This window comes from Crystallibacter degradans (genome assembly GCF_012952295.1).
GTDB classification, from domain to species: domain Bacteria; phylum Actinomycetota; class Actinomycetes; order Actinomycetales; family Micrococcaceae; genus Crystallibacter; species Crystallibacter degradans.
Genome location: NZ_JABBCH010000012.1, coordinates 54,050 through 109,974, shown reverse-complemented (window position 1 = coordinate 109,974; position 55,925 = coordinate 54,050). Strand labels below are relative to the sequence as shown.

Below are 55,925 nucleotides of genomic sequence, written 5' to 3'. Positions count from 1 at the left end.
TCTTCGGCGGCAATTCCGACGGCGGCCGCAACCTGGGCGGCGACCGCGCCGTTGTCTCCGGTCAGCAGGATCGGGCGGAGGCCCAGTTCCTTGAGGCGGGCAATCGCCGCGGCCGAGCTGTCCTTGATGGTGTCCTTGAGGCTGACGATGCCGGCAAGTTCGCCGTCCACGGCCACCCAGATGGCGGTCGCGCCGGACTCCTGCTGTTCCAGCAGGACAGCACGGTCATGCGGCGTCAGGTTGATGCCGTTCTCTTCCAGCCAGCCGGTCCGGCCCGCCACCACGGTAAGCCGTCCGCCGTCGTTATTTGTCACGAGGCCGCGCACACCGCCGCCGGCCGCACTGTGGAAATCCGTCAGGGGCAGCAAACCGGCTTGGGCTGACAGGCCCGTGGCTGTCCCGCCGGTGCGGGTAGCGGCCGAGGCGAGGCGTTCCTTGGCAGCGTCGACGATCGCGTGGGCGATCGGATGTTCGGAGCCGGATTCGACCGCGCCGGCCAGCGCCAGCACCTCGTCTTCGGTGTAAGAGCCAGGGGCGACGACGCCGGAAACAGCCTGCTTGCCGGTGGTCACCGTGCCCGTTTTGTCCAGCAGAATGGTGTCCACGTGCCGGGTGTCCTCGAGGATCTGCGGCCCCTTGATCAGGATGCCCAGCTGCGCGCCCCGGCCCGTGCCGGTGAGCAGCGCGGTCGGCGTGGCCAGCCCCAAGGCGCAGGGGCAGGCAATGACCAGGACCGTCACCGCGGCGGTGAAGGCGGACTCCAGGTCGCCGGTGAGGACCAGCCAGAGGATGAAAGTAACGACGGCGATGGCCAGCACGATGGGGACGAAGACCGAACTGATGCGGTCTGCCAGCCGCGCGATGGGCGCTTTGCCTGCCTGTGCCTGGCTGACCAGCCGGCCCATCTGCGCCAGGGTCGTGTCGGAGCCGACGCGGGTCGCCCGGACCAGCAGGCGGCCGGAAGTGTTGATGGTGGCGCCGGTGACCGTGTCATCCACGTCCACTTCCACCGGGACGGATTCGCCCGTGATCAGCGACGTGTCGACGGCGGAATGTCCCTCGACCACGTAGCCGTCGGTGGCGATCTTCTCGCCGGGGCGGACCACTATGAGGTCGCCGGGAACCAGTTGTTCCGCCGATACCTTCGCCTCGGCGCCGTCGCGCAGTACCGTGGCTTCCTTGGCCCCGAGATCCAGCAGGGACTTGAGCGCGTTGCCTGCCTTCTGCTTGGCGTTGGCTTCGAGGTAGCGGCCCAGCAGCAGGAAGGTTGTGACGACGGCCGCGGTCTCGAAGTAGAGCGCGTGGTCGGCCATGCTGCCGTGGACGTGCTCCGTCATCATCGGGTCCATCAGCAGTTGCCATGCGGAGAAGAAGAACGCCGTGAGGACGCCGATCGACACCAGCGTGTCCATGGTCGAGGCAAGATGCCGGGCGTTGATCGCCGCTGCGCGGTGGAAGGGCCAGGCCGACCAGAACACCACAGGGATGGACAGCACGAAGACAAGCCACCCCCAGTGCGGGAACTGCGCGCCCGGGATCATCGAGATGGCGAAGATCGGGGCGGTCAGAATGGCGGCAGCCCACAGCCGGGGCTTTAGCTGGGCGGCCGTACCGCCGTGCGCCATGTGGTCTTCGTGCCCGGCGTGCTCGTCATGCAAGGCGGTGGAGGCCGTCGAATCCGGCCAGCGCCAGTTATGGCGCGAGGAACGAGCTGAGCCATTGTTTGAGCGCAGGATCGACGGCGGAACCGCTGCCTCTCGGTGCGGGGCATGGTGGGGCGACGCCTTGATGCGGGCGCGGTACCCGGTGGCTTTGACCGTGTCGAGCAGTTGCTGGTCCGACACGTTCTCGGGCACGGTGACCTGCGCCGATTCGAGGGGGAGGTTGACGCTGGCTTGGACACCTTCGAGCTTGCCCAGTTTGCGCTCCACGCGGTTGACGCAGGACGCGCACGTCATGCCTTCGATCTCCAGCTCGACCAGTCGGGTGGGAGCCACTTCCGTACCGCTGATTCCGGCAGGGCCGGCCTGGTTGCTGCTATTGATCCGGGCACCCGTGTTCTGGGCCATGATTGCCTTATTCCCCTTCGATACTCAGAGGCGTGCCCTTCGCATGACGCTGGGCCCGCCGTCGTACTCTTACGCGTCTGCTGAGACGACCAGGTAACCCGCTTCGGCTACAGCCTCGCCGATCTGTTCCGGATCCAGGTCGCCGGTGGAGTTGACGGTGGCGGTGGAAATGCCGCCCTTATTCAGCTCGATGGCGACGTCCTGCACGCCGTTGATGGCCTTGAGTTCTTCGGTGACTGCGTCGATGCAGTGGCCGCAGGTCATGCCGTCAATGCTGACCTTGGTGATGGTGCTCATAGTTCCTCCTGCTGGGGTTGAATCTGGATGGTCTAGCGAAGCAGCCGGCCGATGGCGTCCGAGGCTTCCTTGACCTTGTCCTGCACGATCCTCGGGTCCCCGGCGGCTTCGGAATCCTTCGCGGCACCGACCACGCAGTGCTCGATGTGGTCCTCGAGCAGCCCGATGCTGACGGCGTGCAGGGCTTTGTTGACTGCGGACACCTGGGTGAGGATGTCGATGCAGTACTTGTCCTCGTCCACCATGCGGGCGATGCCTCGGACCTGGCCTTCGATGCGCTTGAGTCGACGCAGGTAGGCCGCTTTGTCTGTGGTGTAAGCGTGTCCAATGTGCTCGTCGGCTGCGGGATCCTCAAGGACCGACGGCTCGGCCGCGGGAAGATCTGTCTGGCTCATGGCGTTCCTTCCGGTAAACTTCTACATCCAAGATATACCCCGTGGGGGTATGAATCAAGGGTGTGTGGTCAACGCCTCATCACCGCCGATTACGCCGGATGCCTCAATGCGATGCCTCGCTGCCGGGCCTCGTTACAGGCGAGAACGTTCCTTGAACGCGAGAACGTCCCTTACGCCCCGGATGCCGGGCAGGTAAAGGACGTTCTCGCGAGGGAATGCTGCTCAGGACCGGAAGGGCCCGGACCCAGGGCTCAGGACTCAGGGCTGGGCGTCGCGCAAGGTGCGGAAGGCCAGCCAGGCCGCGGCAACCATCAGCACGGAGGCTATTCCGGCCGTGACCGTGACACCGCTGTCGAAGGCGTGGAAGGCCGACTCTAGGAGTGAGTCCGCGGTTCCGCCAGGAAGCTCGGCGGCGGTGTTGATGGCGCCGCCCAATGTTTCGCTCGCGATTGCCTGTTGCGACGCCGTGAGGTTCGCGGGCAGGTTGATGTTCTGTCGGTAGGCCGCCACCAGGATGCTGCCGAGCACCGCAGTGCCGAAGACCGAGCCCACCTCGTAGGCCGTTTCGGAAACCGCCGACGCCGCGCCGGCCTTGGCCGCCGGGACACTGGAGAGGATCAGGTCGTTGGAGAGCGTCTCCGAGGCGCCAACTCCCGCGCCGAGTACGGCGAAGGCCAGCATGAGGTTTCCGGCCGAGGCACCGGGTGCTGCGGCCACCAGCCAGTAGGCCGTGGCCGAGAGCAGCAGTGCAACGGAAACCACCAGATGCGGGCGGACCCGGCGCACCAGCGGCACCGCCAGCAGGCCGGCAATGATGGTGATCGCCAGGCCGGGCAGCAGCACCAGTCCGGCATCCAACGGACTCAGCCCAAGGACCAATTGAAGGTGCTGGGACACGAAGTATAGGAAGCCGACCAGTGAGAACACCGCCAGCAGGTTGACCAGCACCGCGCCGGTGAACGGCCGGACCGTGAAAAGCCGCACGTCCAGCATCGGCTGGGGCCGGCGAAGCTGGCGCCGGGTGAACAGCCAACCAGCGGTCACTCCGAGCGTGGCGATACCCAGAGTCGCAACGAGACTGCCGCCGTTGGCGAGGTTTTTGATGGCGTAGACCACCGGCAGCATCGTGGCGATGGAAAGGAAAATGCTCCAAATATCGACGGCGCCCGGTGCCGGATCCTTGGACTCCGGCACGAAAAGCGGGGTCAGGATCAGCATCAGCACCAGCACGGCCAGCAGGAACACAGAGCCCCACCAGAAGTGCTCCAGCAGCAGTCCGCCCAGGATCGGGCCTAGCGCGGCACCGGCGGAGAAGCCGGCGGCCCAGACCGCGATGGCCAGACGGCGCTGCCCGCGGTCGGTGAAGATGTTGCGGATCAAGGAAAGCGTGGCCGGCATCAGCATGGCACCGAAGATGCCCAGGCCGGCGCGCGCGGCGACCAGCACCTCGGCGCTTGGCGCGAAGGCCGCCAGTGCCGAGAAGGCGGCAAAGCCCACAGCGCCCGTGATGAGCATGCGCCGGCGGCCGAACCGGTCGCCCAGGCTTCCCATGGCAACCAGCAGACCGGCGAGCACCAGAGGATAGATGTCGATGATCCAGAGCAGGGTGGTCCCGCTGGTGTTGAACTCCAGCGAGATGGCAGGCAGGGCAAAGCTCAGCACCGTATTATCGACGGCGACCAGCAGCACCGGCAGCATGAGCGCTGCCAGGGCGGTCCATTCTTTGCGGCCGGCACGTTGGGTGATCGTGAGCATAGTGCACCTCCTGAAAAATTGCGGGGACGTATCTACTGTACCGGCTGGACGGTTTAGTGGCAAAGTTATTGAAAGCTAGGATGGATAGATGGCCAGCGCAAAAGACCGGATCCTTGACAGCTTTGAAGACATCCTCATCAAGGAGGGTGAACGGGCGGCCACTATGGATGTGGTTGCGGCGGCGGCAGGGGTGTCCAAGGGAGGGCTGCTCTACCACTTCCCCTCCAAGGAAGCCATGGTGGAAGGGCTCTGCCAGCGGCTCGCGGCGCTGACGGCCGAGGACGCGGAGAAGATCGGCAAGGCCCCCGAGGGCGCCGCCCGCTACTACGTCCGCACGTCCTTGTACGTGGATTCGCCGCTGGACCGGGCCATCGTCGCCGTGGCGCGCCTAGTGCAGCAGGGGCATCCCGCGGCGGCGCAGACCTTTGCCCATATCGAGACTCTCTGGCTGGACGCGTTGGAAAAGGCCCTGGGCAGCAGGCCCGTTGCGCAGGCCATCAAGCTAATGGGGGACGGGCTCTATTACAGCGCTACCTTTTTCGCCGCGGCGGGCCAGCCCGCCAAAGTTACCGAAGCAGAGCTGGAAGCGCTGCTGGAGCAGGTGGACGCCTTGGTGAAGCGGGCCTGACTGGCCCCGGGCCCCGCTGTTACGGTTCACGCACGGCAATCTTCAGTTCGTCCGGCGGCGGGACAAGCAACGGCGCCTCCGCCTCGATGGTGACCAAGCCGTCGTCGTCCAGTCCGTAGACATTGAAATGGATGGTGCCGGGCGACATGAAGACCTGGCCGGGCTCCGGAACACCCTCGGGAACTTTCACTCCGTTCTCGGATAGCCACTGAATGAGGGCGGACTGGTCACCCTCCACGGGCGGTGGATCTTTAGGCATGCGTTTCTTCTTCCACCAGTGCGGTGGCGATGCTGTCAGAATCTTCCAGCGCGGCGAGGTAGCGTTCGGCGTCGAGCGCGGCCGAGCAGCCGGTGCCCGCGGCGGTGATGGCCTGGCGGTACCGGTGGTCCACCGCGTCACCGCACGCGAAGACGCCCCGCTGGCTGGTCACGGTGGTGGGGGAGTCCACCTTGATGTAGCCCTCGTCGTCCAGAGCGAGCTGGCCCTTGACGAGTTCGGTCCGCGGCAGGTGCCCGATGGCCACGAAGATTCCGGTGGCGGCCAGCCCGCGGGTCGCCCCGGTGACGGTGTCCGTCAGCGTCACGCCGGAGACCTTGCCGTCCCCATGGATGGCGGAAACGGTGCTGTTCCATTCGAAGCGGATCTTCTCGTTGTCCCGCGCCCGCTGCGCCATGATTTTCGACGCCCGCAGTGCATCCCGGCGTACGACGACGGTGACAGACTTTCCGAACCGGGTCAGGAAGAGCGCTTCCTCCATGGCTGAATCACCGCCGCCGACGACGATGATGTCCTGGTTTCGGAAGAAGAACCCGTCGCAAGTGGCGCACCAGGAGACGCCGTGGCCGGAGAACTTCTTTTCCTCCGGCAGGCCCAGTTCCTTGTAGGCGGAGCCGGTGGCCAGGATGACCGCCGGTGCCTGGTAGACGTTCCCGCCGGTGGTGACCACTTCTTTAAGGTGGCCTTCGAGCGAAACTGAAGAGACGTCGTCGTACTCAATGGTGGCACCGAACCTTGCCGCCTGCTGCTGCAGGTTCTCCATCAGCTCCGGGCCCTGGATGCCCTCGGGAAAACCTGGGAAGTTCTCCACGTCGGTAGTGTTCATCAGCGCGCCGCCCGCGGTCACCGCGCCGGCGATCACACGGGGTTCCAGCCCGGCCCGCGCGGCGTAGATCGCCGCGGTGTAGCCCGCGGGGCCGGAGCCGATAATGATGATCTTCTCGCTCATGATGTTTCTCCTTCTGGTGCCGTCGCCGCGGCTAGCTGGCGTCCGGGTGCAGAGCGGGGAGCAGGCCGGAGACCAGGTTCTGAACCCGGGCCTTGATATCGTCGCGCAGGACGCGGGCGGCGCCAACGTCCTTGCCGGCGGGATCCGTCAGCTCCCAGTCCTCGTACTTCCGGCCGGGGATGACCGGGACATCGTCGCCGCCGCCCAAGGTGATGACCATGTTGGCGTCGTGGAGCTGCTCCGTGGTGAGCTGCCTGGTGGTGCGGCCGGAAATGTCGATTCCGTCCTCCGCCATGGCTTCCACCACCGCCGGATTGACCTCTTTTGCCGGCCGGGATCCGGCGGACCGGACATCGATGGCGCCCCTGGACAGGTGCTCCAGGTAGGCGGCGGCCATTTGCGAGCGGCCCGCGTTGTGGACGCAGACGAAGAGGACGGTGGGCTTGTGGCTGTTGGTCTCGGTCATGGCGGGTCCTTTGCTTCTGCCGGCGGTGCTTCCCGAGTGTGAAGAAACGTTCCGGCGCGGCGGGCTGTATAGACCAGTGCAACAAGAACCGCGGCTACTATCAAGAGCCTGCGCCTTCCCGGCCGGCGCGAAGACCCTCCCGGCAGCCGATCTGCGCATAATGGACTTCACGTCCCCCTTTGGAATCCTGCAGAAAGCGACCCCGTGACCTCTTCGTCAGATAAGCCCAGCGTCCTCTTTGTCTGCTCCTCCAACAGCGGCAAGTCCCCGATGGCCGCCGGCCTGATGGAAAAACTGGCCAATGGCACGGTGGAGGTGCACTCGTGCGGCACCAAACCCGGGACCGCGGTCAACCACGAATCGGCCGAGGCGCTGCTCGAAAAGGGCATCGACATCAGCGCAGGCACGCCCACTGCGGTGACCGAAGAAGCGCAGCGGGCGGCCGACGTCGTCGTTATTCTGGGCACCAACGCGCAGCTGGAGGAGGTGCCGGGCACTCGCTACGAGCGGTGGGAAATCGGCGAACCGAGCCTGCGCGACATCCACGGCATGGAACGGATGCGCCTGGTCCGCGACGAGATCGACGCCCGCGTGCACCGGCTCTACGAAGAGCTCGTCGGCGAGTAGCGAAGACCGCTACTGTTCCGGATCAGGCTTGCGCGGCCCCGGCGTCTTGATGCTCGTGCTCGGCCATGGCATCTTGGGACATCCAGAGCAGCTCCCACACATGGCCGTCGGGGTCGGCGATGGAGGCGCCGTACATGCCGGGCATGCTTTCCTTTGCCGGCAGGTAGACGCTGCCGCCGCTGGCCTGCGCCCTGGCCACCAGGTCGTCGACTTCTTCAGTGGAGGAAGCGGTGAGGCAGTTCAGGACTTCCTTGGCGTTGGAGCCCAGATGCGGGGTGCCGCCCTCGGCCAGGAAGCCTGCGAAGAAGTCCTGCTTCAGGAGCATGACAAAGATGGTGTCGGAGATGACGATGCAGGAGCCCTCGTCCGAGCTGAAGTCCGGGTTCAGGGTGAAGCCCAGGCCGAGGTAGAAGTCCGTGGCCTTCTGAAGGTCGGAGACGGGGAGGTTGGCGAAAATCATGCGGTCCATGGCAGATCCTTATCAAGTGGATTGAATGAGTTGAGGAACTTGTGGAGCTGATTGCGTCGCAAAGCGGACAGTGTTCACCTTAAATGAGCCGGACACCCTGGTCCATAGTTCTCCGGCCCTGACATCTCGACCGGCCTCAGCGGGGGATAACGTCCAGAACCGCGAGCTGTCAGACGGCCAGGTGCTTCGACAGGGCCGGGAGCAGGCTGGCCGCTGCGCTGACGGCGATGGCGGCCGGGTCTTTGCCGGGGAGGCCAGGAAGCCCGATCGGGCAACTGATGGTGTCGATGGCGGCGGAGCTATGTCCCTCGGCCTGCAGTTTCTGGCGGAACCTGGACCACTTGGCCGAGGAGCCGATGAGGCCTACCGAGCCGAGGTCGCCGCGGCGCAGCGCAGCGTCGCACAGCAGGAAGTCTTCGGCATGGTCGTGGGTCATGATGAACACGTGCGAACCTGGCGGCAGTGTGCCCAAGGTGGAATCCGGAACAGGGCTGTGCTGGGCGTGGACTTCGGCCGGCCCCGCCAGGATGTCGGCGAGGCGGGCGGGATCAAGCTGGCCGGCCCTGCTGTCCACAAGGTGCAGTTGGATCGGCAGCCGGGAAAGGATCCGGGCCAGTTCGTGGCCGACGTGTCCCATGCCGAAAATGGCAACGGTGGCACGGGCAGGAAACGGCTCGAGGAGAACCTTCACCACTCCTCCACAGCACTGCTGCCCGTGCTCGGTGACGGCATGTTCATTGAGCGGGAACGGCAGGCTCTCGGGGGTTGCGGTGCCCGCCCGGAGCATCGCCCGCGCCCGGTCGATGACCGTTGCCTCAAGGTTGCCGCCGCCGATGCTGCCCCAGGTGGCCTCGGCGCCGACCACCATCTTTGCTCCTGCCTCCCGCGGGGCATGGCCCCGCGCCTCGGTGACCGTAGCCAGGATGCTGGGCAGGCCAGCCGAGCGCAGATCCTGCAGCGCCTGCAGCCAGTCCATCTCAGCCTGCTGCGGTAGTAACAGATGAAGGCGAGGACGTGTCCTCGGCCTGAGCCCCGCCGTCGTAAGCCTTTGAGGTTGTCTCTCGCGCTCCCTGGATCGCCCAGAAAACCGCCTCTGGGGTTGCCGGGCTGGCCAACTCGACGGGCTTGTTGCCGGATCCGAACGCAGCTACCGCCTGGCGCAGGGCCTCCCTGACGCTGAAGGCGAGCATGAGGGGCGGTTCGCCCACCGCTTTCGAACCGTAGACTACGCCGCTTTCGGTGGCTTGCTCGAAGAGATGGACGTTAAACTCCTCGGGCATCTCCGAGAAGCTGGGCAGCTTATAGGTGCTGGCAGACTGGGTCGCCAGGCGCCCCCGGTGCTCGCCGTCGGACTCGTCCCAGCGCAGTTCCTCAAGCGTCAGCCATCCGGCACCCTGGACGAAGCCGCCCTCGATCTGGCCAAGGTCGATGAGCGGCGAGAGGCTGTCGCCGACGTCGTGGACAATGTCCGTCCGCAGCTGTCGGTACGCGCCGGTGAACCCGTCCACCTCCACCTCGGAAACGGCCGCCCCGTAAGCGAAGTACTTGAACGGCTCGCCTTGCATCCGGGCGCTGTCCCAGTGCAGTCCCGGCGTGCGGTAATAGCCGGCGGCCCAGATCGGAATCCGCTGGAAGTAGGCGTCGTTGGCCAGGTCGGCGAAGGCAATGTGCCTGTCATGGAAGCCGATCCCAGTCACCTTGCCGTCGGCGAAGCGGACGTCATCGGGATGGATATTCATCTTACGGGCCGCCACCTCGGCCAGCCGCGCGCTGATTTGCTCGCAGGCGTCCTTGATGGCCCCGCCGTTGAGATCGGCTCCGGAACTGGCGGCCGTCGCCGACGTGTTCGGCACCTTGTCCGTGCGGGTGGGGGCTAGGCGGATGAAATCCAGCGGAACCCCCAGGGCGGTGGCGGCAACCTGGCGCATTTTGGTGTGCAGGCCCTGGCCCATTTCGGTGCCGCCGTGATTGATCAGGACGGAGCCGTCCTTATATACGTGCACGAGTGCGCCGGCCTGATTAAAAGCGGTGAGGTTGAACGAGATGCCGAACTTCACCGGAGTGATGGCGAGGGCGCGCCGGTTGTGCGGGTGGCCGGCATTGAACGCGTCGATTTCTTCGCGCCGACGCCCGACGTCGGCACGTTCCAGCAGGGTTTGCCAGATGGTATGCAGCCGCTCTGCATGGCGGACCGGCTGGCCGTACGGGGTGCTCTGCCCGGCTATGTAGAGGTTGCGCTGCCGCAGCTCGCCGGGGTCGAGGCCCAGTACCGGGGCGGCCCTGCCCAGGACCTCCTCGATGAGGAACATGCCTTGCGGGCCACCGAAGCCGCGGAACGCCGTCTGGGAAGTCTTGTTGGTCTTCGCGATCCGGCCATCGACGTGCACGTTGGGAATCCAGTAGGAGTTGTCCACGTGGCACAGCGCGCGGGTCAGCACCGGCTCCGAGAGATCAAGGCTCCACCCGCCGTCGCTCGTCAGCGTAGCCTTCAGCGCCTGGATGCGGCCATCCTGGTCGAAGCCGGCCTCCCACCTGGCATGGAATGGATGGCGCTTGCCCGTCATCGTGATGTCCTGGGTGCGGTTAAGGCGCAGGCGCACGGGCCGCCCGGTGAGCACTGCGCCCAGCGCCGCGACGGCGGCGAAGCCGTGGGGCTGCATTTCCTTGCCGCCGAAGCCGCCGCCCATGCGGAGGCATTGGACGGTGACGTCGTGGTTGTGCCGGCCCAGCACGTGCGCCACGATTTCCTGCGTCTCCGAGGGATGCTGAGTGCTGCTGTGGACGAAGATCTGCCCGCCTTCATCGAGATACGCGAACGATGCGTGGGTCTCCAGGTAGAAGTGCTCCTGGCCGCCGTACTCGATCTCGCCGGTGAACCGGTGGGCAGCTCCTTCCAGGGCGGCATCGACGTCGCCCCTGCTGAGGGTCGGTTGGAGGCCCTGGAAGCTCTCTGCCTCGATGGCTTCCGTGAGCGTCAGCAGCGAGGGGAGCGGGTCGTAGCTGACGTCGACTGCCTCGGCGCCCAGCCGCGCGGCCTCGGGCGTTTCGCCCAGCACCCAGCAAACGGCATGGCCGTAGTACATGACCTCGGTGGGAAAAAGCGGTTCGTCGTGCTTGGTGCCGGCATCGTTGACGCCGGGAACGTCTGCCCCGGTCAGCACCCGGACCACTCCCGGGACCTGCAGCGCCGGTTCGGTCCGCAAGGAGGTCACGACGGCGTGGGCATGCGGTGCCTGGACTGGCCAAGCATGGAGCACATTCTGGCGGCCCACAATGAGGTCATCGGTGTATAGGGCCGTTCCCGTGACGTGCAGTGCGGCGGATTCGTGCGGCACCGTCATGCCGACGACGGGATTGACCGGGCGGTCGGCAAGGGATTTCATCGGGCTACCTCCACAGCGGACGCTGTTTCCGCAAAAAACTTGAGCATCGCCTGGCCGAGCATCGCCGAGCGATAACGGGCGCTCGCCCTCAAATCGTCGATCGGCGTGCCTTCGGCGGACATGACGGCGACGGCAGCCTCGGCCGTTTCAGCTGTCCACGGCTGGCCCGCCAGCGACTGCTCCGTGATGGTTGCACGGATCGGCGTGGCCGCAACGCCGCCGACGCCTATCCGGATGGAGGATACGGTGCCGCCGTCGAGCTGCATGGCGAAAGCGATGGCCACGCTTGAAATATCGTCAAAACGGCGCTTGGCGATTTTGTAAAAGGCGGTGCTCTCCGCAAGCGGCAGCGGGATCCGCACCGCGCGCAGGAGCTCGCCGGGTTTCCTGACGCTCTGGCGGTACCCGGTGAAGTATTCGGCAAGCGCGACTTCCCGCTCACCGCTGGCGGAGGCCAGCACGACCGACGCGTCCAGCGCCAGCAGCGCCGGCGCGGAATCACCGATGGGCGACCCCGTCGCCAGGTTGCCGCCCAGGCTTGCCGTATTGCGGATCAGCGGGGAGGCGAACTGCGGGAAGAGTTGGTCCAACAAAGGCACGCGCCCGGCCAACCCGCGATCGATCTCGGTGAGGCTTAGGGCCGCCCCGATGCTGATCCGGCCGCTGCCGACCTCCAACGTCCGCAGCGGCTCCAGTCTGTCGATGGCAATGGTCAGCGGCGGCCGCGTATGCCGCAGGTTCACCTCCACCCCGAGGTCGGTGGCGCCGGCGACCAGCTTGGCCTCCGGATTGTGTTCGAGCAGGTCGAAGAGCTCCTCCATGGCCGCAGGCCGGACGAAGCGGGCGCCGTCGACAATCTTTTCGGTAGGTCGAGCGGCAGGGGCGGGGCCGCCCTGCCGGACAAGCAGCGGGTCGGATCCATCGGGGGAGCCGAGCGCGTACGCCGCGTCCCGGATGGGCCGGTAGCCGGTGCAACGGCACAGATTGCCACTCAGGGCATGCAGGTCAAAGCCGTTGGGCCCGCTTTCATGGTCGGTCGCATGCTCCTCGCCGGCCACCGCCGTCGCGGTCTGCGCCGCCCCGGAACCGGACGCGTTCCGCTCCGGGCGGTAGTACTCGGCGGCCATGGAGCAGATGAACCCCGGCGTGCAGTAGCCGCACTGGGCTCCGCCGCGGTCCGCCATCTCCCGTTGAACGGGATGCAGTGCCTCCTCGGCGCAGGGACCCGCCGCGGTACCGAGCCCCTCCGCAGTGATGAGTTCCTGTCCGTCGAACGCCAAGGCAGGAGGCAGGCAGGCGTTGATCGAGGTCCAGCGGCTTCGGCCGACCCCGTCCGGGCGGGCCACGAGGACGGCGCAGGCACCGCACTCACCCTCGGCGCAGCCCTCCTTCGCCCCGGTCAAGCCCTCCGTTCTCAGCCAGTCGAGCAACCGGGTGTGCGGACCGGCCCCGCCGCAATCGCGCAGTTGGCCGTTGACGGTTATCTGGCTATCGCCCATGCCTCAATCTCCTCAGCGCCCTTAGACGTGCCTTGAGAATCATCCTGTGACTCACACCATACTGCGTAACGCGTGAGGGTAAACCCATAGCCTTCAGCCGGAAGATGTTGGGTGGATATGTTTGCAGTGTATGCCGCCGCTCATATGAGCGGCTGTCGGGGGCTCATATGATAGATTGGCGGAAAAGTAACCCTGCTCACAAGGTGGTTCCAATGTCATCGCTGAACGCGCGCAACCTCGCAAATCTTCCCCCGCAACTAGTCAAGCCGAGCTATGACCGTTCGCAGTTGACTGCTGGCATCGTCCATTTTGGCGTCGGCGGCTTCCACCGGGCGCACCAGGCCATGTATCTGGACCGGCTAATGAACCAAGGCGAGGCTTTGGACTGGGCCATCTGCGGCGTCGGCGTTCTGCCCGGGGACGCGCTCATGAAGAAGGTCATGGATGATCAGGACTGCCTCTATACCCTGGTGATCAAGAACCCGGACGGCACCCGGGAAGGACGGGTCGTCGGGTCTATCATCGAGTACCTGTTCGCTCCCGAAGATCCGGATGAGGTGATCGAAAAAATGGCCTCGGAACAGGTCCGCATTGTCTCCTTGACCATCACCGAGGGTGGCTACAACTTCCACCATGTGACCGGGGAGTTCGATGCTGGAAACCCGGCTGTGGCAGCCGATCTAGAGCCAGGTGCCACCCCGGCAACCACCTTCGGGCTGGTGACGGAAGCCTTGGCCCGGCGCCGTCAGCGCGGTCTGCCGCCGTTTACGATCATGTCGTGCGACAACATCCAGGGCAACGGCGACGTCGCAAAGAAGATGTTCACCGCCTACGCCAGACTTAAGAACCCCGAACTGGGTGCCTGGATAGAGGCGAACGTTGCCTTTCCCAACTCTATGGTGGACCGCATCACGCCCGTCACCACTGATGAAGACCGCGCCGCCATTGCCGAGGGGTTCGGCGTCGAAGATGCCTGGCCGGTGGTCTGCGAGGACTTCGAGCAGTGGGCGCTGGAGGACAACTTCCCGCAGGGCCGCCCGCCCTTCGAAGCGGCCGGCGTCCAGCTGGTAGACGACGTGGAGCCGTACGAGCTGATGAAGCTGCGCCTGCTTAACGCCAGCCACCAGGGCCAGTGCTACTTCGGTTACCTTGCGGGCTACCGGTACGCCCACGAGGTATGCCAAGACCCTGTTTTTGCGCAGTTCCTACTGGACTACATGGATAAGGAAGCAACTGCCACGCTCCATCCGGTCCCCGGAATCGACTTGGACGCGTACAAGCACAAGCTGATCGCGCGCTTCTCCAACGAGCATGTCCGGGACACCCTGGCCCGCCTTTGCGCGGAAAGCTCGGACCGGATTCCGAAATGGCTGGTGCCTGTCATCCAGGAAAACCTGAAGAACGACGGCGAGATCCACCGTTCCGCTGCGATTGTCGCCAGCTGGGCGCGTTATGCGGAAGGAACGGATGAGGTCGGCGAGGCGTTCGTCGTCGTCGACCGTCTGAAGGAGCATCTGATGGAGGCTGCCGCACGGAACCGCGAGGACAAGCTGGCCTTTATCTCGCAGCGGGAAGTTTTCGGCGATCTGGTTGACGAGCCCCGCTTTGTCGAGGCCTATGCGGCGGCACTGGGGTCGCTGCAGACGCGCGGAGCGAAGGCTACGGTCGCGGCGCTGATTGAAGACGGAACGTTGTAGCTGGGGCGCCAGGCCCGGTTGCGCCACTGTCCCGGAAACTCCTTCTTTGTCAGCGCAACCGGTGCGATCAGCGCAACCAGCGCAGGGACGAGGAAGACATCAGCGCTGACCATTGGCGACCCAGGCCGTAGGTGTTGCCGGCGTGTGTGGCGGCCAGTGCGATCATGGCCGCGGCGTAGACCACGTGCTCGTCAATGACCGGATTGGACTTAAGCGGCAGCGAGGAGAGCCACATCAGCACCATGAGTGCGGATCCGCCAACAGCGGCTGCGCGGAGCGCGATGCCAAGAACCAGTGCGGTTCCGACGGCCAGCAGGCCGAGCATGAATGCCCAGTCCACGACCGGCGCACCAGCCAGCGGCTGGAACAGTCCGGCAAGCGAACCCTTCACGCTGCCCAAGTAGCCGGCCGTGGGCGAGCCGCCGGCGATCCAGGCCTTCTCAGGTGCTGTAGCGAATCCAAGGCCAAAGGTCTTATCCAGAAAGGCCCACAGAAAGACAGAACCCAGTAGGATCCGCAATATTGCCAGCGGTCGGGCATGCCTTTGGGGTGCTGCCGGGCGCATTTGCGCGGAGTCCGCGGTGGGAGCTGCCGCTGTCATTTTGGGCGTTCCTGGTGTTTCTTGTACCGTCTGCATGGTGATTTCTCCTGGGGAGTGGGGAAAATTGTCCGTGGGCGGGGCTACATGGATGACGGGACGCGCACTGTCCTGCGCGTTGCCGGGGGTGCCCCTGGCCAGCCGCGGATCTCGGCTCGAGCTCCGGTCGATCCGTCCAAGAGGAGTCCTGACGACTCCTGTGTTGGGCTGGCTAGACAATATGAGGTGAGGGTGGCTGGGTTTGCTGCCCGTCCGGGGCGGCCATTGTCGCCGTGCGGTCCTGCGGCGCCGGCTTGATGCCGACAGGTTCCCGTCATGTGGGAGGCGGCGCCGCAGGGCCTACTGCCCGGCGGGATGGGCCTATATCCGGACGGGCAGCAGGACAGCTGCCACCAGCGAGGGCCGGGGCCTTCTGTGTCACAGCATCCCGTGGATTGCCAGTGAACAACCTCCTTGGCTTTGAGCCTTCGTGAGAGTTGCATTGGTAGTGCCACATGTGAATCTTGGGAGGTCCCGGCTATGTACCAGCATACTTTTGTTGGGCTTGATGTTCACGCGGCCAGCGTTGTCGGCTGCGCGTTGATCCCGGAGACGGGTGAAATGGTTCAGGAGAAGATGGATTCGGATCCGGCGGTGGTGCTGGAATGGATCCGCCGCTTCGAACCTCCGGTGAAGGCCGTGTACGAGTCCGGACCGACCGGGTACGTCCTGGCCAGGTACCTGCGCGAGGCCGACGTCGACTGTGTGGTGGCGGCGGCCTCGAAGCTGCTGCGTGCACCGGGCGACAAGGTCAAAACGGATCGGCGCGACGCCCGGATTTTGACGGAAATGCTCGCCCTGGGCCAGGTCACCGAGGTCCGGGTCCCGACCCGGGCGCAGGAGGATCTGCGGGATTTGTCCCGGCTGCGGGCCAGGGCAGCGAAGAACCTGGCCCATGCCCGCCAGCACGTGAACGCGGTCCTGCTGCGGCACGGAATCCGGTACCCGAAGGAAACGAAATGGACGCAGGAGCACCGGGTGTGGCTGCACCGGCAGCATTTCGAGTCCCCGGTGCTGCAGTTCACCTATGAGGCCGACGTGGAACAGGCTGAACTGCTGGCAGAGCACCTCAAACGCATTGACCATCGCGTCGCCGAGGTTGCCAGGGACTGTGAATACACGCCGGTGATCGAGGCGTTGATGTGCCTGCGCGGCATCCAGGTCACGACCGGGTTCGGGCTCGCCGTGGAGATCGGTGACTGGACCCGGTTCACCGGGGCCAACATCGGTTCCTACCTCGGCCTGGTGCCCAGCGAGCAGTCCTCGGGCCAAGCCCGGCACCAGGGGCGATCACGAAGGCCGGCAGCAAGTACGCCCGCAGGCTGCTCATCGAGGCGGCCTGGGTGCACCGGCGCTCCTACGCCCGGCCCGGGGTCCGGCTGCTGCGGCAACTGGAAATGGTCGGCCCGTCCACCCGGATCCGGGCCTTGGAAGGCAACCACCGCCTCCATCGCAAATGGGAAGTCTTTGATGCTCGCAAGAAACGCTCCGTCACGGCGAACACTGCAATCGCGCGGGAACTTGCCGGCTGGTGCTGGTCTCTGGCTGCGCCCCTGCAACAACCCGAGCATGGGCAGGGGAAACGCATGAACGCGGCCTGACAAGAACGTGCCTCCGGGCTGTGGCGGCCGTGACGTGGCAGCATTTTGGGGCTAACTCGAGAGCCGACTATGAGCAAACGGCCCAAACCGTTGACGCTCGATGCTAGACAGCGATATGCCCCGGCCGAATAATCGTCATGCGGTAACCAATCCGCGCATATCAGTCTGACACTGCAGTCGACAACAAGACTCGCCAGCACGACAGCCCCCACGCCCGGACGGTACCCAACGCAGCGGCCCCCGACAAAGAAGTTGGGAGCCGCTCATCTATGCCTCTTGACAAACCTTCCCCACATATCAGTCGGGTACCGTACCGTCAGGAATTCCAATTAGGCAAATTTTCCATGAGGTATTTCGATGAGTGACGTCAGGCCGAGTGTTTTTCCGCACATCCTGGATACGGCATGTGCCAGTTCTGCTTCCGGATATATCCAACGCCGGATACGTCACCGCGGAAGCGCTCGTCGAATCTCCCTGACCTGAGTCAGGGGGCAAGTGTGTACCATGTGCGCTACGTTCTCCCCGCGGGCACGCGGTCAGATACCGTAGACCGCCTGCCTGGCCTCTGCGTAACGTCCGCGCACCTCTGCACCCCAGCCGCCCAACGGATCCGGTTCATGGGCTGCAGCGGTTACCGGCTTCCAATCCAGCAGTTCGCCGGTCACCGCCCAGGCAGCCTGCCGCGCAGCCCCCAGAGCCACGTACTCACCTGCGGCCGGCACTTCCACGGGCACACCGAAGATGTCCGCAGCTGCCTGGCGCAAGGAGCGTGACTTCGATCCGCCGCCGATCAGGATCACTTTGTCCACCGGTACGCCCTTTGCGCGCAGCAATTCCTGGGCATCAGCCAGCGAGTTCAGAACGGCGAGGACGCCGGCCCGGGCCAGATTACAAGGCGTCATGTTCTCCCGTGTCATCCCGGTCAGGCTTCCGCGGGCATCCGGCAGATTCGGTGTTCGCTCGCCGTCGAGATAGGGCAGCAGGGTCAGGCCGCCTGCGTCCGGCGCCGCGGCCAGCGCCAGACGGTCCAGCTCGGGCAGGTTCACATCGAGCATTGCGGCCGTCGCCGTCATGACCCGAGCACAGTTGATCATGGCCAGCAGCGGCAGATGTTGGCCGGTGGCATCCGCGAAGCCTGCCACGGCGCCACTGGGGTCACGGACCGGTTCCACCGCCGAGGTGAATACCGTTCCGGAGGTGCCCACGGACACCACCACTTCGCCGGGGTTGAGGCCCAGCCCCAAAGCCGCCGCCGCGTTGTCGCCGGCACCGGCGCCCGCTACGGCCCGGTTGGTACCCCACCGGTCCAAGAGATTCCCGCCGGTTTCGGCAGGACCAAGCACGGGCGGCAGAGCGGGGACGGCGCCGAAGAATTGCTCGAGCAGGTCTGTCCGGTATTCACCGGTGACCGGGGAATAGTAAGCCGTTCCGGACGCATCGCTGCGGTCCGTGAAGAACTCCCCGGTGAGACGGTAGTTGAGGTAATCATGCGGTAGCAGGACGTGGGCGACTTTGGCCGCCAGAGCCGGTTTGTTTTGTGCGAGCCAGGCCAGCTTGGTCAGCGTGAAGGATGCTACTGGGACCAGGTTGACGGCGTCGATCCAAGCCTGGGCTCCAATCTCTTTCACCATTTGTCCGGCCGCGTCGGCGCTGCGCGTGTCGTTCCACAGCAGGGCATCGTGGACCGGCTGGTTCTGCGCATCCAGCGCCACCATGCCATGCTGCTGTGCTGCCACGCTGACGCCCGACACTTCCTGGCCAAGGTTCCGGATGCCGGCGTCGTTCCAAGCCTTGTCCAATGCAGCATCCCAGCGTTCCGGGTTGATGGAGGTGCCGTCCGGATGCGGCGCGGAGGCAGATGATACGATCCTGCCGCTGTCGATGTCGACGGCGAGCACCTTGCAGGACTGGGTGGAGGAATCCACACCGATAACAATGCTCATGCGCTCGGCACCGACTTCGTGTGGAGCGGTTCTTCAAGGGCCCAGGCGAGTTCTTCGTCGATGATCAGGGTGCCCACAATCCCGGCCCGAATGGCTGCGTGGACCGCGTCGGCCCGCGCTGCGCCCTGGGCCACTACAACCACATGCGGGGTTTGCCGAAGCTGTTCGAGCGTTACGGCGATGACACACTCGTCCAGCGCCGTCCGGACCGGCTGGCCGTCGGCGCTGATCAGCCGTCCGGAGCACTCCGCGACAGCTCCCGCATCGACACCGGCGAGCCGGGTGGCGTTGTCCACCCGGTCCCAGACGGTGGAAATGCCTGCCCTCCAGCCGCCCAAGGCAACCACCGCCAAGTCCAGGGAATCCGCCTTGACCAGCGCCTGCGAGATTTCCGGCTGCCGCTTCAGGCTCTCCGCCGTCGCGGCGTTCTCCACCACCAGTGGAGCCCAGATCGGCCAGGTCTTGCCCTGGGTGACTTCCCCCAAGGTCCGGATCAGGTCAATGGAACTTCGGCTCCCGGGAACGGGCAGGGCGCCCGCGAGTTGGACCAGGTCACAGTCCGGCAGTTCGGTGACACGCCGGGCCGCAAGGTCCAGGGCCCGGGACCACGAAATGCCGACTGTAGCGCCCTTCCGGGTCCGCTTCATAAGTTGTTCAGCCGCTGCTTCCGCCATCCCGTCGCGTGTTTGCGAGTCATCAGACCCGGTCGCGGTCACGATCACGGATTCGATTCCGAGGTTCCGCTGGAGCGCCGACGTGTCCACGGCGGAAGTGGCATGGGGAAACGCAACCTCAATCCTGACAATCCCTCTGGCGCGGGCTTCCTCCAGCAACCTGGCTACCTGGAAGCGCGATATGCCATAGGCGGTGGCGATCTCGACCTTGGATTTGTTCTCCAGGTAATAGTCCCGGCCGATGTGGGCCAGGAGTTTGTCGTCGGAAGGCTGTGCCACTCGAAAAAACCTCCATTTGTAACGAATGAGCGCGCGGCTCTTGCTCAAATGAGTATATATGACTAAAGTCACTTAACAAATGAGCGTAGCGAGGATCTCAAATGAGCAAGGGTGGCTTAATGAAACTAGGACGTAAACCGGATTCCGGCCGGTCCGACGGGCGCAGCAAAGGCCGTCTGCTCGCGGTCGTTGCTGCGGGCTCCGCTGCGCTGTTGGCCCTGACAGGCTGTGGCGGGGCGGTCGGCGGCGGCAAAGAAGAAATCGTGGTGGCAATCGTCTCCAATCCCCAGATGCAGGACGCGATTAACTTGCAGGAGAACTTCAGGGAACAGCACCCGGATATTGATGTCCGTTTCGTTTCCCTGCCGGAGAATGAGGCTCGCGCGAAGATCACGGCTTCGGTAGCGACGGAAGGCGGGGAATTCGACGTCGTCATGATCTCCAATTACGAAACCCCGATGTGGGCGGAGAACGGGTGGCTGACGAACCTGCAGGAGTATGCGGAAACCACCGAAGGGTACAACCCGGAGGACTTCGTGCCGACTATCCGCGAGGCGCTGAGCTACGAAGGGGACCTGCACTCGGTCCCGTTCTACGGCGAATCCTCCTTCCTGGCTTACCGGGCGGACCTGTTCGAAGAAGCCGGCCTGACCATGCCGGAGCAGCCCACCTGGGATGACATCCGCCGGTTCGCCAAGGAACTCCATGACCCGGCCAAAGATTTCTCCGGCGTGTGCCTTCGCGGCCTGGCGGGTTGGGGAGAAGTGATGGCACCGCTGAACACAGTGATCAACACCTACGGCGGACGTTGGTTCGACATGGAGTGGAACGCCACCCTGGACTCCCCGGAAGTCGAGGCAGCGGTTACCGATTACGTTGACCTGATCCGCGACTACGGCCAGCCGGGTGCGGCCACCAGCGGGTACGGTGACTGCCTCACGCGCTACAGCCAAGGCAATGCGGCCATGTGGTACGACGCAACGGCCATGGTCTCCAGTGTGGAAGATCCGGAATCCTCGCTCGTGGTCGGCAAAACGAAGTACGCCCCTGCGCCGGTGGAAGAAACCGAAGCGGCAGGATGGCTCTACAGCTGGTCCCTGGCCATTCCGGCGGCGAGCGAGCACAAGGATGCGGCGTGGGACTTCATCTCGTGGATGACCAGCCCCGACTACATCAAGCTGGTAGGCGAGGAGATCAGCTGGGAGCGGGTACCGCCAGGCAGCAGGCTGTCAACCTATGATATTCCCGAATACGCCGAAGTATCGGAGGCGTACGCGGAGCCTACTCTGGACGCCATGGCCGGCGCTTCGCAGGAATCCTCCATGGCCAAGCCGGTTCCCTACACTGGCCTGCAGTTCGTCGGCATTCCTGAGTTCCAGGACCTGGGAACGCGCGTAGCGCAGCAAATATCGGCCGCCATCGCAGGCCAAAAGAGCGTTGAAGAAGCACTGCGGCAGTCGCAGCGGTACGCCGAAACAGTGGCTGAGAGCTACAAGACAGGAGAACGCTGATGTCTACGCTCGTTGAGAAGCAACAGTTGAAGCGGCATGAGCAACGCCAGGACCGGGACCGCGCCAAAGCGGCCAAGGCAGAGGGATGGCGCCGCCGAGGCCCCTTGCTGCCGGCGCTGATCTTCACGATCATCGTCACGCAGCTGCCCTTCCTCTTTACCCTTTGGTACTCCCTGCAGAACTGGAATCTGCTGCGGCCCGACGGCGATGCTTTCGTCGGGCTGAGGAACTACATCGACATCTTCGCGGACTCGACCTTCCGCCAGGCCGCCCTTAACAGCATCATCTTCACGCTGGGCTGTGTCTTCGCTGCCATGGTCCTGGGCATCGTCTTTGCTTTGCTGCTGGACCGCAACTTCAAGGGCCGCGGCTTCGTCAGGACGCTATTGATTACGCCTTTCCTGATCATGCCGGTCGCCAGCGCGGTGCTGTGGTCCGTGTCGATGCTCAACCCCAGCTATGGCCTGTTCAACTGGATCCTCGGACTGTTCGGGATTCCGGCGGTGGACTGGACATCGTCGTTCCCGGTGATCTCGATCCTGATGGCACTGGTCTGGCAGTGGACGCCGTTCATGATGCTGCTGGTCCTCGCCGGGCTGCAGGCCCAGCCGAAAGACGTTCTGGAAGCTGCCCAGATGGACGGGGCCGGCTGGTGGAAAACTTTCGTTTCCATCACGCTCCCGCAGCTGCGCCGCTACATCGAACTGGGTGTGCTGCTCGGTGCAATCTACGTGGTCAACACATTTGACCAGATCTACTTGATGACGGCCGGTGGCCCGGGCACAGCCAGCGCCAACCTGCCGTTCTACATCTACCAGCGCGCGTTCCTCGGCTTCGACATCGGCCAAGCCGCCGCCATGGGCGTCATTGTCGTGATCGCCACCATCATCATTGCTACCTTCGCGCTGCGCCTGATTTTCCGCAGCTTCGACGTAAAGGACTAGACGTGGCCATCGATACTGCTACCGCGCCGGCCTCCGCCGCCGGCCGCTCCGAGAAAGCACCGAAACGAGGCCGCCGGCCGTCGTCGTTATTAACGGTTTTGACCTGGATTTTGGCCATCGGATTCTTCTCCCCGGTGATCTGGATGGTGATGACCTCCTTCAAACAGGAGTCCGCGGCCGCATCCAATCCGCCCACCTTCTTCTTCGAACCCACGCTGGACCAGTACCGCGCGGTCCTGGAAGCGGGCGCAGGGTCCTACTTCCTGAACTCGCTGATCGCCACGGGAGTGTCCACGCTGCTGGTGATCGTGCTCGCGGTGCCGGCCTCCTATGCGCTGAGCATCCGCCCGGTGAAGAAGACCCAGGATGTGCTGTTCTTCTTCATCTCGACCAAAATGCTCCCCGTGGTCGCCGTGATCATGCCGATCTACGTCATCGCCGGGCAGCTGAAGGTGCTGGACAACATCTGGACACTGGTGGTGCTCTACACGGCGATGAACCTGCCGATCGCCATTTGGATGATGCGCTCCTTTTTCGAAGAGGTGCCGGGCGAGGTGCTGGAAGCCGCCCAGATGGACGGTGCAGGCCTGCTGAAAACCATGCGTACCATCCTGATGCCCATGGTGGCCCCCGGCCTGGCCGCGACGGCACTGATCTGCGTGATCTTCGCTTGGAACGAGTTTTTCTTCGCGCTGAATCTCACCGCGGCCAAGGCGGCAACGACACCGGTCTTCCTGGTCTCGCAAATGACCAGCGAGGGCCTGTTCCTGGCCAAACTTTCCGCGGCCTCGGTGCTGGCGTCCCTGCCAGTGGTGCTGGCCGGCTGGATTGCCCAGAAGCAGTTGGTCCGCGGTCTGTCGATGGGAGCAGTCAAATGAGCGAGCAGGGAGATATGACTATGCAGGTTTCGGTGCTGGACGGGCCGGGCAAACTGCGCGTTGAGGAACGTCTGGTTCCCACGCCCGGTCCGGGAGAAGTGCTGGTGCGGATCAGATCGGTTGGTGTCTGCGGCTCGGACACGCACTATTACCGCGAGGGCAGGATCGGACCGTACGTAGTTGAGCAGCCGCTGGTCCTCGGGCACGAGCCGTCCGGCGAGATTGTGGCGCTGGGCTCCGGTGTGTCCAACCGGGCGGTGGGCCAGCGGGTATCGCTTGAACCGGGAATTCCGGACCCGCTCTCGGCCGAAAGCCTGGCCGGCCACTACAACCTGGATCCGGCCCTGCGGTTCTTCGCCACCCCGCCGGTGGACGGCGTTTTCGCCGAATATGCGGTCCACCCCGCCGCGTTCTGCCATCCCGTACCGGAGCATGTTTCCGACGACGCCGCCGCCCTGCTGGAACCGCTCAGCGTGGCGTTGGCTGCGAAGTCTGCCGGGGACGTCCGCCTCGGAGCGAAGGTGCTGGTGGCCGGTGCTGGGCCGATCGGACTGCTCATTTCGCAGGTCTGCCGCGTGGCCGGTGCTGCGGTGACCCTGACCGACGTCCGCAAGGAGCGCCTGGAACTCGGCCAGCGGTATGGTGCGGCACAGACGTTTACGACGGCGGAAATGCCCGCGGCCGGCGACGCATATCCCGGCGGCGGCTATGACGTCTTCATCGATGCCACCGGCGCCGAACCTGCCATCCTTTCCGGCCTGCAACGGCTGGCCCCGCGGGGCCGCTGCGTGCTGGTCGGCATGGGAGCAGACAGTATTGCGCTGCCGGTCCCGCTGGTCCAGGGCCGGGAACTGACGATCACCGGAACGTTCCGCTATGCGAATACCTGGCCCACCGCCGTCGAACTTGCGGCTCGGGGCTTGGTGGACCTCGACGGCCTGGTCACCTCGCACCACACGCTTGATGACGTGGAAGCGGCGCTGACCGCCGGGGCCACGCCGGGTGCGCTCAAGGCGGTGGTCCGTCCCTAGTTCGTTCCGGGGATGACCTTGTACCTGCCGCTGTCCGCACTTACGGTGGAACCAGACGACAACGGAGGGCCTGAGATGACTGAGAAGAGCATTGAACAGTGGTGGCCGGAGCTGCACACGGCAACCAAACAGTGGTTCCGGCAGAACCTGCGGGCCGAGAGCGTTGAGTCGGATGTCGCCCTCGAGGTTTATGACGCGGGCGGCCCGGATCTTAAGGACACAACGCTGGCGCCGAAGGACTGGGACTTCATTGAGACGCAGTCCGAATTCGTCGACTAGGACCGCGGAAAAACTGACGGTCGCGGAAGCGTCAACCGGATTTCCGGTTGGCGCTTCCCGCCGTTCATGCGGGTGCCGCAGGATGGAAGCATGACCCAGGGCTACAGCGCGGACTTCTTGCTGACCACCGTTGAACTTCCCCGTCCCGCAACCGCGGTGAAGGTGCTCGACTACACCCATTTCACGATCTGCCTCAACACACAGCAACGGCTCGCGGAGCTGGCCGCAGTGAACATCGACGGCGCCCAGCTCCAGGACTTGCCACGGGAAGACAACTGGCGGCTGGATCCGAGGCTGGCTGCGGACCTACAGGCAGGTGAGGACCTGTACCGCGGAAACGATCTTGACCGCGGGCATCTGGTGCGGCGGCTGGACCCGGTGTGGGGCAGGCGGGTCGAGGCCGCCAAGGCCAACACGGAAACGTTCTTCTATACGAACGCCGCACCGCAGGTAAACACCTTCAACCAGTCCAAGGACCTGTGGCTGGGCCTGGAGGACTACCTGATGGACCATGCGGACAACTACGACACCAGGCTCAGTGTCTTCACCGGTCCGGTCTTCGATGATGCGGATCCGCGGTACCGGGGCTTCTCTATCCCGCTGCTGTTCTGGAAAGTAGCAGCCTGGCGCGCCGCCGAAGGAATTGCGAGCACCGCCTACATCCTGGACCAGTCTCCCTTGCTGGACGAGATCGAACTGGAACGGCTGACCACGGCGGCCACGGCAGCGGGCGAGATTCCGCCGCTCGGGCCGTACCGGACCTTCCAGGTTCCCGTGCAGGATGTCCAGTCCCTCACGGGACTCGGGCTGGAGCAGCTCGTTGAGGCGGACCGGTTCACCGCGCGGGGGCATGAGCGTGATGGACAACCGCGATGGCTCCTGTTGGAAAGGCCGGAGCAGATGCGCTTGAAGCCCGGGGCCGGATAGCGCTGGCGGCCGGCGGCCGGCGCTAGGCCAGCAGCCAGGCTGCGATGATGAGGGCCGGCACCGCCAGCGCGGAGGACAGCAGGACCACGTCGCGGGCCACGGTGATGCCGCGGCCGTAACGGCTGGCGAAGAGGAAGACGTTCTGCGCCGAGGGCAGGGCCGCCATGATGACCGCCCCGAAGACCAGCTCCGCATCCAGCCGGAACAGGAACGTGGCCACCAGGTACGTGAGCAGCGGCATCACGGCGGATTTCAGCGCGGTGGCGACGATGACCTCGGTGCGGCCCTCGCTCACCTTCAGCGGCCGGCTGCCGCGCAGCGACATACCGAAAGCCATCAGTACCAGCGGAACGGCCGCCCCGCCCAACAGCATCAGCGGCTCCCAGACCACTTCGGGAAGTTCGACGCCGGTCCAAGCCACGGCCACGCCCAGAAACGACGCGATGATCATCGGATTGCGGAACGGCTGCGTCACGATGTTTTTCAGCGACGGTTTGCGCCCGGAGGAGAGATCCAGGATGGTCAGGTACGCCGGCGCCAGCAACAGCAGCTGGATCAGCAGCACCGGCGCCACCGGCGTCGCGTTCCCCAAAGCGTAGAGGGCGATCGGAATGCCGATGTTGTTCGCATTCACATACGAACTCGCCATCGCGCCGACGGCGGTTTCGGCGGCCGGACGGCGGAACCAGATCCGGCTCAGCAGCACATAAAGCCCCGCCGTCGACACCGAGGTGATCAGGGCAATCGGCACGTAGGCGGAGAAGACCGCCTCCAGATCCGCCTGGGCGAGCACGGTAAACAGCAGCGCCGGGTTGGTGATGAAAAAGGCGGTCTGGGTCAGGGCCTGGGCGGCGTGCGGGCCGCCGATCTGGAAGCGCGCGGCAATGTAGCCAACCACTATGACGGCGCCGACAATGGCGAAACCAATCAGGACGCCGACCAACACAAACCTCCGTATCCCAGGCAAAAGGAACCGGCCCCGCAGCCTGGGACAGCGGGGCCGGACCTTTCGACTTTACTAGCGGACCGAACTTTTCTAGCGCACCAGCGCAGGCCGCTTCGGGTTGAACTCCCAGCCGGGCACCAGGAACTGCATGGCGGCGGCATCGTCCCGGGCACCGAGCCCGTGTTCGAGGTAAAGCTGGTGCGCCGCCTCGAGTGCCTGCCGGTCCAGTTCCACGCCGAGGCCCGGGCGTGCCGGGACCTCGATGTAGCCGCCCTTGATCTGCAACGGATCCTTGGTCAGTCCCTGGCCGTCCTGCCAGATCCAGTGCGTGTCCAGAGCCGTGATCTTGCCCGGCGCCGCGGCACCCACCTGGGTGAACATGGCCAGCGAGATGTCGAAGTGGTTGTTCGAGTGCGAACCCCACGTCAGGCCGAAGTCACTGCACAGCTGCGCCACCCGGACCGAGCCCTGCATGGTCCAGAAATGCGGATCCGCCAGCGGAATATCGACGGCGTTCGTCCGGATGGCGTGGGCCATCTGCCGCCAGTCCGTGGCAATCATGTTGGTCGCCGTCGGCAGGCCGGTGGCCCGCCGGAACTCCGCCATGGTCTCGCGTCCGGAGTAAGTTCCCTCCGGGCCGCAGGGATCCTCGGCATAGGCCAGCACGCCGCCCAAACCGCTGCAGAGTTCAATAGCTTCCTGCAGCAGCCAGCCGCCGTTGGGATCAAGCGTGATCCGGGCTTCCGGAAAACGCTTGGCCAGCGCGGTCACCGCGGCGACCTCTTCCTTGCCCGGGAGCACGCCGCCCTTGAGCTTGAAGTCCTGGAACCCGTAGCGCTGCTGGGCAGCTTCAGCCAGGGCAACAATCGCCTCCGGCGTCATGGCCTCCTCGCGGCGCAGCCGTTCCCAGTCGTCGGCCGGGTTTTCCTCGGCCAGGTACGGCAGATCGGTCTTCTTGCGGTCCGCCACGTAGAACAGGTAGCCGAGCATCTGGACCTTGTCCCGCTGCTGGCCTTCGCCGAGGAGCTCGGCCACCGGCACGCCCAGGTGCTGTCCCATCAGGTCCAGCAGCCCGGATTCCAGCGCCGTGACGGCGTGGATGGTGGTGCGCAGATCGAAGGTCTGGGCCCCGCGCCCGCCGGCATCCCGGTCAGCGAAAGCAACCGAGACCTTGCGCAGCAGCTGCCGGTACAGCGAGATCGGCTGGCCGACGAGGATGCTGCCGGCTTCCTCGATCGTGCTGCGGATGGCTTCGCCGCCGGGCACTTCACCTAACCCGGTGTTGCCGTTGCTGTCAGTGATGATGGCGATGTTGCGCGTGAAGAACGGGCCGTGCGCACCGCTGAGGTTCAGCAGCATGCTGTCATGGCCGGCTACCGGGACGGCCTCGACCGAGACGATCGTGGGGGTGTTACTTGCCATGCGCTAGTCCTTCGCGTTTTCTACGCTGCCGTCGAGGCGGCGGTTCAGTTTCCACGGGTTGTTATCCTGCAGCGGTGCCGGCAGGAGCTCGTCCGGAACGTTCTGGTAGCTGACCGGCCGCTGGAAGCGGTGGATGGCCAGGCTGCCTACGGAGGTGGAGCGTGAATCGGACGTCGCCGGGAACGGCCCGCCATGGACCATGGCATGTCCAACTTCGACGCCGGTGGGCCAGCCGTTGAAGAGGATGCGGCCAACCCTGCGCTCCAGCACGGGGAGCAGCTCACTGGCCGCCACCTCGTCGCCCTGCGCGTAGTGGACAGTCGCGGTGAGCTGTCCCTGGAGGTTCTCGGTAGCGGTGGCGAGTTCGGCAGCATCCGAGTAGCGGACAAAGAGCCCGGCTGCGCCGAAGACTTCCTCCTGCAGCCGCGGGGAGGCCGCGAAGTTTTCCGCACTGGTGCTGAACAGCCGCGGTGCCGGGGCGTTCTCGGTGGCACCCGGGGCGCCCTCGGCGACCTGCTCCACGCCGTCGGCCGCGGCCAGTTCCTTCACGCCGTCTTCCCACGCGCCGGCGATGCCCGGAGTGAGCATGGTCTGGCCCGCGCAGGAACGCAGCGAGCCTGCCGCGGCGCTGATGAAGGCGTCGCCGGTTTTGCCTTCGGGGACAAAGACCAGCCCGGGGTTGGTGCAGAACTGCCCGGCCCCCATGGTCAGCGACCCGACAAAGTCGCCGGCCAGAGCCGCCGCGTCTTCGGCGATGGCGCCAGGCAGGACAAACACCGGGTTGATGGAGGACATCTCGGCGTACACCGGGATCGGTTCCGGCCGCGCGGCTGCGGTCTTCATCAGGGCGATGCCGCCGGCCTGCGAGCCGGTGAAGCCCACGGCCTTGATGCGCGGGTCCGCCACGAGGGCCTGGCCGACCGAGCGGCCGGCGCCGAAGAGCAGCGAGAAGACGCCGTCGGGCAGGTCGCTGTCCTTGACAGCCTTGGCCACGGCCTGGCCTACAAGTTCGGCAGTACCCGGGTGGGCGTTGTGCGCCTTCACGATCACCGGGCAGCCGGCGGCCAGCGCGGAGGCGGTGTCCCCGCCGGCGGTGGAGAACGCCAGCGGGAAGTTACTGGCGCCGAATACGGCCACCGGGCCCAGCGGGATGTGGCGCTGGCGGATGTCCAGGCGGGCCGCCGGTTTGCGGTCCGGCTGTGCCGGATCGATGCGGACCTGCAGATGGTCACCTTGGCGGACCACGGCGGCGAACATCCGCAGCTGGCCGATGGTGCGGCCGCGTTCGCCTTCCAACCGGCCGGCGGGCAGGCCGGTTTCGGCGGTGCCGCGTTCGGTCAGTTCGGCGCCGATGGCTTCGATGTTGTCGGCGATACGCTCAAGGAACGCTGCGCGCACCTCGGGGGAAGTGGCGCGGTAGGTGTCGAACGCTGCTTCGGCTGCCTTGGTGGCGTCTTCGAGTTGCGCCACGCTGACCATGCCGAACGCCGGTTCAAGCTTTGCGCCGGTGGCCGGATTGATGGCGTTGACTTCGCCGTCGGTCCCGTTGACCGGGGTACCGGCGATGATGGAATTTCCTGTAATGGGCACGGGGGAATCTCCTAGCTGATTTTGTTGATCAGGGTGGTCAGTTCGTGCAGGTCGGACTCGGTGAGGTCCTGCAGCGGCGGGCGGACCTTGCCGCCGTCGCGGCCCACTGCGGTCAGGCCGGCCTTGACGATGGACACGCCGTAGCCCTTCACCCGGTCGCGGATGTCGAGGTAGGGGATGACGAAGTCGTTGAGCTTCTGGTAGACCGCCGTGCGGTTCTCGGCGCGGACGTCCTGGTAGAAGCCAAGCGCGAATTCGGGTACGAAGTTGAACATCGCCGAGGAGTAGGTGCTCACGCCCAGCTGCAGCAGCGGCAGGGCGAAGGTCTCCGCCGTCGGCAGTCCGCCGATGTATGCGAGGCGCTCGCCCACCTTGGCGTAAATCCGGGTCATCTGCTCGATGTTGCCGATGCCGTCCTTGAAGCCGATCAGGTTCGGGTTGCGCTCGGCCAGGATGGCCACGGACGTGTCCGTCAGGACGGCGTTCGCGCGGCTGTAGACGATGACGCCCAGGTTGGTGGCGCGGCAGACTGCGCTGACGTGTTCGATCAGGCCTTCCTGGTCCGCCTCGGTCAGGTACGGCGGCAGCAGCAGCAGGCCGTCCGCGCCGGCGGCCTCGGCAGACTTCGCCTGCTCGATGGCCTGGAAAGTGGGGCCGGTGGCGGAGGCCAGAACGGGGACCTTGCCGCCGATTTCATCCACCGCAACCCGGACCACGCGTTCCATTTCCGTGGTGGTGAGCGAGAAGCCTTCACCCGTGCCGCCGCCGGCGAAGAGGCCTGCGACGTCGTAGCCGGCCTGCCAGGCGAGGTGCTCGCGGTACCGGGCCTCATCGAACTGCAGGTCCGCATCGAAGTGCGTAACCGGGAAAGAGAGCAGGCCGGATTTGATCTGGGTTGCCAATTCGGCCGGGTTCAGCTGTGCCACGTGTTGTGTCCTTAGATCGGCGGCGCCAGGTCCTTGCCGTAGCGCCGAAAGGGGGTTTGCATTGCTGCCAGCCTAGGAACACTTTCGATGCATGTCCAAGAGTGTTTTTGTATGGTTTGATACCTTCCCAGCATTACGACGGCGGGGGCCTAACGTTCAGCGGCGCATCAGGCCTGCTCGATCAGGTCCATCACTCGGAGCAGGGCGGGATTGCGGGCATCCCGCTGCCAAATGGCATACAGCTCAACCGGGTCCTCGCCGAAACCCTCCACCTGTGCATACTCCACGCCGTCGATGCCCAGCACACTGGACGACTGCGGGACCAGCGCAATGCCGCGCCCGGCGGCCACCAGCAGCACCATGGTCAGGATCTGGCTCACGGTATGGACAAAGTTGGTGTTGGTGACCGGCAGGGTCCGGACCACCAGGTCGTAGAAGTAGCGGGCCTGGGTGGGGGAGTGCATGATCAGGTCTTCGTTGCGCAGGTCCTCCCCGGTGATCGCGCGCCCCAGCCGCCCCAGCGGGTGCCCCGCGGGCAGGGCGGCCACCATGGGTTCCCGGTACAGCAGCCGCGAGTCGAACAGCTCCTCGTCAAAGGGCGGCCGCGCCAGCCCGATATCGATTTCGCCCTTCACCAGGGCCGGGATCTGTTCGCGCGTCACCATCTCGGTGAGTTCGACGTCGATCTCCGGCAGGTGCGTCCCGATCTCGTTCAACAGCGCGCCCAGCAGTCCATAGGTGGAGGCCGCGGTGAAGCCGATGCGGATGGTGCCCGCGGCACCGGCGGAGATCCGCCGGGCAAGATCCGGGGCGCTGTCAGCCAGGGCGAGCAGTTTGCGCGCCTCGACGAGGAAGGCTTCGCCGGCCGCAGTCAGCGTCACCCGGCGGTTGTCCCGCTCGAACAGCTGCACCTGGATGCCGCGCTCAAGTTTCTGGATTTGCCGGCTCAGGGGCGGCTGGGTCATATTAAGGCGTTCCGCGGCGCGGCCGAAGTGAAGTTCTTCGGCAACGGCCACGAAACCGCGAAGCTGGTCGAGTGAGTACATGATGCACAGAGGGTATCACTTCATGCCTTATTGGGCTTGGACAAGTATCATGAGCTGTCCCTAGGCTTCCAGAAGCACCTTGCAGTGGTGATGGGCCTCACAACCGTTCACGGGTCCGCAGCCACACCCTGCACCATCCAAAAGGAGACTTACATGTTTGCATCCAAGCTCACCCGCCGCGGGGCCGTGTCCGCCAGTGCGGGCCTGGCGCTTGCCCTGAGCATGACTGCCTGCGGCGGCAACGTGGCCGACTCCGGGGCAGCCGCAGACGGCAGCGAGTTCCCGTCCGGTCCTGTGACCCTGACCATCGGTCAGGATCCGGGCGGCAGCACCGACCGGATCGGCCGCGCCCTGGCCGAGAACGCCGCAGACCCGCTGGGCGTGGCCATTCCCGTGGTCAACAAGCCCGGCGCCAACGGCGCCCTGGCCACCAAGGAAGTTGCCGGCATGGAGCCGGACGGCCAGAACCTGATTCTGCTCAATGCCTCCCTGATCACCATCACCCCGCTGGCCGTCAGCGAAGAAGAAGCGGTCTCGCTGGATGATGTCGAGGTCATCACCGGCATCTCCCAAGACGACTACGTACTGGTAGCCAACGCAGACTCCGGCCTGAAGACCATGGAGGACATCACCAGCGCCGACAAGAAGTTCAACTTCGCCACCACCGGCGTCGGCACCGGCAGCCAGCTGGCCCAGGCACTGCTGTTCAAGCAGGCCGAGGTTGAGGGAACCGATGTTCCGTTCGACGGCGGCTCCCCGGCCATGACCGCGCTGCTGGGCAACCAGGTGGACCTGGCGACCATCCAGCTGGGCGAGGCCATGCCGCAGATCGAGGCCGGCAAGCTGACCCCGATCGTGACCTTCTCCGAAGAGCGCAACCAGTACCTGCCGGACACGCCCACCGCCGTCGAGGCTGGCTACGACGTTCCGGTGTCCCAGTACCGTGCGGTCGCCGCCCCGAAGGGCACCCCGGAGCCGGTCCTGGCCGAGCTGAAGGAAGCCTTCACCGCTGCGTTCGAGTCCGAGAAGTACAAGGAGTTCAACGAGCAGAACCTGTTCACTCCGACCCAGATTGACGGCGAGCAGCTGGCCGCAGACTGGAAGGGCTACGCCGAGAAGTACAAGGCTCTCACCGAGGAGTACGGCGTTGATCTCGGAGGCGAGAAGTGACATCACCCAACGGTGATGGTTCCAACCTCGGCGGCAGCGACGTCCGCGCTGCCGCCGAGGCGGGCTCCGTACTCGATGATCTGACGCCGGAGCAGCTCGCGGCCGAATGGGACGAGGACAAACCCCCGGCAGCGGGCCCGCTGGCCAACATCGCGGCGGCCGCCGTCGTCGTCGTTATTGGCGTTGCCGGCATTTTCCTCTCCCTGGCCATGGGGCTGGGGACGCCCGAGGCGCCGGAGCCCGGCATGTGGCCGTTCATCATCAGTGTGGTGCTGGTTGTCCTGGCCACCGCGCTCGCGGTCTTCGGCCGGAACACGCTGGACGCCGAGAAGTTCTCCTCCTCAAGCTGGGCCGTGCTCTCCGGGGTCGGCACCCTGATCGGATTCGTGCTGCTGGTGGGGACTGTCGGTTTCGAGATCCCGTCCCTGCTGCTGACGTTCGTCTGGCTGAGGTTCCTGGGCAAGGAAACCTGGCGGATGTCCACGGTGCTCAGCTTCGCCGTTGTCGCCGCCTTCTACCTGATCTTCGTCGTGGCCCTCGGCGTGCCCGTCCCGCATTTGTTCTAGGGAAGACTCATGGAATTTTTTGAACCGGTGATCAACGGTTTCGGCGTGGTGCTGGAACCGATGAACCTGTTGTACTGCCTGCTCGGCGTCATGATCGGCATGCTGATCGGTGTGCTGCCGGGCCTCGGCCCCGCCGCGACCATCGCAATCCTGCTGCCGCTGACCTACGGCGTGGAGCCGGTCACCGCCATCATCATGCTGGCCGGCATCTTCTACGGTGCGCAGTACGGCGGCACCATCACCTCCGTCCTGCTCCGGCTGCCGGGCGAGGCCTCCGCCGTGGTCACGGTGTTCGACGGCTACGCGCTGGCCAAGCAGGGCAAGGCCGGAACGGCGCTGGGTATCGCGGCCATCGGCTCCTTTATCGGCGGCACCGTATCCATCATCGGCCTGACCCTGCTGGCCCCCATCGTGGCCGGCTTCGCGCTGGACTTCGGCCCGCCCGAATACACGGCCCTGGCACTGCTGGGCATCCTCCTGGTGGCCACGGTCAGCAACGGCGGCAAACTCAAATCCGTGATCGCCGCAGGCCTCGGCCTGCTGCTCGCCACGGTGGGCCGCGACGGCTTCACCGGCGAATCCCGCTTCACCTTCGGCAGCCTATCGCTGGCCGACGGCCTCGACTTCGTGCCGATCGCCATGGGCATCTTCGGGCTCGGCGAAATCCTCTACAACCTGGAGCAGCGCCACAACAAGGTGCAGGCTCCCGCGAAGGTGGCCAACGTGTGGCCCTCGCGCCAGGACCTCAAGCAGTCCTCCGGTGCCATCGGCCGCGGCTCGGTCCTGGGCTTCTTCCTGGGCATCCTGCCCGGCGGCGGCGCCACGCTCTCCTCGCTGGCGGCGTACGCCATGGAGAAAAAGCGCGCCAAGAACCCCGAGCGGTTCGGCCGCGGCGCGGTGGAGGGCGTTGCCGCACCGGAATCGGCCAACAACGCGGCGGCAACGTCGTCGTTCATCCCGCTGCTGACTCTGGGCATCCCCGCCAACGCCACCATGGCCATCATCTTCGGCGCGCTGCTGATCCAGGGCGTCACGCCCGGCCCGCAGCTGGTGGCCAACGACCCGGAACTCTTCTGGGGCGTGGTGAACTCGATGTACATCGGCAACATCCTGCTGCTGATCATGTCCATTCCGCTGGTGGGCATCTTCGTCAAGATCCTGCGCGTGCGGGCAGCCATCCTGGCCCCAATCACCGTGCTGATCACGCTGATCGGCGTCTACACCATCCGCAACAGCGTCTTCGACATCTGGCTGGTCATCTTCTTCGGCGTGATCGGCTACCTGATGAAGAAGTTCGGCTTCGAACCGGGGCCGCTCGTGCTGGCCTTCGTGCTCGGTGCCCTGCTGGAAGAGAACCTGCGCCGTTCGCTGCTGGTCTTCGGCGGCGACGCGGCCGGCTTCGTCAGCCGTCCGATTTCCGGCGTGCTGCTGCTGGTCTTCCTGATGGTGATCTTCCTGCCGCTGATCCAGTCTCTGTTCAAGAAAGCCCACGCCAAAAAGGCCACCAACACCGACGATCCGTCGCGGAAGAATGAAAAGGAATCAGTATGAGTATCCTGGTCGGCTACCTGCCCACCCCCGAAGGCGAAGCCGCGCTCACCGCTGGCATCGCGGAAGCCAAGCTGCGCGGACTGGACATGGTGATCCTCAATTCCCCGCGCAAGGGCGCCCCGGTTGATGCCGCGCTGGCCTCGCCCGAGCAGGTTGCCGAGCTGGTGCAGCGGGCCGCGGACGCGGGCATCACCGCCACCGTGCGCCAGCCCGGCCACACCGATGACCTGACCGACGAGTTGATGGACGTGGCGGACGCTGTCAACGCCTCCTTGATCGTCATCGGCCTGCGCAAGCGCTCCCAGGTGGGCAAGTTCATCATGGGAAGCCAGGCCCAGCGGATCCTGCTCCAGGCGGACCGCCCGGTGCTCGCGGTCAAGGCGCCGGACGGCTTCTAGATACCGCGTACGACGGCGGCTCCCGGCCTTTTCGTTCGAAAGGCCGGCAGCCGCCGTCGTGCTGTGGGAAGAATTGGAGGCCCGCGCTGAACAGCCCGGTTTGTGCGAGTTTTGTGCGGCCAGGCCGAGTGGGCTAGTCGGGACGGCGTGCTAAGCGGGCGCGGGAGTTGGCCAGATGCGTGCGCATGGCGGCGGCGGCTGATTGCGCGTCCTGCCGCCCGATGGCGTCGAAGACCGTCTCGTGTTCGAAGGCTACGCGGGAGAAGTGCGTCTCTTCGCCGTCGTCGTTGTTCGCCAGCAGCCGGGTCTGGGGCATGGCGATCATCGCGGGGCCGAGGGAGGCGAGCAGATCCACGTAGAACCGGTTGTTGGTGGCCACGGCGACGGCCCGGTGGAACCGGAAGTCCGCCTCCACCGCCTCGCTGGGCTTGTTCCGAGCGGCGCGGAAGTCCGCCAACGCCGCGCCGATCTTGGCCAGCTGGGTGGGGGTCCGGCGCAGCGCGGCCAAGGCTGAGGCCTCCACCTCCAGCCCGAGCCGGAAGTCGAGCAATTGCAGCCGGTCCTCGGGGGTGCGGATCTGCTCCGGCCCCGCGGTGAAGGACTCCTCGCTGGGCCGGGTCAGCACATAGGTGCCCTTGCCACGGTAGGTTTCCACCAGTCCGGCCGCCTGCAGCCGCGAGATCGCCTCGCGGATGACGGTGCGGCTGACGGCGAACTGCGCCATGAGCGCGCTTTCGGCCGGCAGCTTGTCGCCCGGGCCGATGCCGCCGTCGACAATGCTGCTCCTGATCTGCTCCACCACGGACTGGGTGAGGCTGCGGGAGGAACCGCGGTCGACGGCGGCGGGCTCGTCCATGATGGTCCTTGTTCTCGGCGGGGGTGGTCTCGGCGGCTATTTCGTGCCGAACTCTACCGTGTCCGTGGTCCAGGCATGGGCCTGCTCGCTGAGCGTGAAGCCCAGGCCGGGCCGGTTGGGGACGATCATGCGGCCCTCGCGGGTTTCCAGGCGCTCGTTGAACAGCGGGTTGAGCCACTCGAAGTGCTCTACCCACGGCTCGCGGGGGTAGGCCGCGGCCAGGTGCAGGTGGATTTCCATGGCGAAATGCGGCGCCAGCTGAAGCCCGGCCTGGTCTGCCAGGGCTGCCAGACGGAGGAAGGGAGTGATGCCGCCGATCCGCGGGGCGTCCGGCTGGATGATGTCCACGCTGCGGTTGTCGATCAGGCTGATGTGCTCGGTGACGCTGGAGAGCATCTCGCCGGTGGCGATGGAGGTGTCCAGGGCGTTGGCCAGCAGGGCGTGGCCTTCGGCGTCGTAGGCGTCCAGGGGTTCTTCGATCCAGACCAGGTTGAACTGTTCCAGCACCCGGCCGAAGCGCATGGCCGTGGGCCGGTCCCACTGCTGGTTGGCATCCACCATCAGCGGCACGTCGTCGCCAAGGTGCTCGCGCACGGCGGTGACGCGGGCGAGATCAAGCTTGGTGTCCGGCTGGCCCACCTTGATCTTAATGCCGCCGATGCCCGCGGCCAGCGAGGCACTGGCACGGTCCTTGACCTCCTCGATGGGGGCCTGTAGGAAGCCGCCCGAGGTGTTGTAGGTCTGTACGGAATCGCGGTAGGCGCCGAGGAGCTTGGCCAGCGGCAGGTTCGCCCGCTTGGCCTTGAGGTCGTAGAGCGCGATGTCCAGCGCGGCGATGGCCTGGGTGGCGACGCCGCTGCGGCCCACCGAGGCGCCGGCCCAGAGCAGCTTCTGGTAGACCCGGCCGATGTCATTGGGGTCCTCGCCGATCAGGTTGTCCGCGACCTCCTTGGCATGGGCGTACTGGGCGGGGCCGCCGGCACGCTTGGAGTAGCTGAAACCGATGCCGTGGTGGCCGTCCTGCGTGGTGATCTCGGCGAAGAGGAACACAATCTCGGTCATCGGCTTCTGCCGGCCGGTCAGGACTTTGGCATCGCTGATCGGCGTCTGCAGCGGCAGAGTCAGTGTGGAGAGCTTTACATGCCGGATGCGGTCCGTGGTGGCCTCACCGCCGGAGATGGCGGCAAGCGGATTGGAAAAGGTGGTGGCTGTCATCGGAGTCCTTTTATTGGGTGGCGATGCTAGAAATAGTACAAGTGCCTAACCTGTACTACAAGTGCTTTCTGCGGCAGGCACTGCGGTAACGCATGTATGTTGGTTTCAAGCCGCCCCCGAGCGGTCCCGATGACATTCTCGAAGAGGAGACCCCGATGGCCGGAATCATCATTGTTGGAGTGGATGGCAGCGAAACGTCGATGAAGGCTGCCCGAACTGCCGCACAGCTTGCCGCCGGACTCTCGGCGGAGCTAAGGGTGGTCACCGCCCATGCGACCGATAACGCCGAGGTGGTGCGCATCGGGAACGACAAGTGGTACCTGTCGGACTCGGAAACGGCCGAAAAGGTTGCGAAGAAGGCCGCCGAGGATCTCGCCACGGAAGGGCTGGCCACCAGCTATGCCGCACTCCACGGCAAGCCTCAGGACGCCCTGATCAACGAGGCCGAGCGGGTGGACGCGCAGCTGATCGTGGTCGGAAATGTGGGGATGAAGGGGTTGGGCCGGGTGCTCGGGAGCGTGGCAACGTCCGTGGCGCAGCGCGCGTCCTGCGACGTGTACATCGCCAAGACCGACTCCTGAGAGCGGGCACTGGTTGAACCCGCTGAAGGTGGCTGACCGCGCCCTCGTTCCGCACTTCGAAGTCATGAAGATCCTGCACCGGGTTGCCCAGATGCGGGCAGCCGGGCGTGAGGTGATCTCGCTCTGTGCCGGCGAGCCCTCCGGCGGGGCGCCTCGGGGAGTGTCGGCCAGGGCAGCGGAGGTGCACGCCTCCGGCATGCCGCTGACCTACACCAGCGCCTTGGGCATCAGCGAATTGCGCGAAGCCGTGGCAGGCCACTACCGCCGCTGGTACGGGCTGGAACTTGAAGTCGACGACGTGGCCATCACCACCGGCTCCTCGGGCGCGTTCATGCTCACGTTCCTGGCCGCCTTCAACCCGGGTGACCGGGTGGCGCTGGCCCGGCCCGGGTACCCCGCCTACCGGAACATCCTCAGCTCGCTCGGCTGCGAGGTGGTGGAGATCGACTGCGGTCCGGCCGAGCGCTACCAGCCGACGCCGGCCCTGCTGGACGCCGCAGCCGCCGCGCACGGTCCGCTTGCCGGACTGATCCTCGCCTCACCGGCGAACCCTACCGGGACGATGGTCTCCCGTGCGGAGCTTGCGGCGCTGACGCAGTGGTGTGCGGCCAACGGGGTGCGGCTGGTGAGCGACGAAATCTACCATGGCATCACCTACCCCGCCGGTCCCGAGGCGCCGGACGCCCGAGGTGTGTGTGCGTGGGAACTGGACCGGACCGGCGTCGTTATTTCCTCGTTTTCGAAGTACTGGGGGATGACCGGCTGGCGGCTGGGCTGGGCGCTGATGCCGCGGGATCTGGCGCCGGCGATGGATGCCCTCGCTGGCAACGTGGCGCTCTGCCCGCCTGCGCCCGCACAGCTGGCGGCCGTCGAGGCCTTTAGCGAGGACTCCTATAGTCAGGCCGATGCCGCCGTGGCCGAGTTCGCCGCGATCCGGCGGATCCTGCTGGACAACCTCGGCAGGCTGCAGTGGGGAACGGCCGCGCCGGCAGACGGGGCGTTCTATCTCTACGCCGAGCTGGGGGACCAACTGTCCGGTTTTGCGGACTCCGGCGAGTATTGCCGGGCGCTGCTGGAGCAGGAAGGTGTGGCGCTGGTGCCGGGCTCCGATTTCGACGCCGTTCGCGGCCGCCGGTCCGTCAGGCTCTCTTTTGCTGCCGGCCGGGAGGCCGTGGCCGAAGCCGTGGAGCGCATCATCCGCTTCCAGGAGAGCCGCAGCCAGGCCTGAAGGGCACTGCGCCAGTTATAAGCCGGCCACGAGGAGGTTGGCGTGCAGCTGGGCCCAGCCTTCGTCCACTAGCTTCCCGGCATTGAATCCGTCGGGCACCAGCATGGCTTCGACGCCGCCGTACATCAGGGAGACTGGAGCGCTTTGTGAGCACCCCGATCCCCAGTCCTGCTCGTGGCCGCGGTCCACGACGACGCAGACGGCCGATGCGGCGGAGGCGTTCGCTGGCTTTGCCACATAGAACTTGAGTTCGGCTGCTTCCCCTAACAACCGTGAGGACGAGGGAACAATCTTCGCGTCCCGTGCATAGGCAGGAAGGGCATCTCCTGCAGTGGCGTCCTGCTCGAGGGCGCCAACGCCCTCGGGCCCGCCGCTGCACCCCGCCAGCGCCAGTACCGCAAGGACTCCGCTGACGGACAGGATGAGCTTTCGCATGGGATCGGCCTTTCCGGTTGACGTTTCACCTGAATGTAGCCCGAACTGATGCAGCTTTGGTGTGCTGCCCGGTTTCATTTTGGTGACGTTGCGGGCGGGAAGCGGTTTTGGCCCGCGACCTGCTGCCAGTATGGCGGATCGCACCTCCACAGCCCCGGAATGTCGGCCCTTGACGCACATTCGTGCCAGCGCCCCTGTCGCGTCCCCGCTGCTCAACGAAAAATTGGGGATATGGAAAGGAAGAAGCGCCATGGATGATGCCCGGTATGCGATGGCGGGCAGTGACCGTATCGAGCAGGAACGGACCGTCATCAGCGGGTGGCTGAGCGAACCAAGCACCGGAGAATGCCTGGCGTGCTACGTCTGGCGCATGCTTGAAAACGGTTGCCGGGGACTGCGCTGGACTGCCAGGTTCCGTGAGATTACGGCTCCGCGCGCCACCGTCTTGGAAGGGCGGCTGGGCCGAATGGGCGCCTATTGCGACTGCGAGATTTTCTGTTTCGCATATGAGGTGGACCCGTTGTATTTCCATATCGACGAGTTGGTCGACGTGGCCGAACAGGCCGTGCCGCTGTGCATGAGTGTGCGCTCCGGGTCAACGAAGCCGTGCCCGCTCTGGCGGCGGGTTCCCCGCTGGTGAGTGCCGCCGGGAACGTGGCCCGGGTGCCGCCGCCGTCGGTTGGTTGGCCGATGCCGGAACCGGGGGACCGGGATCAGGGCTGTGGTGGCGGCATGCGGTCCAGATGCTGGGAGGGCACCCGGTCGCGGTCATACGTGATTTCGGTGTAGCCGTGCGGCGCGGGCAAGCCGTCCGGGCCGAGATTGACGAAGACAATTTTCTCGATGGTCAGGATGGACTGGCGGGTGAACATGTTGCGTACTTCGGCCCGCATCGTCAGCGAGGTCCGGCCGAAATGCGTGGCTGTCAGCCCCATCTCGATCAGGTCTCCCTGCTGGGCGGAACTGACAAAGTTGATCTCGGACATGTACTTGGTCACCGCCATCCCGTTGCCGAGCTGGACGATGGCGTAGATGGCGGCTTCCTCGTCGATCCAGCGCAGCAGGCTGCCACCGAAGAGCGTGCCGTTGGCATTGAGATCTTCGGGCCGCACCCACTTGCGGGTATGGAAGGTAATGTCGCCATTGTTCATGAGTTGACCCTAACCGATGCAGGCTGTGGATAACTTCTGCAACCCGCTGTCGACTTCACTAGGATCAGGTCATGGAGGAAGCCAACTGGCGCACAGCAACGCTGAAGTTTGAATGGACCGTGGAAAATTCCCGGCGGCATGAACTGGTGGAGGCCTTGGGACGCAGGAAAATCATTTGCTCCGTTTGGGATACGACGGCCAGAAAAGGACGGGTTAGAGCCGAAGTGGTGTGCGCCGTGGACGAAGATGATGCCGTCGCCGTGGCCGAAGCCTTGCACCTGGTAGCCAGCGAACAGGCCGCCACCGAGCTGGGCCATTCACTGGGCGTTGAACTGCACGCCGTCTCGGTGGGATTGGGCTGGCGGGTCCTGCTCGGGAAGCGTCCTCTTGATCAGCGGCAGACCTTCAACGGCGAGGCCGTCTTGGTCTCGAGTAAATTCGATTTCGACTTCTACAACACGGCCTCCTCCCTCAAGTCGGAACTGCAGGTGTGGCGCACCCCCGACGTCATCATCGCCCAGGCCCGGTTGAAGGGAGGGGAGCTCGGTCCCTACATTTGCAAAGTCAGCCGGCCGGCTGTCCTGATGGTCCGGGACGGCGACCGCCGTTCCATCATCGTCCGTCCGGAAATGACAAAAGGCCCGTTCCTCCAAGTGGGATGCCGGAACCTTGACTGGACCTGGGCGCAGGCGACGTTGCCTCCCCAAGACACGGCCAGCCCCGAGGTGGACCGGCTGCGGAAGCTCACGGCCTGCCGTGGCATGGCCCTTGAGGAACTTCTTGCCGACGGAATGCCAGTGGATGCTGCCGAACAGTATCTGGAGATCCTGTCGTTGCCGCAGGGACGGGGCGCCCTGCACGCGATGGGCGCGCTGCTCGCCGCGCCCCTCGCGGCGGCCGAACTGGTGGAGCAGCCCGATTCAGCGGCGAACCTTGATCCGCCAAGAACCATTCAACTGCTCAGCCCCCGGAACGCCATGGGCATGCGGCTATATGAGCAGGGCGAATTCAACGGCTTGGGTCCCTGGCTGTGGGAACACCCGTGGCGGACGCTGCTGATCGGCATCTTGAGTACGGCGGCGGGGGTTTGGCTGATGTTCTTCCGCCATACCCTGCAAGGCTCCGTAACCCAGACCAACGTGGCCGGCTTGCTGGGGCTCACGGCTGCAGCCGCCGGTGTGTGTTGCCTAGGTTTCTGGTTTCTCATACGGCCCGGTCCCGAGGACAAAGAACTCTCATTCCGACCGGAGGGCGATCCCGCTCCGAAAAGTTTTCCCACCGGGCGGATTGCGGCGGGGAGTGAACAGCAGGACTGAGCGGCCGTTGAAGCAGAAAGGCCGCCAACCCGCGCAATGCGGACTGACGGCCTTTCCTATTCGTTGCGGGGACAGGATTTGAACCTGTGACCTCCGGGTTATGAGCCCGGCGAGCTACCGAACTGCTCCACCCCGCGGCGTAGTTATGACTCTAGACCCCTAAGTGTCCAAACGACGAATTTGGTGAGCTGCCTCACGAATCCGCGCCGAACGGCCCGATTCGTGAGGCAGCATCTCGCCAGGCCAAGCTGATTCCGGAACGGTCTACGGCAGCGGGAGCGGTTCGTCCAGCGGCTGGCTCTTCGGATCCATGTCGATGCCGAGGTCTTTCGCGAACACGGTTCTGGTCGCGGTGTAGACCTGCTCTTTGCGCTCGTCGAGTTCGAACACGCGGGCACCGCGCAGATGGTGTTCCTTGGCGCCGCCAAGGCCGTAAGTGCCGAAGCCGGTGCCGGGGCCGTAGCCCAGCTCGATTCCAAAGTAGTTACCCGAGTAGGTGTTGATGTGGTCATGGCCCACAAAGACACCACGGACGTCGCCGCGCTCCTGCAGGGCGCTGAAAAGGCCGGAGTTGAAGGCGCCAGTGTAGACGCTTTCGTTCTTGACGCCGACGATGCTGTGCTTGGTCACGGCGGCCGCGTGGTCGGCGTCGTCGGAGCTGAACTGGGAGCCGAACCACATGTGGTGGTGCTCGAAGAGCGGGATGTGGAAGAACATCAGCGAAGGGATCTTGCCGTGCTGCCGTTCGGCGGCCTCGGATGCTTCCCGGTACCACTGGATCTGGCTGGGGCGGATCCAGTCGTAGCCCATCAGGCCTTCGAAGTCCTGGCCGCCGAGGTTCTCGGGGGCATACCGGCCGGAGTCGAGCAGCCAGATGCCGAAGGCAGGCTTGTTGCCGCTGGCGGAGCGGATGTGGAGCTGCGCATTGGACGAGCCGTCGACGCCCTTCTCCGGCCGGGCGTTGACGTTGTGCTGGTAGCCGCGGACGAACTCCAGCATCTTGGCCTCGGTCATGCCGGTGCCGTTCGCCATCGAATCCTCGTCGTGGTTGCCGAACGTGACGGCCCACTGGATGCCGCGCGATTCCATCGGCTGCACCACGTTGTTGATGGACTGGCGCACTTCCTCGGCCGTCTTGGGCGATCCGTTGATCACGTCGCCGTTGATCAAGGCGAAGCCGGGCTTCTCGGCGTCGAGGACCTTGCCCATGAACTCGATGGTGCGCCGGTCGGTGCGCGGCCCATCCTGTGTGTCGTTGAATTGGATCACGCGGAACTTGCCGTCGGGATCGAACGCCAGCGGCATCTTCACGTTGCTCTGCCGCGTGGCGGGGACTGCGGCGTTGGCGCCCGGGGCTGCGGCCAGCATGCCGGCCAGGATGGCGCCGGTGCCGCCGGCGATCAGTCCGCGGCGTCCGAGATTGGGGGAGTTCGTGCTCATTTTCGTGCCTTTCATGCCTCCCGACTGCAGGGGCAGCTCGGTGGCTGGCCCGGGGAAGGGCGGGCAAGTCGGGATTGCGACTTTAGGCAGGGGAAATGACCGGCAGGTTGCCGGCGGGTGGAGCGCTCCCCAACGAAGTACGACGCCGGAATGAAGCTCCGGCGTCGTACTTGCGGCTGTTTGTGCTACTTGAGATGGTCCACCAGCTGGTTGGCAATCCCGGTGTAGCTGCCCGGGGTCAGCGCCAGCAGGCGGGCTTCAGCCTCGGCGGACAGCCCCAGACCGGAGACGAATTCCTTCATGCGTTCGGCGTCCACGCGGTGTCCGCGGGTGAGGTCCTTCAGCCGTTCGTAGGGGTTGTCCATACCCTCGACACCGGCGATGGCTTCGGCGCGCATGACCATCTGGATCGCTTCGCCGAGGACTTCCCAGTTCTGGTCCAGATCCGCGGCCAGCACCTCGGCCGGCACATCGAGGCGCTCCAGGCCCTTCGCGACGTTCGAGATGGCCAGCATCGAGTGCCCGAAGGCCACGCCGATATTGCGCTGCGAGGAGGAATCGGTCAGGTCGCGCTGCCAGCGGGAGGTAACCAAGGTGGCGGCCAGGGTGTCCAGCAGGCCGTTGGAGATCTCCAGGTTGGCCTCGGCGTTCTCGAACCGGATCGGGTTGACCTTGTGCGGCATGGTGGAGGAACCGGTGGCGCCTTCGACCGGAATCTGGGCGAAGTAGCCGATGGAGATGTAGCTCCAGATGTCCGTGCACACGTTGTGCAGGATCCGGTTGAAGCGGGCAATGTCCGCGTATAGCTCGGCCTGCCAGTCATGCGACTCGATCTGCGTGGTCAGCGGGTTCCAGGTCAGGCCCAGACCCTCGACGAAGCTCTTGGAAACGGCCTGCCAGTCGGCCCCGGGGACCGAAGCGTAGTGTGCGGCATAGGTGCCGGTGGCGCCGTTGATCTTGCCCAGGTACTCGGTCCGGGCGATCCGCTCAAGTTGGCGGGTCAGCCGGTGCGCGGTGACCGCCAGTTCCTTGCCCAGCGTCGTAGGCGTCGCTGGCTGGCCGTGCGTGCGCGAGAGCATCGGGACGTCCCGGTTGGCCTGCGCCATGTCGCTGATCTGCGCCACGAGCGAGCGGGCGGCCGGCAGCCAGGCCTGCTCCACGGCACCCTTGATGCCGACGGCGTAGGAGAGGTTGTTGATGTCTTCGGAGGTACAGCCGAAATGCACCATGGCCTTGAGGTGATCGATGCCGATGTCCTCCAGCCGGCGGCCGATGTAGTACTCCACGGCCTTCACGTCATGGACCGTGACGGCCTCGATTTCGGCCAGTTCGCGGACGGAGTTGCCGTCGAAATCGGTGACGATCTTGCGCAGCGCGGCCTGCTGCTCGGCGCTGAGCGGTCCGGTTCCCGGCAGAACGGACTGGCTGGTGAGATGGATCAGCCACTCGACTTCTACGTGGACGCGGTCGCGGTTCAGCGCTGCCTCGGAGAGATAGTCGACCAACGGCGCGACGGCGGAGCGGTAGCGGCCGTCAAGGGGGCCAAGAGCGATTGCGGGAGTGACGTCTGCCAAGGAGACGCGGGGAGTTTCAGCCATGGGCCCCATTCTTTCAAGAGTCGGGCACGATTCCCTAACCTGTCCGCTATCTTTCACCGCACCGGTTTCTTGGCTAGCGGCCGCTGTGCGCCGGAGGACCCGATCTCCACAACACACCCCCGGCTGCCTTTGCGCACATACCTGAACTGGCCGGCGGGCCATCCTGTGCCGCGGCCTTAGCGTCGATGCAAGGGAAGGAAGAGTGATGGTCAGTTCGCTGCAGAGTACGACGTCGGGACTTGCGGTCGGCGCGACGGGAGCCGACGATCTGCGGCTGGCTGCGCAGCGGCTGTACGCCTGCGAGTCCGCATTGCTGGAACTCAACGGCCGGCTGGCGGGACTGGAGCTGGCGGCCTGGGTATCGCCCGCCGGGCAGGCCTTCCGCCGCAGTCTGGTGGAACGGCAGCTGCGGATGGACAACGCGGCAATGGAAACCAGGGAGGCGGCGGTGGCCGTCAACGCTTTCGGCGTGGCGGCTGAGACGGCCGGCCTGATCCAGCCGGGCTCATGACCGGCGACCCGGAATGGTTGCCCGCCCCGGCCGGGCTGGACGGGAGCTCCGGCAACCTTGGCAGCTTCCGTGTTACGGGCGGGATAGGCGGCGCGGCGTTCCAATGGGAGGAACTTGAGGACGCCGCGGTTCGGCTGGAGTCCGTGGCCGCGGATGCGGATCGGATCTATTTCGACATCTATGCACTGCAGCTGACTATCCTGGACAGCCGCATCTTCATGGTGCCCGGCCGGGCGTCTGCGCAGGAGGCCGTGCGGCGGGCGTTGCAGGCAGTTCAAGCGTCGGCCGACGATGTGCGGGAAATCGCGGACCAGGTCAACCGGGCGAAGGAGGCATACGGGCGGGCCGAGGCTGCCGCCAACGGTGCCATGAACGGCCTGGCACAAGGAACTTGGTGGCTGAGTATACCTCTGGGCGCGCTGGAAAATGAGCTGCGGCCAACCCTGACAGGCACTGAGCGGCTGATCAACCACGGAACCCGCGGCCTGCTGGCGCTCCCGCCGATACCGGGCCTACCGGATGATCCCCTCTACCCTGGCTCGGGGCCGGCATCGACCACTGAACGTCTCGTGCCAAACCTCGTCGAGACCGCGAATGGGCTGGGCCTGCTGCAGCCGGCTCCCATTTCGGTAACCCGGCACGCCGATACCGGAAACGGACCCGGAGGGGAACCTGCGGCCGGGGCGGTGCCGCTGGACCCCACACCCGCAGGGCTGCTCGCACGTGCCGGTGCTGCGGCAGCTGCCGGACCGGGAACTATCGAGATTCTGGAAACGGAAGCTGCCGCCGGCAAGAGCTGGGTTGTCGCACTGCCCGGAACCCAGTCCCAGGGGCCGGAGGCAACGGCCAATCCTTTCGATGAGACGGGGGTCGCCGAAGCGCTCGCTTATGACAGCCAGCATGTCTCGGCGGCGGTTTCCACTGCGCTGGAGGAGGCCGGCGCAGACGCCGCGGACCAGGTGGTCCTGGTCGGCTACAGCCAGGGCGGCATCCACGCCATGAACATGGCCGCAGACAAGGCATTCCTGGCCGAGCACAACGTTTCCTACGTGCTCACGGCCGGCTCCCCGGTCGGTGCCGTGGATCTGCCGGAAGGACTCAGAAGCCTGCACCTGGAACATGTCCAGGACTGGGTGCCCGGTGCCGACGGACGTGCCAGCCCGGATACCAGGGACCGGGTAACCGTGACCCTTACCAATGAAGTAGCAACGCCCGACAACGAAGACGGCGGCCTTGGCCCCGGACACGACTTCGGGAACTACGTGGCCGGAGCCCAGCTGCTGCAGGACAGCACGGACGTCTCGGTTACAGATGCCGGACTAGCGCTCGGAGCCGCTGTAGGCGGAGGCCTGGCAAGCCGGCACCTGTTCACGCTGACCCGGCAGGTACCTGCCCGGGACACGCTGCCGCCGCATAAGCGGGCATCGTACTCATTGCGGAACCGCCCGCATGGCTACTGATGCGTACGCCTCGATCAATTCCCCAATGCGCGATTTGCAGCCGCCGCAGCCGGTGCCGGCCCGGGTGCAGGCGGAAACCTCTTCAACACTGCTGCAGCCGCCGGCTATCGCGTTCTCCACCCCGCCGAGCGTTGCCCCGCTGCAGCGGCACAAAGTGGAGTCCGGATCGGCTGGTGCCGGCGCGTCATCCTGCTGGTCGACCGCATCCAACCGGAACAGGGCGGTGCGGTCCGCGGGCAGTTCGGCGCCGCGCTCATACAGAAGCACCAGTTCGGCCGCGGTCCGGGGCATGCCGACGCAGACCAGTCCTTCAAGCACTCCGGCCCGGGTGACCATTTTGGCGTACCGCCCATGCTCCGGGTCGGCCCACTGGGCTACCTGGATGGGCGGGCGACCTGGCGAATCCCCGCCGTTATCCCGTTCCGGCCGCCAAGCGTCCCAGAGCTCGGGGGAGATGTTCCCGGCCGAGGCCATGTCCAGTCCTCGCGCCTTGAGCAGCATGATGCCGGGCCGTTCCGGTGCCAGCGGCGCCGCCTGGGTCTGCGCCGTTGTCCCGCTTGCCACGGCCACCTGCCGCCGTGGCGCGAGCTCCAGCAAACGCCGGGCAACGTATTCCGCCTGGCGCCAGCCCGGGCCGATCAGACCGGCAGGTCCCGCACTACTGTCTGAACAGCCTGTGCAGCCGCCATCGCCGCACGCCACCTGGGCGCAGTCGCCGACGGCGAATATCCGCCCTTCCACATCGGCTTCGAGCCTGTGGTTCACCAGAATGCCCTTGTCCACGCCCAGTCCGCAGCCGGCAGCCAGCTCGGTCCTCGCGCGCACCCCGCAGGACAGGAGCAGAAGATCGCCGGGAATCTCGCTGCCGTCCTCGAGCACCAGCGCGCGGAACTGGTGGCGGCCTCCCGCGGACGGACGGAAAGCAACTGCGGTGGAACGGACGTCGGACGCCAGCCGGATTCCGCTGGCGTGCAGCGCGGCGGCCAACATCCGTCCGCCGCCGGGATCAAGGTTGCGGCCCAGCGGGTGCGGTCCGTGATGGACCACGGTGACATCGGCTCCTTCCTCGGCCGCGGCCAGCGCCGCTTCGATGCCGAGAATCCCGCCGCCAAGAACGACGATCCGGCCGTTGGAACCGACAACAGCGCGCAGCTTCAACGCATCCTCCAGATCCCGCAGGGCGGTCACGCCGGGCGGCAGCAAATGGACTGCGGCCGGGTCCGGGTTCAGGCCGGCCAGCGTAGGGACCACGGGCTGCGCCCCGGTGGCGAGTACCAGGCGGTCGAACGGCTCCTGTGTTCCATCGTCCAGCAGCACGACCCTGCGCGCCCGGTCGATCCGTCGGACGGTGCGGCCCAGCAGCACCGTGGCACCGTCGCTGCGGAGCTGGGCGGCGTCGGCCAGCCCAATGGCCTCCCCGGTAGTGCGCCCCGTACCGACGTCGGCAACCAGGACACGGTTGTAGGCCGCAACGCCTTCGGCACCTATGACCGTCAGCTTCAGCCTGCCCTCGCGGACCGCGGGAAGGATCTCGTCAACAAGCCGGGCTGCCACCGGACCGAAGCCGGCAATGACAATCCGTTCAACATTTTGCGCCGTCACTGGGCCGCTGCTTTCGCCAGCACACGCACCCGGACGGCGGTGGCTTTGAATTCGGGCATGCCGGAAATGGGATCGGTAGCCGTAGAGGTGAGGATGTTTGCCGACTGGTCCCCGGGGAAGTGGAAGGGCAGGAAGACCGTATCCGGCCTGATCCCGACCGTTACACGTGCCCGGATCCGGACCGAGCCGCGCGCGCCGGTGACTTCCAGCAGGTCTCCCTCCGCGACATCCAGGCCCTGCGCCGTTACGGGATGCAGCTGCAGCCGTGCTTCGGGCTGTGCAGCGGCGAGCTCGGCAACCCGCCGGGTCTGGGCGCCGGATTGGTAGTGCTCCAGCAGCCTGCCGGTGACAAGCGTGAGGCTGCCGGGCTCGTTGAGGGCCTCGGCTGGTGCCGCCGGCGAGACGGGGACCAGTCTGGCCCGGCCGTCGTCGTGCGCAAAGCGGTCCAGAAACAACCGCGGCGTACCCGCGGACCCGGTCGGGAACGGCCAGTAGGCCTCCGCGCCGGCGTCGAGCAAGTCATAGCTGATGCCCGAATAATCGGCCGGACCGCCGGCGGAAGCCCGCCGGAGTTCCTCGAAGACGGTTGCGGCGTCAGCGCTGAAGCTCGACGGTGCGTTCAGCCGCCGGGCCAGTTCGGCCATGATCCACAGTTCGGACCGCGCACCCGCCGGCGGATCGATGGAACGGCGGCGCCGCAGCACACGCCCCTCAATGTTGGTCATCGTTCCTTCTTCCTCGGCCCATTGCAGGACGGGCAGCACGAGGTCCGCTTCGGCGGCGGTCTCGGACAGGAAGAAGTCGGAGACCATGAGGAAGTCCAGATTGCGCAGCCCGCGGATGACGGCACCGGCATCAGGGGCAGAAACTGCCACATTGGACCCGTGCACCAGCAGGCAGCGCACTCCGCCGGGCCGGCCAAGGCCCATAAGCATTTCGACGGCGGGAACACCGGGACCGGGAATCTGCTCGGGCCGCACACCCCAGATGCCGGCCACATGTTCTCGGGCGGCCGGATCAGTGATCTTGCGGTAGCCCGGCAACTGGTCGGCCTTCTGTCCGTGCTCGCGGGCACCTTGCCCGTTGCCCTGCCCGGTGAGCGTGCCATAGCCGCTGTGGCTGCTGCCCGGAAGGCCCAGCAGCAGGCTCAAGTTGATGGCCGCGGTCGTGGTGTCCGTGCCATCGACATGCTGCTCAACACCGCGGCCCGTGAGGATATAGGTCCCGCCGGTCGCCTGTCCGGCCGCATCAGGCCGTGCCCCGGATGCCAGCCGGTGCGCCGTCTCGCGGATCAATTCCGCCGGAACACCGGTCACGGTTTGGACCCGTGCCGGCCACCAGTGGTTCAGGCTCCGCAGTAGTGCCTCAAAGCCTGTGGTGCGGTCTCGGATAAAGGACTGGTCAGCGAGTCCCTCATGGACGACGACGTGGGCGATCCCCAGCAGGAGCGCCAGGTCCGTACCCGGTGTCGGCTGGAGGTGGAGCCCGGCGCCGGCCTCCGTCAGTACAGCCGTGGCGGTACGGCGCGGGTCCACCACGATGAGGCCGCCCGCAGCCCGGGCGTCCTGCAGATGCTGGACAAACGGCGGCATGGTGTCCGCGACGTTGGAGCCCAGGAGCAGGACGGTGTGGGCCTGGTCCAGGTCGGCCAGCGGAAACGGCAGCCCCCGGTCCACGCCGAACGCCCGGTTCCCCGCCGCTGCGGCGGAGGACATGCAGAAACGGCCGTTGTAGTCGATCCGGGATGTGCCTACGGCCAGCCGCGCGAACTTGCCCAGCTGGTACGCCTTTTCGTTGGTCAAGCCGCCGCTGCCGAAGACCCCTACCGAGTCCGGTCCGTGCAGCGAGCGGGAGCTGCGGATGGCCCGCGCTGCCAGGTCGAGGGCTTCTTCCCAACCGATGGGGCGGAAGCTGCCGTCGCCGTCGCGCAGCAGCGGTTCGGTCAGCCGTTCCGGCGAGTCCAGCAGCGCCGGCGAGGTCCAGCCCTTCCGGCACAAACCTCCGCGGTTCGTGGGAAAGTCCCGGCCGGCTGCTTCCAGCGGCGTCCCGTCAGCCGGGAGTTGCGCGCTGCCGTCGTCGTAAGTTGGTTCGGTAGCCACCGTTGCGGCCGCCGGTTCATAGGGCGCCAGCCGCATTGCGCACTGCAGCGCGCAGTAGGGGCAGTGTGTATCCACGGCCATCAGACACCGCCCCGGGCCATCTCGGAACCGGGCCGCAGGTAGCAGAACCAGGCCACCACCAGCATCACCGCGTAGGCCGCCACGAATCCGTAGAACGCGCCGGTGTAACTGCCGGTGGCCGTACTGGAGGCGTTGAGGACTTGGGGAATCAGGAAACCGCCGTATGCGCCGATGGCGGAAACCAGACCGAGCGCCGCAGCCGCCTTGCGCTCGCTGCCAACGTGCACGCTGCTGCGGGTAGACCCTATTCGGCCGCGGATGGCGAAGATGCGCGGGATCATCCGGTAGGTGGCGCCGTTGCCGAAGCCGCTCGCGGTGAACAGCGCCAGGAATAGCAGCAGAAAGAGCCAGAAGTTCCCCAGCGGCAGCGTCCACACCACCGCCAGTGCAATCAACGCCATGGTTGCGAACGAAGCTACTGTCATCCTTGCTCCGCCGAAGCGGTCGGCGAGCTTGCCGCCCAGCGGCCGGGCCAGCGATCCGACCAGCGGACCCAGGAACGCCAGCGACAGTGCAGCCGAGCCCACCGCGAACGAGGAGAACGCGGGAAAGACATCGTGGATGAGTTTCGGGAAGACACCGGAGAAACCGATGAAGGAGCCGAAGGTGCCGATGTAGAGCAGCGCCATGATCCACAGATGCGGCTCGCGCAAGGCTGCCACGGAACCGGCCGCGTCCCCCTTCGCATGCGAGAGGTTGTGCATGTACCTCCGGGCACCCCAGGCGGCGAGCAGGATCAGCGGCACCCAGATTAGTCCGCCCAGCGGGAGGTTGAGCGAAGCGGCCGCGCCGAGCGTGATGACCACGGGCACCACCAACTGCGCGACGGCGGCGCCAAGATTTCCGCCGGCGGCGTTCAGCCCCAGCGCGTAGCCCTTTTCGGCCGCGGGATAGAAGTAGGTGATGTTGGCCATCGAGCTGGCGAAGTTCCCGCCGCCGAGACCGGCCAGACCTGCCACCAGCAGCATTGCGCCGAAGGGCGTCTCCGGGTTGGCCACGCACACGGCCAACCCGATCGACGGCACCAGGAGCAGCAGCGCTGAGATCACGGTCCAGTTCCGACCGCCGAATTTCGGCACCATGAAGGTGTACGGGATGCGCAGGGTGGCCCCGACCAGGCTCGGAATCGAGATCAGCCAGAAGATCTGCGAATTGCTGAAGTCGAACCCGGTCGCGGGCAGTTGGACGGCCAAGATGGACCACAGCTGCCAGATGACAAAGCCCAGGAACTCGCAGAAGATGGACCAGTTCAGGTTGGTCCGCGCGACCGGTCGGCCTTCGGTTTCCCAGAAGTCCTTATCTTCCGGATCCCAGCCGTCCACCCACCGGCCCGAACGTACACGCAGCCGGGAACCTGTCCCTTCGTCGGCGCGCGCGGTGCCTGTGGTCTTAATCTGGTCAACACTCATTCAGTCCTCCAAAAGGGGAGCGGTTTCACCCTGTTGGTAAGACTGTAGGAACGGCGTGTTTCGGCAGCGATGGCGGCACGTTACGGGCGGATCAAAAGTGCCTCACCGCGCCGCCGGCCGCCGGTGAGGCCAACCGGGAACTACCGGGTCCGCGTGATCGATCCGGCGATCAGGGACACGAGGCTGATGATCAGCGAGCCGAGCACCGCGGTCCAGAAGAAGGAATCCACTACAAAGTTCACGGGCGTGTAGGAAGAGAGCCACGCCGTGAGCATCAGCATGAGCGCGTTGATGATGATGGTGAACAGGCCCAATGTCAGGATCGTGACCGGCAGCGACAGGAAACTGACGATCGGCCGCACGATCGCGTTGACCAGGCCGAAAATGAGCCCGATAAAGAGGAACGCAAGTACGACGCCGGCCGTAGAGTTTCCCTGCGCAACTTCCGTTGCGGCGGTGCTTTCCACCGTGATGCCCGGCAGGATCCAGCTTGCTATCCACAGCGCCAGGCCGTTGATCAGAACACGCACAATGAACTTTCCCATGGCTTCATGCTGTCATACCGCCGATCAGGAGGCACAGGATCGGCGTGACAAACACCTCGTTGCATCACCGTATTCTTTAACCCATGACTTCTAGCCAGAACCCCACCAAAGTAGCTGCGGTTCAGACGACCGCTCAGGACCGTCAGATCCGCCCCCGCCCGGTTATGGACCGGCTGCCCAAATACGCGGCGGGCAAACCACCGGCCGTTATTGAAGGGCTGCAGCCGTACAAGCTCTCCTCCAACGAGAACCCGCTTCCGCCCATCCCTGAGGTGCTGGAGTCCATCCAGTCCCAGCACAACATCATGCGCTACCCTGATCCGCTGTCTACAGCGTTGCGCACCGAGCTGAGCCGTTTCCTGGATGTACCCGCGGAGGACATTGTCACCGGTGCCGGCAGCCTGGGCGCGTTGGTCCAGATCCTGCAGACCTTCTCCGGCCAGAGCGAGGACGGCACAGCGGACGAGGTTATCTACGCCTGGCGCTCCTTCGAGGCCTACCCGATCATGATCGGCCTTTCCGGCGCAGCAAGCGTGCAGATCCCCAACCAGGCCGACGGCTCGCACGATCTAGAAGCCATGGCAGCCGCCATCAGCGACCGGACTAAAGTCATCCTGTTGTGCACCCCGAACAACCCGACCGGCCCGGCCCTGACCACCTCCCAGGTGGAGGACTTCCTGGCCAAGGTCCCGCAGGACGTGGTGGTGGTCATCGACGAGGCCTATACCGAGTTCGTCCGGGATCCGGAAGTGGTGGACGGCATCAAGGTGTACAAGAAGCACCCCAACGTGATCGTCCTGCGGACCTTCTCCAAAGCCCACGGCCTGGCCAATCTGCGCGTCGGATACTCGGTCGCGAACCCGGAACTCACCCAGCACCTGCGAGTCGCCGCGACGCCCTTCGCGGTGTCCAGCCTGGCCGAGGACGCGGCCATTGCCTCGCTGAAGCACTACGACAAGGTTGTGGAAAGGGTACAAAGCCTCGTGGACGAACGCGACCGCGTAGTAGCTGGCCTGAGCGATCTCGGTTGGAAGATCCCGGAGTCCCAGGGCAATTTCGTCTGGCTTCCGTTGGGTGAGAATGCCCAGGACTTTGCGGCCTACGCGGGGGAGCAGGCCCTCTCTGTCCGGGCCTTCCCCAACGAAGGAGTCCGCGTCAGCATCGGCGAGGTGGAGGCCAATACCCGTTTCCTCTCTCTGTGTGCGAACTATACAAAAGGCCCCGGCGTTTCCTGACCGTAACAACAGCGGGGCTGAGGCCCGGTATCGTTAGGCTGGAACAGAAAATCGACCAATATATGCCTTGCCGGTAATGCATTCCCGGCAAGGCATATATCAGCAGCTAAGGTAACCGTCGACGGGCGGCATGCCGGCGAGGAGTTCGTATGGGCGCTGAGCACCTGCCCACCTCTGAATTCGACATTGAGGAACTTGAGCAGTCCATGACCTCCAGCGACCCTGCAGACGCCCCGGAAATGGTCCAGCTACTTGCCTCGGACGGAACCCTGCGCGAGGACGTCCAGTACGGCCCCTACGCCGCGCATCTGGACGGCGAGGCCCTGCGCGGGCTGTACCGGGACATGTTCCTGGTCAGGCGCTTCGACCAGGAAGCCGTGGCCCTGCAACGCCAGGGGCAGCTGGTGATGTGGCCGCCGTTACTGGGGCAGGAGGCCGCCCAGATCGGTTCCGGGACCGCGCTGCAGGCGAATGACTACGTGTTCCCGACCTACCGGGAACACGGTGTGGCGCTGACCCGTGGGCTCGAATTGTCCGCCTTGCTGAAGCTCTTCCGCGGAATTTCCAGCGGCGGCTGGGATCCCCGGGAAAAGAACTTCCACCTCTACACGCTGGTCCTCGCCGCCCAGACCCTGCACGCCGTCGGCTACGCGATGGGCCTGCAGCGGGACGGCGAGGACGGCGTCAGTGTCGCCTACTTCGGTGACGGTGCCAGCTCCGAGGGCGACGTCCACGAGTCGATGGTCTTCGCCGCCTCGAACCAGTCTCCGGTGGTCTTCTTCTGCCAGAACAACCACTGGGCCATCTCCGTGCCTACCGAAGTGCAGTCGCGGATCCCGCTGTCGAACCGTGCCAGCGGCTACGGCTTCCCGGGGATCCGGGTCGACGGCAACGATGTGGTTGCCGTCCACGCCGTCACGCGCTGGGCGTTGGAGCATGCCCGTTCCGGCCGGGGCCCTGTGCTCATCGAGGCGTTCACCTACCGGATGAGCGCCCACACCACTGCCGACGACCCCACCAAGTACCGGCTCTCCGCAGAGGAGGACGCGTGGAGGGACAAGGACCCGCTCAAGCGCCTGGAACGGTATCTGCGCTCCAGCAACACCGCGGAGGACTCCTTCTTCGAGGAGGTCGCGGTCCAGGGCGATGAGCTGGCCGCTAAGGTCCGTGCCGAGGTCCTGGCCATGACCGGTCCGGAGATGGTGCAGAGCTTCAACAACGTCTACGCCGACCCGCACCCGCTGGTCGCCGAAGAACTCGCGTGGCACCGCGAGTATGAGGCAGGCTTCGCGGACGCCGACGCGGCAGGGGAGGGCAACTAGTGGCCAACATGACCATCGCCAAGGCCATTACCGCCGGCCTGCGCGAAACGATGAAGAACAACCCGAAGACCATGCTCATGGGCGAGGATATCGGCGCTTTGGGCGGTGTCTACCGCGTGACCGAAGGCCTGCAGGCCGAGTTCGGCAAGACCCGAGTGGTCGACACTCCGCTGGCCGAATCCGGCATCATCGGCACGGCGATCGGCCTGGCGTTCCGCGGCTACCGGCCGGTCTGCGAAATCCAGTTCGACGGATTCGTGTTCCCGGGCTTCAACCAGATCACCACGCAGTTGGCCAAAATCCACGCCCGCAGTTCCGGGGACCTCAGCGCGCCCGTCGTCATCCGCATTCCCTACGGCGGCGGCATCGGCTCCATCGAGCACCACTCCGAATCGCCGGAGGCGCTCTTTGCGCATACCGCGGGGCTGCGCATCATTACCCCGTCCAATCCGCACGATGCCTACTGGATGATCCAGCAAGCCGTCGAATCGAACGACCCGGTCATCGTGTTTGAGCCCAAGCGCCGCTATTGGCTCAAGGGCGAAGTCGACACGGACAATCCCGGTCAGGACGCGTTCAGCGCCAAGGCGGTCCGGGAGGGAGCGGACGCCACCATCGTCGCCTACGGCCCGCTTGTGCCGGTCGCACTGGCGGCGGCGCAGGCCGCCGAGGAGGACGGCAACAGTGTGGAGGTGATTGACTTGCGCTCCATCTCGCCGATCGACTTCGACACCATCACGACGTCGGTGCACAAGACCGGGCACCTGATCGTCACCCACGAGGCGCCCACTTTCGGCGGCATCGGCGGAGAGATCGCCGCGCGCATCTCCGAACGCGCCTTCCTCAGCCTCGAGGCCCCGGTCCTGCGGGTAGGCGGTTTCCACATGCCCTACCCCGTGGCCAAGGTGGAGGAGCACTATCTTCCGGACATCGACCGCCTGCTTGAGGCCCTCGACCGTTCCCTCGCCTACTGACGCATCGGAGTTTCCATGTCGAATATCGAATCATTCA

At 65.5% G+C, this 55,925-nt stretch carries 53 protein-coding genes and 1 tRNA gene (2 of these 54 running past the window's edge); 24 read left to right on the top strand and 30 right to left on the bottom strand.

The genetic code is table 11. The annotated features are described in order from the left end of the window. The 4 genes from HGO92_RS17140 to HGO92_RS17125 all read right to left on the bottom strand — a co-directional run. Positions 1–1,958, bottom strand: the 5' portion of a protein-coding gene (locus tag HGO92_RS17140) for a heavy metal translocating P-type ATPase (protein ID WP_240974719.1). Its footprint begins 406 nt before the window's first position; only the first 1,958 of its 2,364 coding nucleotides appear in the window; its start codon is at positions 1,956–1,958; the stop codon falls past the left edge of the window. A 180-nt stretch (positions 1,959–2,138) separates the two neighbouring features. Continuing rightward, a complete protein-coding gene (locus HGO92_RS17135; RefSeq protein WP_169996967.1) occupies positions 2,139–2,366 on the bottom strand; it encodes a heavy-metal-associated domain-containing protein in 228 nt (75 codons plus the stop codon). A gap of 32 nt (positions 2,367–2,398) precedes the next feature. Further along, positions 2,399–2,761 carry a metal-sensitive transcriptional regulator gene (locus tag HGO92_RS17130; protein WP_240974707.1) on the bottom strand — a complete coding sequence of 121 codons (363 nt, stop codon included), beginning with the start codon at positions 2,759–2,761 and terminating at the stop codon, positions 2,399–2,401. Between the two features lie 258 nt (positions 2,762–3,019). Further along, positions 3,020–4,516: an MFS transporter gene (locus HGO92_RS17125; RefSeq protein ID WP_169996964.1), complete on the bottom strand. Its 1,497-nt coding sequence runs from the start codon at positions 4,514–4,516 to the stop codon at positions 3,020–3,022. Positions 4,517–4,604: 88 nt separating this feature from the next. Between HGO92_RS17125 and HGO92_RS17120 the strand changes: the two genes are divergently transcribed. After that, positions 4,605–5,144, top strand: a complete 540-nt coding sequence (locus tag HGO92_RS17120; protein ID WP_169996962.1) for a TetR/AcrR family transcriptional regulator — start codon at positions 4,605–4,607, stop codon at positions 5,142–5,144. Between the two features lie 19 nt (positions 5,145–5,163). Here the strand turns inward: HGO92_RS17120 and HGO92_RS17115 are convergent, their stop codons facing one another. Genes HGO92_RS17115 through HGO92_RS17105 form a run of 3 tightly spaced genes read right to left on the bottom strand, consistent with a single transcriptional unit; the run spans position 5,164 to position 6,836 of the window. Then, the gene (locus HGO92_RS17115; protein ID WP_169996960.1) at positions 5,164–5,403 is read right to left on the bottom strand and encodes a hypothetical protein; all 240 of its coding nucleotides are present in this window, start codon (positions 5,401–5,403) and stop codon (positions 5,164–5,166) included. Continuing rightward, the gene (gene trxB / locus HGO92_RS17110) at positions 5,396–6,370 is read right to left on the bottom strand and encodes a thioredoxin-disulfide reductase (protein WP_169996959.1); all 975 of its coding nucleotides are present in this window, start codon (positions 6,368–6,370) and stop codon (positions 5,396–5,398) included. Before trxB ends, HGO92_RS17115 begins: the two co-directional genes overlap by 8 nt. A 31-nt stretch (positions 6,371–6,401) precedes the next feature. Continuing rightward, the gene (locus HGO92_RS17105; RefSeq protein WP_169996957.1) at positions 6,402–6,836 is read right to left on the bottom strand and encodes an arsenate-mycothiol transferase ArsC; all 435 of its coding nucleotides are present in this window, start codon (positions 6,834–6,836) and stop codon (positions 6,402–6,404) included. Between the two features lie 204 nt (positions 6,837–7,040). On the opposite strand from HGO92_RS17105, the gene HGO92_RS17100 reads away from it, so the two are divergent. Then, the gene (locus tag HGO92_RS17100) at positions 7,041–7,463 is read left to right on the top strand and encodes an arsenate reductase/protein-tyrosine-phosphatase family protein (RefSeq protein ID WP_169996955.1); all 423 of its coding nucleotides are present in this window, start codon (positions 7,041–7,043) and stop codon (positions 7,461–7,463) included. Positions 7,464–7,485: 22 nt separating this feature from the next. On the opposite strand, the gene HGO92_RS17095 is transcribed toward HGO92_RS17100, so the two are convergent. From HGO92_RS17095 to HGO92_RS17080, 4 genes are all read right to left on the bottom strand, one after another. Then, a complete protein-coding gene (locus HGO92_RS17095; protein WP_169996953.1) occupies positions 7,486–7,932 on the bottom strand; it encodes a VOC family protein in 447 nt (148 codons plus the stop codon). A 169-nt stretch (positions 7,933–8,101) separates the two neighbouring features. Further along, positions 8,102–8,908, bottom strand: coding sequence for a xanthine dehydrogenase accessory protein XdhC (xdhC, locus tag HGO92_RS17090; protein WP_169996951.1), 807 nt, complete (start codon positions 8,906–8,908; stop codon positions 8,102–8,104). A gap of 1 nt (position 8,909) precedes the next feature. After that, positions 8,910–11,315 carry a xanthine dehydrogenase molybdopterin binding subunit gene (gene xdhB / locus HGO92_RS17085; RefSeq protein ID WP_169996949.1) on the bottom strand — a complete coding sequence of 802 codons (2,406 nt, stop codon included), beginning with the start codon at positions 11,313–11,315 and terminating at the stop codon, positions 8,910–8,912. Continuing rightward, on the bottom strand, positions 11,312–12,814 hold the full coding sequence (locus HGO92_RS17080; RefSeq protein WP_169996947.1) for a xanthine dehydrogenase small subunit: 1,503 nt from the start codon (positions 12,812–12,814) through the stop codon (positions 11,312–11,314). Before HGO92_RS17080 ends, xdhB begins: the two co-directional genes overlap by 4 nt. Before the next feature lie 212 nt (positions 12,815–13,026). On the opposite strand from HGO92_RS17080, the gene HGO92_RS17075 reads away from it, so the two are divergent. Further along, complete coding sequence (locus tag HGO92_RS17075) at positions 13,027–14,511, top strand: mannitol dehydrogenase family protein (RefSeq protein ID WP_169996945.1); 1,485 nt, start codon at positions 13,027–13,029, stop codon at positions 14,509–14,511. Between the two features lie 67 nt (positions 14,512–14,578). Here the strand turns inward: HGO92_RS17075 and HGO92_RS17070 are convergent, their stop codons facing one another. Continuing rightward, positions 14,579–15,112: a DoxX family membrane protein gene (locus tag HGO92_RS17070; RefSeq protein ID WP_169996943.1), complete on the bottom strand. Its 534-nt coding sequence runs from the start codon at positions 15,110–15,112 to the stop codon at positions 14,579–14,581. Between the two features lie 516 nt (positions 15,113–15,628). Between HGO92_RS17070 and HGO92_RS17065 the strand changes: the two genes are divergently transcribed. Then, positions 15,629–16,738 carry an IS110 family RNA-guided transposase gene (locus tag HGO92_RS17065; protein ID WP_240974706.1) on the top strand — a complete coding sequence of 370 codons (1,110 nt, stop codon included), beginning with the start codon at positions 15,629–15,631 and terminating at the stop codon, positions 16,736–16,738. A 547-nt stretch (positions 16,739–17,285) separates the two neighbouring features. Here the strand turns inward: HGO92_RS17065 and xylB are convergent. Then, a complete protein-coding gene (gene xylB / locus HGO92_RS17060; protein ID WP_169996941.1) occupies positions 17,286–18,692 on the bottom strand; it encodes a xylulokinase in 1,407 nt (468 codons plus the stop codon). Beyond that, positions 18,689–19,645 carry a sugar-binding domain-containing protein gene (locus HGO92_RS17055; RefSeq protein WP_169996939.1) on the bottom strand — a complete coding sequence of 319 codons (957 nt, stop codon included), beginning with the start codon at positions 19,643–19,645 and terminating at the stop codon, positions 18,689–18,691. The genes xylB and HGO92_RS17055 overlap by 4 nt, the downstream gene beginning before the upstream one ends. 119 nt (positions 19,646–19,764) lie before the next feature. On the opposite strand from HGO92_RS17055, the gene HGO92_RS17050 reads away from it, so the two are divergent. From HGO92_RS17050 to HGO92_RS17025, 6 genes are all read left to right on the top strand, one after another. Continuing rightward, on the top strand, positions 19,765–21,156 hold the full coding sequence (locus HGO92_RS17050) for an ABC transporter substrate-binding protein (RefSeq protein ID WP_169996937.1): 1,392 nt from the start codon (positions 19,765–19,767) through the stop codon (positions 21,154–21,156). Beyond that, positions 21,156–22,100 (top strand): carbohydrate ABC transporter permease, encoded by a 945-nt coding sequence (locus tag HGO92_RS17045; protein WP_169996935.1) that lies wholly within the window; start codon positions 21,156–21,158, stop codon positions 22,098–22,100. The genes HGO92_RS17050 and HGO92_RS17045 overlap by 1 nt, the downstream gene beginning before the upstream one ends. Before the next feature lie 8 nt (positions 22,101–22,108). Next, positions 22,109–22,978 (top strand): ABC transporter permease subunit, encoded by an 870-nt coding sequence (locus HGO92_RS17040; protein WP_169997042.1) that lies wholly within the window; start codon positions 22,109–22,111, stop codon positions 22,976–22,978. Beyond that, on the top strand, positions 22,975–24,009 hold the full coding sequence (locus HGO92_RS17035) for an NAD(P)-dependent alcohol dehydrogenase (RefSeq protein WP_240974705.1): 1,035 nt from the start codon (positions 22,975–22,977) through the stop codon (positions 24,007–24,009). The genes HGO92_RS17040 and HGO92_RS17035 overlap by 4 nt, the downstream gene beginning before the upstream one ends. A 75-nt stretch (positions 24,010–24,084) precedes the next feature. Then, on the top strand, positions 24,085–24,288 hold the full coding sequence (locus HGO92_RS17030) for a hypothetical protein (RefSeq protein ID WP_169996923.1): 204 nt from the start codon (positions 24,085–24,087) through the stop codon (positions 24,286–24,288). Positions 24,289–24,378: 90 nt separating this feature from the next. After that, entirely contained in the window at positions 24,379–25,215 is an 837-nt protein-coding gene (locus HGO92_RS17025) for a DNA/RNA non-specific endonuclease (protein WP_169996921.1), read from the top strand. A 22-nt stretch (positions 25,216–25,237) separates the two neighbouring features. Here HGO92_RS17025 and HGO92_RS17020 read toward each other — a convergent pair whose 3' ends face one another. The 5 genes from HGO92_RS17020 to HGO92_RS17000 all read right to left on the bottom strand — a co-directional run bounded on the left by HGO92_RS17020 (position 25,238) and on the right by HGO92_RS17000 (position 31,145). Beyond that, entirely contained in the window at positions 25,238–26,158 is a 921-nt protein-coding gene (locus HGO92_RS17020) for an AEC family transporter (RefSeq protein WP_169997038.1), read from the bottom strand. Positions 26,159–26,251: 93 nt separating this feature from the next. Next, entirely contained in the window at positions 26,252–27,583 is a 1,332-nt protein-coding gene (locus tag HGO92_RS17015) for an enolase C-terminal domain-like protein (protein WP_169996919.1), read from the bottom strand. 3 nt (positions 27,584–27,586) lie between these two features. Continuing rightward, positions 27,587–29,173, bottom strand: a complete 1,587-nt coding sequence (locus HGO92_RS17010; RefSeq protein ID WP_169996917.1) for an aldehyde dehydrogenase family protein — start codon at positions 29,171–29,173, stop codon at positions 27,587–27,589. An 11-nt stretch (positions 29,174–29,184) separates the two neighbouring features. Further along, a complete protein-coding gene (gene kdgD, locus HGO92_RS17005) occupies positions 29,185–30,099 on the bottom strand; it encodes a 5-dehydro-4-deoxyglucarate dehydratase (protein WP_169996915.1) in 915 nt (304 codons plus the stop codon). Positions 30,100–30,266: 167 nt separating this feature from the next. Beyond that, positions 30,267–31,145 carry a LysR family transcriptional regulator gene (locus tag HGO92_RS17000; RefSeq protein ID WP_169996913.1) on the bottom strand — a complete coding sequence of 293 codons (879 nt, stop codon included), beginning with the start codon at positions 31,143–31,145 and terminating at the stop codon, positions 30,267–30,269. 153 nt (positions 31,146–31,298) lie between these two features. Between HGO92_RS17000 and HGO92_RS16995 the strand changes: the two genes are divergently transcribed. The 4 genes from HGO92_RS16995 to HGO92_RS16980 are packed head-to-tail and all read left to right on the top strand — an operon-like array spanning position 31,299 to position 34,830. Next, on the top strand, positions 31,299–32,315 hold the full coding sequence (locus tag HGO92_RS16995; RefSeq protein ID WP_169996911.1) for a Bug family tripartite tricarboxylate transporter substrate binding protein: 1,017 nt from the start codon (positions 31,299–31,301) through the stop codon (positions 32,313–32,315). Continuing rightward, the gene (locus HGO92_RS16990) at positions 32,312–32,881 is read left to right on the top strand and encodes a tripartite tricarboxylate transporter TctB family protein (RefSeq protein WP_169996909.1); all 570 of its coding nucleotides are present in this window, start codon (positions 32,312–32,314) and stop codon (positions 32,879–32,881) included. The genes HGO92_RS16995 and HGO92_RS16990 overlap by 4 nt, the downstream gene beginning before the upstream one ends. Positions 32,882–32,890: 9 nt before the next feature. After that, on the top strand, positions 32,891–34,432 hold the full coding sequence (locus HGO92_RS16985) for a tripartite tricarboxylate transporter permease (RefSeq protein ID WP_169996907.1): 1,542 nt from the start codon (positions 32,891–32,893) through the stop codon (positions 34,430–34,432). Then, entirely contained in the window at positions 34,429–34,830 is a 402-nt protein-coding gene (locus HGO92_RS16980) for a universal stress protein (protein WP_169996905.1), read from the top strand. The genes HGO92_RS16985 and HGO92_RS16980 overlap by 4 nt, the downstream gene beginning before the upstream one ends. A 133-nt stretch (positions 34,831–34,963) precedes the next feature. On the opposite strand, the gene HGO92_RS16975 is transcribed toward HGO92_RS16980, so the two are convergent. Together HGO92_RS16975 and HGO92_RS16970 are read right to left on the bottom strand one after the other, a co-directional pair. Beyond that, positions 34,964–35,686: a FadR/GntR family transcriptional regulator gene (locus HGO92_RS16975; protein ID WP_169996903.1), complete on the bottom strand. Its 723-nt coding sequence runs from the start codon at positions 35,684–35,686 to the stop codon at positions 34,964–34,966. Between the two features lie 36 nt (positions 35,687–35,722). Next, a complete protein-coding gene (locus HGO92_RS16970; RefSeq protein ID WP_169996901.1) occupies positions 35,723–36,901 on the bottom strand; it encodes an L-talarate/galactarate dehydratase in 1,179 nt (392 codons plus the stop codon). Between the two features lie 155 nt (positions 36,902–37,056). On the opposite strand from HGO92_RS16970, the gene HGO92_RS16965 reads away from it, so the two are divergent. Beyond that, positions 37,057–37,482 carry a universal stress protein gene (locus tag HGO92_RS16965; RefSeq protein WP_169996900.1) on the top strand — a complete coding sequence of 142 codons (426 nt, stop codon included), beginning with the start codon at positions 37,057–37,059 and terminating at the stop codon, positions 37,480–37,482. Positions 37,483–37,546: 64 nt separating this feature from the next. Further along, on the top strand, positions 37,547–38,710 hold the full coding sequence (locus HGO92_RS16960) for a pyridoxal phosphate-dependent aminotransferase (RefSeq protein WP_169997036.1): 1,164 nt from the start codon (positions 37,547–37,549) through the stop codon (positions 38,708–38,710). A gap of 15 nt (positions 38,711–38,725) precedes the next feature. Here HGO92_RS16960 and HGO92_RS16955 read toward each other — a convergent pair whose 3' ends face one another. Next, a complete protein-coding gene (locus HGO92_RS16955) occupies positions 38,726–39,145 on the bottom strand; it encodes a hypothetical protein (RefSeq protein WP_169996898.1) in 420 nt (139 codons plus the stop codon). Between the two features lie 250 nt (positions 39,146–39,395). Here HGO92_RS16955 and HGO92_RS16950 point away from each other — a divergent pair, with 250 nt between their 5' ends. Next, on the top strand, positions 39,396–39,785 hold the full coding sequence (locus HGO92_RS16950) for a DUF2695 domain-containing protein (RefSeq protein ID WP_205834591.1): 390 nt from the start codon (positions 39,396–39,398) through the stop codon (positions 39,783–39,785). 73 nt (positions 39,786–39,858) lie between these two features. Here the strand turns inward: HGO92_RS16950 and HGO92_RS16945 are convergent, their stop codons facing one another. Next, the gene (locus HGO92_RS16945; protein ID WP_169996896.1) at positions 39,859–40,296 is read right to left on the bottom strand and encodes an acyl-CoA thioesterase; all 438 of its coding nucleotides are present in this window, start codon (positions 40,294–40,296) and stop codon (positions 39,859–39,861) included. Positions 40,297–40,367: 71 nt separating this feature from the next. Between HGO92_RS16945 and HGO92_RS16940 the strand changes: the two genes are divergently transcribed. Then, positions 40,368–41,612 carry a hypothetical protein gene (locus HGO92_RS16940; RefSeq protein WP_169996894.1) on the top strand — a complete coding sequence of 415 codons (1,245 nt, stop codon included), beginning with the start codon at positions 40,368–40,370 and terminating at the stop codon, positions 41,610–41,612. Positions 41,613–41,675: 63 nt separating this feature from the next. Here the strand turns inward: HGO92_RS16940 and HGO92_RS16935 are convergent. The 3 genes from HGO92_RS16935 to purB form a co-directional block, all read right to left on the bottom strand. Further along, a tRNA-Met gene (locus HGO92_RS16935) sits at positions 41,676–41,749 on the bottom strand. Positions 41,750–41,876: 127 nt separating this feature from the next. Further along, complete coding sequence (locus tag HGO92_RS16930) at positions 41,877–43,052, bottom strand: metallophosphoesterase family protein (protein ID WP_169996892.1); 1,176 nt, start codon at positions 43,050–43,052, stop codon at positions 41,877–41,879. A 185-nt stretch (positions 43,053–43,237) separates the two neighbouring features. Then, positions 43,238–44,650 (bottom strand): adenylosuccinate lyase, encoded by a 1,413-nt coding sequence (gene purB / locus HGO92_RS16925; RefSeq protein ID WP_169996890.1) that lies wholly within the window; start codon positions 44,648–44,650, stop codon positions 43,238–43,240. Between the two features lie 205 nt (positions 44,651–44,855). Between purB and HGO92_RS16920 the strand changes: the two genes are divergently transcribed. Both HGO92_RS16920 and HGO92_RS16915 read left to right on the top strand, forming a co-directional pair. Continuing rightward, a complete protein-coding gene (locus tag HGO92_RS16920; protein WP_169996888.1) occupies positions 44,856–45,161 on the top strand; it encodes a hypothetical protein in 306 nt (101 codons plus the stop codon). After that, positions 45,158–46,621, top strand: a complete 1,464-nt coding sequence (locus HGO92_RS16915) for a hypothetical protein (protein ID WP_169996887.1) — start codon at positions 45,158–45,160, stop codon at positions 46,619–46,621. Before HGO92_RS16920 ends, HGO92_RS16915 begins: the two co-directional genes overlap by 4 nt. On the opposite strand, the gene HGO92_RS16910 is transcribed toward HGO92_RS16915, so the two are convergent. The 4 genes from HGO92_RS16910 to HGO92_RS16895 form a co-directional block, all read right to left on the bottom strand. Continuing rightward, the gene (locus HGO92_RS16910) at positions 46,592–48,223 is read right to left on the bottom strand and encodes an FAD-dependent oxidoreductase (protein WP_169996885.1); all 1,632 of its coding nucleotides are present in this window, start codon (positions 48,221–48,223) and stop codon (positions 46,592–46,594) included. The two genes, HGO92_RS16915 and HGO92_RS16910, sit on opposite strands and share 30 nt — an antisense overlap. After that, the gene (locus HGO92_RS16905) at positions 48,220–50,403 is read right to left on the bottom strand and encodes a molybdopterin oxidoreductase family protein (RefSeq protein ID WP_169996884.1); all 2,184 of its coding nucleotides are present in this window, start codon (positions 50,401–50,403) and stop codon (positions 48,220–48,222) included. The genes HGO92_RS16910 and HGO92_RS16905 overlap by 4 nt, the downstream gene beginning before the upstream one ends. After that, on the bottom strand, positions 50,403–51,812 hold the full coding sequence (locus HGO92_RS16900; RefSeq protein WP_169996883.1) for an MFS transporter: 1,410 nt from the start codon (positions 51,810–51,812) through the stop codon (positions 50,403–50,405). The genes HGO92_RS16905 and HGO92_RS16900 overlap by 1 nt, the downstream gene beginning before the upstream one ends. A 140-nt stretch (positions 51,813–51,952) precedes the next feature. Continuing rightward, positions 51,953–52,357 (bottom strand): phage holin family protein, encoded by a 405-nt coding sequence (locus HGO92_RS16895; RefSeq protein ID WP_169996881.1) that lies wholly within the window; start codon positions 52,355–52,357, stop codon positions 51,953–51,955. Between the two features lie 83 nt (positions 52,358–52,440). On the opposite strand from HGO92_RS16895, the gene HGO92_RS16890 reads away from it, so the two are divergent. The 4 genes from HGO92_RS16890 to HGO92_RS16875 form a co-directional block, all read left to right on the top strand. Next, positions 52,441–53,592 carry a histidinol-phosphate transaminase gene (locus tag HGO92_RS16890; protein WP_169996879.1) on the top strand — a complete coding sequence of 384 codons (1,152 nt, stop codon included), beginning with the start codon at positions 52,441–52,443 and terminating at the stop codon, positions 53,590–53,592. 149 nt (positions 53,593–53,741) lie between these two features. Further along, entirely contained in the window at positions 53,742–54,914 is a 1,173-nt protein-coding gene (pdhA, locus tag HGO92_RS16885; protein ID WP_169996878.1) for a pyruvate dehydrogenase (acetyl-transferring) E1 component subunit alpha, read from the top strand. Then, the gene (locus HGO92_RS16880) at positions 54,914–55,888 is read left to right on the top strand and encodes a transketolase C-terminal domain-containing protein (protein WP_169996876.1); all 975 of its coding nucleotides are present in this window, start codon (positions 54,914–54,916) and stop codon (positions 55,886–55,888) included. The genes pdhA and HGO92_RS16880 overlap by 1 nt, the downstream gene beginning before the upstream one ends. Before the next feature lie 15 nt (positions 55,889–55,903). Beyond that, positions 55,904–55,925: the 5' end (the start) of a dihydrolipoamide acetyltransferase family protein gene (locus HGO92_RS16875; protein WP_169996874.1), read on the top strand. Its footprint extends 1,544 nt past the window's final position; the window shows 22 of its 1,566 coding nt (coding positions 1–22); its start codon is at positions 55,904–55,906; its stop codon lies off the right edge, out of view.

Bases quoted from the DNA above. Each gene is read 5' to 3' on its own strand.
- HGO92_RS17000 (WP_169996913.1), bottom strand. From the start codon at position 31,145: ATGTACTCACTCGACCAGCTTCGCGGTTTCGTGGCCGTTGCCGAAGAA.
- HGO92_RS16960 (WP_169997036.1), top strand. From the start codon at position 37,547: ATGAAGATCCTGCACCGGGTTGCCCAGATGCGGGCAGCCGGGCGTGAG.
- HGO92_RS16955 (WP_169996898.1), bottom strand. From the start codon at position 39,145: ATGCGAAAGCTCATCCTGTCCGTCAGCGGAGTCCTTGCGGTACTGGCG.
- HGO92_RS16985 (WP_169996907.1), top strand. From the start codon at position 32,891: ATGGAATTTTTTGAACCGGTGATCAACGGTTTCGGCGTGGTGCTGGAA.
- HGO92_RS17105 (WP_169996957.1), bottom strand. From the start codon at position 6,836: ATGACCGAGACCAACAGCCACAAGCCCACCGTCCTCTTCGTCTGCGTC.
- HGO92_RS16950 (WP_205834591.1), top strand. From the start codon at position 39,396: ATGGATGATGCCCGGTATGCGATGGCGGGCAGTGACCGTATCGAGCAG.
- HGO92_RS17115 (WP_169996960.1), bottom strand. From the start codon at position 5,403: ATGCCTAAAGATCCACCGCCCGTGGAGGGTGACCAGTCCGCCCTCATT.
- HGO92_RS17025 (WP_169996921.1), top strand. From the start codon at position 24,379: ATGACCCAGGGCTACAGCGCGGACTTCTTGCTGACCACCGTTGAACTT.
- HGO92_RS16905 (WP_169996884.1), bottom strand. From the start codon at position 50,403: ATGGCCGTGGATACACACTGCCCCTACTGCGCGCTGCAGTGCGCAATG.
- HGO92_RS17135 (WP_169996967.1), bottom strand. From the start codon at position 2,366: ATGAGCACCATCACCAAGGTCAGCATTGACGGCATGACCTGCGGCCAC.
- HGO92_RS16895 (WP_169996881.1), bottom strand. From the start codon at position 52,357: ATGGGAAAGTTCATTGTGCGTGTTCTGATCAACGGCCTGGCGCTGTGG.
- HGO92_RS17035 (WP_240974705.1), top strand. From the start codon at position 22,975: ATGAGCGAGCAGGGAGATATGACTATGCAGGTTTCGGTGCTGGACGGG.
- HGO92_RS17030 (WP_169996923.1), top strand. From the start codon at position 24,085: ATGACTGAGAAGAGCATTGAACAGTGGTGGCCGGAGCTGCACACGGCA.
- xdhC (WP_169996951.1), bottom strand. From the start codon at position 8,908: ATGGACTGGCTGCAGGCGCTGCAGGATCTGCGCTCGGCTGGCCTGCCC.
- HGO92_RS17065 (WP_240974706.1), top strand. From the start codon at position 15,629: ATGTACCAGCATACTTTTGTTGGGCTTGATGTTCACGCGGCCAGCGTT.
- HGO92_RS16970 (WP_169996901.1), bottom strand. From the start codon at position 36,901: ATGACAGCCACCACCTTTTCCAATCCGCTTGCCGCCATCTCCGGCGGT.
- HGO92_RS16890 (WP_169996879.1), top strand. From the start codon at position 52,441: ATGACTTCTAGCCAGAACCCCACCAAAGTAGCTGCGGTTCAGACGACC.
- HGO92_RS16975 (WP_169996903.1), bottom strand. From the start codon at position 35,686: ATGGACGAGCCCGCCGCCGTCGACCGCGGTTCCTCCCGCAGCCTCACC.
- HGO92_RS17015 (WP_169996919.1), bottom strand. From the start codon at position 27,583: ATGGCAAGTAACACCCCCACGATCGTCTCGGTCGAGGCCGTCCCGGTA.
- xdhB (WP_169996949.1), bottom strand. From the start codon at position 11,315: ATGAAATCCCTTGCCGACCGCCCGGTCAATCCCGTCGTCGGCATGACG.
- purB (WP_169996890.1), bottom strand. From the start codon at position 44,650: ATGGCTGAAACTCCCCGCGTCTCCTTGGCAGACGTCACTCCCGCAATC.
- trxB (WP_169996959.1), bottom strand. From the start codon at position 6,370: ATGAGCGAGAAGATCATCATTATCGGCTCCGGCCCCGCGGGCTACACC.
- HGO92_RS17095 (WP_169996953.1), bottom strand. From the start codon at position 7,932: ATGGACCGCATGATTTTCGCCAACCTCCCCGTCTCCGACCTTCAGAAG.
- HGO92_RS16915 (WP_169996887.1), top strand. From the start codon at position 45,158: ATGACCGGCGACCCGGAATGGTTGCCCGCCCCGGCCGGGCTGGACGGG.
- HGO92_RS17075 (WP_169996945.1), top strand. From the start codon at position 13,027: ATGTCATCGCTGAACGCGCGCAACCTCGCAAATCTTCCCCCGCAACTA.
- HGO92_RS17070 (WP_169996943.1), bottom strand. From the start codon at position 15,112: ATGACAGCGGCAGCTCCCACCGCGGACTCCGCGCAAATGCGCCCGGCA.
- HGO92_RS16945 (WP_169996896.1), bottom strand. From the start codon at position 40,296: ATGAACAATGGCGACATTACCTTCCATACCCGCAAGTGGGTGCGGCCC.
- HGO92_RS17080 (WP_169996947.1), bottom strand. From the start codon at position 12,814: ATGGGCGATAGCCAGATAACCGTCAACGGCCAACTGCGCGATTGCGGC.
- HGO92_RS17130 (WP_240974707.1), bottom strand. From the start codon at position 2,761: ATGAGCCAGACAGATCTTCCCGCGGCCGAGCCGTCGGTCCTTGAGGAT.
- HGO92_RS17125 (WP_169996964.1), bottom strand. From the start codon at position 4,516: ATGCTCACGATCACCCAACGTGCCGGCCGCAAAGAATGGACCGCCCTG.
- HGO92_RS16995 (WP_169996911.1), top strand. From the start codon at position 31,299: ATGTTTGCATCCAAGCTCACCCGCCGCGGGGCCGTGTCCGCCAGTGCG.
- HGO92_RS16900 (WP_169996883.1), bottom strand. From the start codon at position 51,812: ATGAGTGTTGACCAGATTAAGACCACAGGCACCGCGCGCGCCGACGAA.
- HGO92_RS17120 (WP_169996962.1), top strand. From the start codon at position 4,605: ATGGCCAGCGCAAAAGACCGGATCCTTGACAGCTTTGAAGACATCCTC.
- HGO92_RS16930 (WP_169996892.1), bottom strand. From the start codon at position 43,052: ATGAGCACGAACTCCCCCAATCTCGGACGCCGCGGACTGATCGCCGGC.
- xylB (WP_169996941.1), bottom strand. From the start codon at position 18,692: ATGAGCATTGTTATCGGTGTGGATTCCTCCACCCAGTCCTGCAAGGTG.
- pdhA (WP_169996878.1), top strand. From the start codon at position 53,742: ATGGGCGCTGAGCACCTGCCCACCTCTGAATTCGACATTGAGGAACTT.
- HGO92_RS16940 (WP_169996894.1), top strand. From the start codon at position 40,368: ATGGAGGAAGCCAACTGGCGCACAGCAACGCTGAAGTTTGAATGGACC.
- HGO92_RS16965 (WP_169996900.1), top strand. From the start codon at position 37,057: ATGGCCGGAATCATCATTGTTGGAGTGGATGGCAGCGAAACGTCGATG.
- HGO92_RS16920 (WP_169996888.1), top strand. From the start codon at position 44,856: ATGGTCAGTTCGCTGCAGAGTACGACGTCGGGACTTGCGGTCGGCGCG.
- HGO92_RS17050 (WP_169996937.1), top strand. From the start codon at position 19,765: ATGAAACTAGGACGTAAACCGGATTCCGGCCGGTCCGACGGGCGCAGC.
- HGO92_RS16980 (WP_169996905.1), top strand. From the start codon at position 34,429: ATGAGTATCCTGGTCGGCTACCTGCCCACCCCCGAAGGCGAAGCCGCG.
- HGO92_RS17045 (WP_169996935.1), top strand. From the start codon at position 21,156: ATGTCTACGCTCGTTGAGAAGCAACAGTTGAAGCGGCATGAGCAACGC.